The 57,671-nt window shown below is 55.7% G+C and carries 40 protein-coding genes and 1 riboswitch (1 of these 41 cut by a window edge); of the genes, 27 read left to right on the forward strand and 13 right to left on the reverse strand.

Annotated elements, in window-relative coordinates; translation table 11 throughout:
• The 5 genes from MKY58_RS00920 to MKY58_RS00940 form a co-directional block, all read right to left on the reverse strand.
• Positions 1-11, reverse strand: partial view of a BadF/BadG/BcrA/BcrD ATPase family protein gene (locus MKY58_RS00920; RefSeq protein WP_339323062.1) — the 5' portion only. It extends 982 nt beyond the left edge of the window; the window shows 11 of its 993 coding nt (coding positions 1-11); the start codon lies at positions 9-11; the stop codon falls past the left edge of the window.
• A gap of 12 nt (positions 12-23) precedes the next feature.
• The gene (locus MKY58_RS00925) at positions 24-1,022 is read right to left on the reverse strand and encodes a LacI family DNA-binding transcriptional regulator (protein WP_339323063.1); all 999 of its coding nucleotides are present in this window, start codon (positions 1,020-1,022) and stop codon (positions 24-26) included.
• Positions 1,023-1,152: 130 nt separating this feature from the next.
• Positions 1,153-2,547, reverse strand: a complete 1,395-nt coding sequence (locus MKY58_RS00930) for a sugar ABC transporter substrate-binding protein (protein WP_339323064.1) — start codon at positions 2,545-2,547, stop codon at positions 1,153-1,155.
• Positions 2,548-2,603: 56 nt separating this feature from the next.
• Positions 2,604-3,488: a carbohydrate ABC transporter permease gene (locus MKY58_RS00935; RefSeq protein WP_339323065.1), complete on the reverse strand. Its 885-nt coding sequence runs from the start codon at positions 3,486-3,488 to the stop codon at positions 2,604-2,606.
• The gene (locus MKY58_RS00940; RefSeq protein ID WP_339323066.1) at positions 3,485-4,378 is read right to left on the reverse strand and encodes a sugar ABC transporter permease; all 894 of its coding nucleotides are present in this window, start codon (positions 4,376-4,378) and stop codon (positions 3,485-3,487) included. The genes MKY58_RS00935 and MKY58_RS00940 overlap by 4 nt, the downstream gene beginning before the upstream one ends.
• 420 nt (positions 4,379-4,798) lie before the next feature.
• Between MKY58_RS00940 and MKY58_RS00945 the strand changes: the two genes are divergently transcribed.
• Both MKY58_RS00945 and MKY58_RS00950 read left to right on the forward strand, forming a co-directional pair.
• Positions 4,799-6,193, forward strand: coding sequence for an MATE family efflux transporter (locus tag MKY58_RS00945; RefSeq protein WP_331480296.1), 1,395 nt, complete (start codon positions 4,799-4,801; stop codon positions 6,191-6,193).
• A gap of 189 nt (positions 6,194-6,382) precedes the next feature.
• Positions 6,383-7,096 (forward strand): DsbA family oxidoreductase, encoded by a 714-nt coding sequence (locus MKY58_RS00950; RefSeq protein WP_339323067.1) that lies wholly within the window; start codon positions 6,383-6,385, stop codon positions 7,094-7,096.
• 91 nt (positions 7,097-7,187) lie between these two features.
• On the opposite strand, the gene MKY58_RS00955 is transcribed toward MKY58_RS00950, so the two are convergent.
• The gene (locus MKY58_RS00955) at positions 7,188-8,243 is read right to left on the reverse strand and encodes a serine hydrolase (protein WP_339323068.1); all 1,056 of its coding nucleotides are present in this window, start codon (positions 8,241-8,243) and stop codon (positions 7,188-7,190) included.
• A gap of 241 nt (positions 8,244-8,484) precedes the next feature.
• Here MKY58_RS00955 and MKY58_RS00960 point away from each other — a divergent pair, with 241 nt between their 5' ends.
• Complete coding sequence (locus MKY58_RS00960) at positions 8,485-10,863, forward strand: Ig-like domain-containing protein (RefSeq protein WP_339325008.1); 2,379 nt, start codon at positions 8,485-8,487, stop codon at positions 10,861-10,863.
• Between the two features lie 199 nt (positions 10,864-11,062).
• Here MKY58_RS00960 and MKY58_RS00965 read toward each other — a convergent pair whose 3' ends face one another.
• From MKY58_RS00965 to MKY58_RS00975, 3 genes are all read right to left on the reverse strand, one after another.
• Positions 11,063-12,835 carry a hypothetical protein gene (locus tag MKY58_RS00965; RefSeq protein WP_339323069.1) on the reverse strand — a complete coding sequence of 591 codons (1,773 nt, stop codon included), beginning with the start codon at positions 12,833-12,835 and terminating at the stop codon, positions 11,063-11,065.
• 317 nt (positions 12,836-13,152) lie between these two features.
• On the reverse strand, positions 13,153-14,091 hold the full coding sequence (locus tag MKY58_RS00970) for a hypothetical protein (protein WP_339323070.1): 939 nt from the start codon (positions 14,089-14,091) through the stop codon (positions 13,153-13,155).
• Positions 14,088-14,237 carry a hypothetical protein gene (locus MKY58_RS00975; RefSeq protein WP_197069951.1) on the reverse strand — a complete coding sequence of 50 codons (150 nt, stop codon included), beginning with the start codon at positions 14,235-14,237 and terminating at the stop codon, positions 14,088-14,090. The genes MKY58_RS00970 and MKY58_RS00975 overlap by 4 nt, the downstream gene beginning before the upstream one ends.
• A 301-nt stretch (positions 14,238-14,538) precedes the next feature.
• On the opposite strand from MKY58_RS00975, the gene MKY58_RS00980 reads away from it, so the two are divergent.
• The 7 genes from MKY58_RS00980 (at position 14,539) to MKY58_RS01010 (ending at position 29,369) form a co-directional block, all read left to right on the forward strand.
• Positions 14,539-16,320, forward strand: coding sequence for a vWA domain-containing protein (locus MKY58_RS00980; protein WP_339323071.1), 1,782 nt, complete (start codon positions 14,539-14,541; stop codon positions 16,318-16,320).
• A gap of 68 nt (positions 16,321-16,388) precedes the next feature.
• Complete coding sequence (locus MKY58_RS00985) at positions 16,389-19,781, forward strand: tubulin-like doman-containing protein (RefSeq protein WP_339323072.1); 3,393 nt, start codon at positions 16,389-16,391, stop codon at positions 19,779-19,781.
• Positions 19,781-22,231, forward strand: a complete 2,451-nt coding sequence (locus MKY58_RS00990) for a transcription initiation factor TFIID (RefSeq protein WP_339325009.1) — start codon at positions 19,781-19,783, stop codon at positions 22,229-22,231. The genes MKY58_RS00985 and MKY58_RS00990 overlap by 1 nt, the downstream gene beginning before the upstream one ends.
• 58 nt (positions 22,232-22,289) lie before the next feature.
• The gene (locus MKY58_RS00995; protein ID WP_339323073.1) at positions 22,290-23,570 is read left to right on the forward strand and encodes a vWA domain-containing protein; all 1,281 of its coding nucleotides are present in this window, start codon (positions 22,290-22,292) and stop codon (positions 23,568-23,570) included.
• An 18-nt stretch (positions 23,571-23,588) separates the two neighbouring features.
• A complete protein-coding gene (locus tag MKY58_RS01000) occupies positions 23,589-24,236 on the forward strand; it encodes a beta-mannanase (RefSeq protein ID WP_339323074.1) in 648 nt (215 codons plus the stop codon).
• A 685-nt stretch (positions 24,237-24,921) separates the two neighbouring features.
• Complete coding sequence (locus MKY58_RS01005; protein WP_212948614.1) at positions 24,922-26,184, forward strand: hypothetical protein; 1,263 nt, start codon at positions 24,922-24,924, stop codon at positions 26,182-26,184.
• On the forward strand, positions 26,181-29,369 hold the full coding sequence (locus tag MKY58_RS01010) for a hypothetical protein (protein ID WP_339323075.1): 3,189 nt from the start codon (positions 26,181-26,183) through the stop codon (positions 29,367-29,369). Before MKY58_RS01005 ends, MKY58_RS01010 begins: the two co-directional genes overlap by 4 nt.
• 55 nt (positions 29,370-29,424) lie before the next feature.
• Here MKY58_RS01010 and MKY58_RS01015 read toward each other — a convergent pair whose 3' ends face one another.
• Positions 29,425-29,832, reverse strand: a complete 408-nt coding sequence (locus tag MKY58_RS01015; protein ID WP_339323076.1) for a VOC family protein — start codon at positions 29,830-29,832, stop codon at positions 29,425-29,427.
• A gap of 281 nt (positions 29,833-30,113) precedes the next feature.
• Positions 30,114-30,213: riboswitch (purine riboswitch) on the forward strand.
• Between the two features lie 140 nt (positions 30,214-30,353).
• Here MKY58_RS01015 and MKY58_RS01020 point away from each other — a divergent pair.
• The 7 genes from MKY58_RS01020 (at position 30,354) to MKY58_RS01050 (ending at position 42,377) form a co-directional block, all read left to right on the forward strand.
• Entirely contained in the window at positions 30,354-31,784 is a 1,431-nt protein-coding gene (locus MKY58_RS01020) for an NAD(P)/FAD-dependent oxidoreductase (RefSeq protein WP_339323077.1), read from the forward strand.
• A 416-nt stretch (positions 31,785-32,200) separates the two neighbouring features.
• A complete protein-coding gene (locus tag MKY58_RS01025; RefSeq protein ID WP_339325010.1) occupies positions 32,201-33,529 on the forward strand; it encodes an MATE family efflux transporter in 1,329 nt (442 codons plus the stop codon).
• Between the two features lie 245 nt (positions 33,530-33,774).
• Complete coding sequence (locus MKY58_RS01030) at positions 33,775-34,374, forward strand: TetR family transcriptional regulator C-terminal domain-containing protein (protein WP_339323078.1); 600 nt, start codon at positions 33,775-33,777, stop codon at positions 34,372-34,374.
• A gap of 102 nt (positions 34,375-34,476) precedes the next feature.
• The gene (locus MKY58_RS01035; RefSeq protein ID WP_339323079.1) at positions 34,477-34,749 is read left to right on the forward strand and encodes a hypothetical protein; all 273 of its coding nucleotides are present in this window, start codon (positions 34,477-34,479) and stop codon (positions 34,747-34,749) included.
• Between the two features lie 457 nt (positions 34,750-35,206).
• Positions 35,207-37,609, forward strand: coding sequence for a glycoside hydrolase family 95 protein (locus MKY58_RS01040; protein WP_339323080.1), 2,403 nt, complete (start codon positions 35,207-35,209; stop codon positions 37,607-37,609).
• Between the two features lie 257 nt (positions 37,610-37,866).
• Positions 37,867-38,994, forward strand: coding sequence for a GntR family transcriptional regulator (locus MKY58_RS01045; protein ID WP_339323081.1), 1,128 nt, complete (start codon positions 37,867-37,869; stop codon positions 38,992-38,994).
• Positions 38,995-39,167: 173 nt separating this feature from the next.
• A complete protein-coding gene (locus MKY58_RS01050; protein WP_339323082.1) occupies positions 39,168-42,377 on the forward strand; it encodes an alpha-mannosidase in 3,210 nt (1,069 codons plus the stop codon).
• A gap of 48 nt (positions 42,378-42,425) precedes the next feature.
• Here MKY58_RS01050 and MKY58_RS01055 read toward each other — a convergent pair whose 3' ends face one another.
• Positions 42,426-43,589, reverse strand: a complete 1,164-nt coding sequence (locus MKY58_RS01055) for an MFS transporter (protein ID WP_339323083.1) — start codon at positions 43,587-43,589, stop codon at positions 42,426-42,428.
• A gap of 146 nt (positions 43,590-43,735) precedes the next feature.
• On the opposite strand from MKY58_RS01055, the gene MKY58_RS01060 reads away from it, so the two are divergent.
• The 6 genes from MKY58_RS01060 to MKY58_RS01085 all read left to right on the forward strand — a co-directional run bounded on the left by MKY58_RS01060 (position 43,736) and on the right by MKY58_RS01085 (position 49,509).
• Positions 43,736-44,098, forward strand: a complete 363-nt coding sequence (locus MKY58_RS01060) for a helix-turn-helix domain-containing protein (protein WP_339323084.1) — start codon at positions 43,736-43,738, stop codon at positions 44,096-44,098.
• A gap of 232 nt (positions 44,099-44,330) precedes the next feature.
• Positions 44,331-45,374 (forward strand): Gfo/Idh/MocA family oxidoreductase, encoded by a 1,044-nt coding sequence (locus tag MKY58_RS01065; protein ID WP_339323085.1) that lies wholly within the window; start codon positions 44,331-44,333, stop codon positions 45,372-45,374.
• A 2-nt stretch (positions 45,375-45,376) separates the two neighbouring features.
• On the forward strand, positions 45,377-46,312 hold the full coding sequence (locus MKY58_RS01070) for a Gfo/Idh/MocA family oxidoreductase (RefSeq protein ID WP_339323086.1): 936 nt from the start codon (positions 45,377-45,379) through the stop codon (positions 46,310-46,312).
• A 124-nt stretch (positions 46,313-46,436) separates the two neighbouring features.
• Positions 46,437-47,324, forward strand: coding sequence for a sugar phosphate isomerase/epimerase family protein (locus tag MKY58_RS01075; protein ID WP_339323087.1), 888 nt, complete (start codon positions 46,437-46,439; stop codon positions 47,322-47,324).
• 52 nt (positions 47,325-47,376) lie between these two features.
• Positions 47,377-48,162, forward strand: a complete 786-nt coding sequence (locus MKY58_RS01080) for a glucosamine-6-phosphate deaminase (protein WP_339323088.1) — start codon at positions 47,377-47,379, stop codon at positions 48,160-48,162.
• A 108-nt stretch (positions 48,163-48,270) separates the two neighbouring features.
• Entirely contained in the window at positions 48,271-49,509 is a 1,239-nt protein-coding gene (locus tag MKY58_RS01085; protein WP_339323089.1) for an amidohydrolase family protein, read from the forward strand.
• A 241-nt stretch (positions 49,510-49,750) separates the two neighbouring features.
• Here MKY58_RS01085 and MKY58_RS01090 read toward each other — a convergent pair whose 3' ends face one another.
• Entirely contained in the window at positions 49,751-52,021 is a 2,271-nt protein-coding gene (locus MKY58_RS01090) for a helix-turn-helix domain-containing protein (RefSeq protein WP_339323090.1), read from the reverse strand.
• 267 nt (positions 52,022-52,288) lie between these two features.
• Here MKY58_RS01090 and MKY58_RS01095 point away from each other — a divergent pair, with 267 nt between their 5' ends.
• The 4 genes from MKY58_RS01095 to MKY58_RS01110 all read left to right on the forward strand — a co-directional run bounded on the left by MKY58_RS01095 (position 52,289) and on the right by MKY58_RS01110 (position 55,997).
• Positions 52,289-53,266, forward strand: a complete 978-nt coding sequence (locus tag MKY58_RS01095) for an ABC transporter permease subunit (protein ID WP_339323091.1) — start codon at positions 52,289-52,291, stop codon at positions 53,264-53,266.
• The gene (locus MKY58_RS01100; protein WP_212948636.1) at positions 53,260-54,144 is read left to right on the forward strand and encodes a carbohydrate ABC transporter permease; all 885 of its coding nucleotides are present in this window, start codon (positions 53,260-53,262) and stop codon (positions 54,142-54,144) included. The genes MKY58_RS01095 and MKY58_RS01100 overlap by 7 nt, the downstream gene beginning before the upstream one ends.
• Before the next feature lie 51 nt (positions 54,145-54,195).
• Positions 54,196-55,758 carry an extracellular solute-binding protein gene (locus MKY58_RS01105; RefSeq protein ID WP_339323092.1) on the forward strand — a complete coding sequence of 521 codons (1,563 nt, stop codon included), beginning with the start codon at positions 54,196-54,198 and terminating at the stop codon, positions 55,756-55,758.
• A gap of 62 nt (positions 55,759-55,820) precedes the next feature.
• A complete protein-coding gene (locus MKY58_RS01110) occupies positions 55,821-55,997 on the forward strand; it encodes a hypothetical protein (protein ID WP_339323093.1) in 177 nt (58 codons plus the stop codon).
• 254 nt (positions 55,998-56,251) lie between these two features.
• Here the strand turns inward: MKY58_RS01110 and MKY58_RS01115 are convergent, their stop codons facing one another.
• Positions 56,252-57,499, reverse strand: coding sequence for a peptidase (locus tag MKY58_RS01115; RefSeq protein ID WP_339323094.1), 1,248 nt, complete (start codon positions 57,497-57,499; stop codon positions 56,252-56,254).
• Positions 57,500-57,671 lie beyond the last annotated feature (172 nt).

Consider the following 57,671-nt stretch of genomic DNA (forward strand, 5'->3'; position numbering starts at 1 on the left):
TAGTAAGCCAATGGTCGTCACTCCTATTGATTTGTCGTTGCGGCGGTGGATTCCCTGATGATCAGTTCAGGATTGATTTTGACGTTCGATCCGCGTTTCATCGTGCCGTCCATCCGTTTCAGCAGCATATCCGCGGCAGCCAGGCCGATCCGGTCGGCAGGCTGGCGGACGGTCGTGAGATGAGGATGCAGCTGCGAAGATATTTGCTGATCGTCATAACCGACGACGGCAACCTGATCGGGCACGCGGATACCTTCTTCCATCAAAGCATTGACGACGCCAAGCGCAATGTTGTCGTCGCCCGCGAAGACGGCGGAAGGGAGCTGTCCTTCGCGAATCCATCTGCGGCACGTCTCGTAGCCAAAAGCGATTTCGAATTCGCCGGTAACCATTTCGAACGGCTGGATGCCTTTTTCCTCAAGCGCCTGCAGAAAGCCGCTGCGCCGTTCCTTCGTACTGCGGAACATTTCCTGTCCGCTCAGGTGCGCGATCCGGGTATGTCCGAGGTCAATCAGATGCTTCGCCGCATCGTAACCGCCTTTGTAGTTGTCGATCGTCACGGAAAAAGCGTCGTTTTCGGGCTTCTGGTTGTCGATCAGAACGTAAGGAATATTGCGGCGCTTCAGCTCCACGATATAGTTGTCCTCTTCCATCGGCGACAGCAGGATCAGGCCGTCGACGCGGTCTTCCTGAATCAGGTAATGGGCTTCGTCGGAGCCGATGCCCGTCGAGACCGAGACGGCAAGAAAATAGCCGTGTAGGGCAAGCACCTCGTTCAGCTCCTTGACGACGGCGTCGAAGAAGGAGTCCTGGAGCGTGGTGACGATCAAGCCGACGATCCCTGTTTTGCCCCGGGCGAGGCTGCGCGCCGCGGCGTTGGGGCGGTAGTCGAGCTCCTTGATCGCGTCAAGCACTTTTTGCCTGTTTTTCTCGCGCACCGATTCGGCGCCGTTTAATACCCTGGACACCGTCACAACCGACAATCCTGATTTTTTGGCAACATCAAATATACTAACCTTCATTGTTTTTATTCTCCTTGCGGCAGATTTTCCGTACATTTTATATCAGCTTAACATTAGTATACATGGACGAAAGGCCGCCGCGAAGCGAAATTAACAGATACCGTCCCGGTTCCGGGACGGCACTTCCTATTTATTTGCGTTTGATGATTTCCATGACCTTTTTCTGCACCGTCGGCATGACTTCTTCGACGGTTTTATGCCCCGTATCGAGCGGCTGCATCTCGTTGATGAACATGTCGTTGATTTGCGAATAGTTGGTGATCAGGTGGTTGTAGGATTCGAAGCCGTATTTCACCGCGCCTTCGTATACCTTTTTCACGTCCGCCGGATCGATCCCGTCAAAATGCTTGTAATAGGCTTCGGCGGCCTTCGTATTGACCGGAGGGTTGCCGCCGCTCAGTTCGATCGATTTTTCCTGGACTTCGTCGCTGACCAAATATTTGATCCACTCGAATGCTTCCTTCGGATGCTTGGAGCCTTTCAGGATAAACAGCGGATCGACGAACAGCACGCTGCGCACCTTGTCGTTCCCGCCTGCCGGCACGGCCGCGACGCCGACCTTGAACGGGAAGTCGTTTGAGCCTGCCAGGTTCCAGGAGCCGCCGATGCTCATCCCGAGCTTCCCGGTGACGAAGGCATCGCCGTTTTGCCCGGCGACGCTTTTGCTCCATTCGGTCGTCGGGGATACTTTGTCTTTAAAGATCAGACCGTACAGCTTGTTATAGGCCGCGATGACTTCCGGCGAGTCGAAACGGGTTTCGGACGGCACGCCGCCGTTGGTCCAGGTATCCTGGGAGTATGGCTCGACGCCGAAGTACAGCGGGCGCATGTCGCGTTCGGACCAGGTGAAATCGACGCCGTATTGCGTTTTGGCGATATCGTCGGAGACGTGGGTCAATTTTTTCGCGTCTTCCACCATTTTGTCGAACGTCCAGCTCTTATCTTCGTAATCGCTTGGCGGATAAGGCACGTTGGCTGCATCGAACATATCCTTGTTGTAGAGCATCAGCGTGACGTACATATTGACCGGAATGCCGTATACATGGTCCTTGATGGTGTAGATGTTCATGAGGTTTTCCGGGATGTTGTAGTCGGATGCCTTGAACCCGTCTTCTTTAATGATGTCGTTCATGTCGAGCAGCATGTCTTTGTTGTAGTATTCCGCGAACCCGCCGTAGCCGTAGTGGCTCGTCACGTCGGGCGATTTGCCGCCGGCGATCATCGTTTGCAGCTTGCTGTCGAACTGCTCGTAAGGGGCTTTTTCCACTTTGACCTTGATGTTCGGATGTTTGGCCTCAAAATCCGGAATCAGCTTTTCGATAAAGGTGCGGTCTTCCGAATCGATGGTGTAATGCGTAATGGTGACCTGACCGCCGGATGAAGCGGTTTTGCCGGTATCCCCATCGCCCGCGGGAGCGACGTCGACCGCCGATTTGCCGCCGCCGCAGCCGGACAGCATCAGAGCCAACAGCGTGGTGCTTGCCAGCAGAAGCGTAAACGTCTTTTTGATCCTTTTCCTTTTCATGAACGGTATCCCCCATCTATTCAAGAGTCGATGCCGCCCCTCTGGCGGCGGGGCCTTTACTTGATGCCTGTGAGCACGATTCCTTCCACGAACCGTTTCTGCGCGATGGCGAACAAGGTGACGATCGGCAGCATGGCGAGCACGGAGGCGACCATGAGCAGATGCCACGGCGGGATGCGGAAGCGCGACGAGGTGAAGGAAGACATGCCGACCGGAAGGGTGAACTTATCCGATGAGCTTAAGTAGAGCACGGGCGTCAAAAGATCGTTCCAGCTGTAAATGAAAGCGAAAATCGCAACGGTCGCAAGCGCCGGGCCCGAAAGCGGGAGGGCGATTTGCCGCCACATGCGCAGCTCGCTGCAGCCGTCGATGCGTCCCGCGTCGAACAGCTCTTCCGGCAGCGTGGAAAAAAATTGCCTGAGCAAAAAGATGTTGTACGCCGACCCGAAAAACGCGGGCACGATCAGCGGCAAAAACGTATCCAGCCAGTTCAGCTTGGAAAAGAGAATGAACTGCGGAATCATGATCGCCGGGTAAGGGAGCATCATCGTGCTGAGCATCAGCATGAACCACAGGTTGTTGCCCTTGCCCCGGTACCTCGCGAAGCCGTATGCCGCCAAAGCCGACGACAGCAGCGTGCCTACGACGGTCAATACGCCGATGATCAGGCTGTTCATGTACATCTGGCCGAAGTTCAGCGTTTCGAAAATTTCCTTATAGTTGCTCCACTGCCACGATTCCGGCAAAAAGCTCGGCGGAAACTTCAGCAGCTCCTTTTTCGATTTCAGCGAGGTGGAGACCATAAAGAACAGCGGCAAAAGCATCAGAAAGGTGGTGACGATCAGGGCGATGAAGCTGGCGATGCGCACCCCGTCGATTTTGCGCCTGGACCGGATCGGCGAAGACGGCGCTTGGGGGCCTGCAGCCGGGATCGTACTCATTTACGTCCGCCTCCTTCGTAATGAACGAATCGGTTCGAAAATTTCATGATCAGGGCCGTGAACATCATGACGACGATCAGCAGCACCCACGCCAGCGCGGAAGAGTATCCGGCCCGGTATTCCTTGAAGGCGCTGGTGTACAGATTGTACACGTAGAACCAGGTCGAGTAGTTTGGTCCCCCTTGGGTCATGACATACGCTTGGGTAAACACCTGGAACGAGTCGATGATTCCCATGATGAGCTGGAACAGCAGCACCGGCGAGATCATCGGAAGCGTCACGTTCAGGAAAATCCGGAAGCGTCCCGCGCCGTCAAGCTTGGCGGCTTCGACGAGACTGGCGGGCACGCCCTGCAGTCCCGCGAGGAACAAAATCATGCCGGAGCCCGCCGTCCAGAAGGACATGATCATCAGCGCGTACAGCGCGTAGTCGGGGCTCATGAGCCACGCCGGGCCTTTAATGCCGAACCAGGACAGCACGTAGTTGAACAGGCCGATCGAAGGATTGAAAATCCAGTACCACAGCAGCGACATCGCCACGCCGGAGACCATGCTCGGAAAATACATGGCGGTACGGAAAAAGCCCCGGAACGGTATTTTCCGGTTGAGCAGGAGCGCAAAGCCGAGTGCCAAAAGCAGCTGGATCGGCACGCTGATGAACGTATACCGCACCGTCACCACGACCGATTTCCAAAACAGATCGTTATGCAGCATCTCGGTGTAATTGGCGAGTCCGACAAATTTCGGCGGGTGGATGATGTCGTAATCCGTGAAGCTGTAATAAAGCGATGACAGAATCGGATACAAGGCGAACACCAGGAACCCGATCAGCCATGGAGAGATGAAAAGGTACATGTACAAGGTCTGCCGCCGGCTTTCGCGGTGAGTCACGGAAACACCAACCTTTCTTTTGAATTAAAATTATAACGCTTTAACTTTTGGGATAAACTTTACTTGATCGTGTTAGGTTTTATACGGGTAGTACACTGCAAAAGTTAAAGTGCTTTAATTTTTGATGCGGCCCGATGACCTTATCATAGAGGATGGTTTTCCAATTATCAACACTTTTTTTGCTGCCGCTGTAAGCGCTGCCTTCGGCGCTGCGGGCAGGTTTTGTCCACGCATGCTCCAAAAGGCCGCAGCGGCGCGATTTTTCATGGTTTTTCCAAGCAACCGTTTTCCTGAAAATTGTTAGAATGAAATTTGGATGAAAGGAATGTAATCTCATGAAAAGTGTGCTAACATACCATTGTTTTCATTTATTTTACTTTTAGGAAGCAAGGTGATTTCTGACTTATGACCGCACATTCGATGGATTTACAAGAACGGTCAGAATCCACACGTCTCAGCCTTGTGCGTTTAACCTGGCCCATCTTTCTGGAACTGTTTTTGTTCATGCTGATGGGGACCGTGGATACGTTTATGCTCAGTTCGGTTTCGGATGACGCCGTATCCGGGGTAGGGGCAGCCAACCAGATCATGTCGATCGCCATTTTGGTGCTCGAAGTGATCGGAACCGGGGCCTCCATCGTCGTCGCCCAATATTTGGGGTCCAGGAAAAAGCTTGAAGCCGCGCAGGTCACGGGAAACGCGCTGACGCTGAACCTTGCGGTCGGGCTGATCCTGAGCGTCGTGTTTATCGCGTTCGGAGGTTTCATGCTGCGGCTGCTCAACGTGCAAGGGGATATATTTGAATATGCGCACTCGTATATGAGAATCGTCGGGGGCGGGATTTTCCTGCAGGCGCTGATCAATGCGCTGGCCGCTACGATTCGCACGCACGGCTTTACGAAAGAAACGATGGTCGTTTCGTTTTTGATGAACCTCATCCATGTCGGCGGCAACTACGTGCTGATATTCGGGCACTTCGGTTTTCCCGCGCTGGGCGTGGAAGGGGCCGCGATATCGACGGTATTCAGCCGGTTCATTTGTTTCGGCATGTTTTTGTGGCTGCTGTACCGGATCATGGAGGTACGGGTCGAGTGGCGGTTTTACGTCCGCTTATCCAGGGACTACGTCCGCAAAATTCTCGGCATCGGCATTCCCTCCGCGTTTGAAAGCATCGTCTACCAGAGCTGCCAGCTCGTTTTTACGATGTACGCGACTTACCTGGGGGCGGAAGCGATGGCAACGCGTCAGTACGCCAACAACATTTCGATGTACATTTATTTGTTCAGCATGGCGATCGGCATGGGGACGGCCATCATCGTCGGCCATTACGTCGGTTCGCGCCGCAACCAGGACGCCTACGCGCGCGTGTTTCAAAGCGTCAAATGGGCGCTGGCCGCGACCGTGGTCATCGATCTTGTCGTGATCGCGTTCCGCACCCCGCTGATGAGCCTGTTCACCGACAACCTGGCCATCATCCGCATGGGGGCCCAGGTCATCCTTCTCAGCATCGTGCTGGAGACGGGGCGGACGGTGAACATCGTCATCATCAACTCGCTCCGCGCGTCCGGCGACGCCCGGTTCCCGGTATACATGGGGCTGATTTCGATGGTCTGCATGTCGCTGCCGCTCGGTTATTTCCTGGTGTTCCGCCTGCATCTCGGCCTGGCCGGCGTGTGGCTGGCGATTGCGGCCGACGAGTGGACGCGCGCCGTCATCATGTTTTTCCGCTGGAAAAGCCGGGCCTGGGAGCGGCATGCGCTCGTACCGCCCGCGGAGCAGGAACCGGCGCCTGCGGCGACGCCGACGACGGGGTAACGGGGAATACGGACGACCGGAAGATGGTTTGCTTTCCCGGGTTGCGGAAACCGAACCTTCAGTATATAATGTATATAAAATAGTTACAGTTAGACGGCAGGAAATCCTGCCTTTCTTTTTGGATTATTCTGTGTATAAAAAAGTATCAGTTAGTCGAACCTAAGCGTACCACTTTGAGGAGGATGACAAATGAAAGTTGAAGTATGGTCCGATTTTGCCTGCCCGTTCTGCTACATCGGAAAACGCCGTTTCGAAGCGGCGTTGGAAGGCTTCGAGCATAAAAACGAAGTGGAAGTGGTGTTCCGCAGCTTCGAGCTTGATCCAAGCGCGCCGCGCGATAACGACAAAGACATGCACGCGATTTTGGCGTCCAAGTACGGCATGAGCTACGAACGCGCCAAAGAGATGAACGACAACATGACCGAGCAGGCGAAAACGGTGGGGCTGACGTACCGTTTCGATACGATGAAGCCTACCAATATGCTGGATGCGCATCGCTTGACGCATTGGGCGGGCGAGTTCGGCAAACGTTACGAAATGACGGAGCGGCTCTTCAAAGCTTACTTTACGGATTCGGAGCATCTGGGAGACCGCGGGGTGCTTGCGCGCCTGGCCGGCGAGATCGGACTGGACACGAAGGCGGCGGCCGACATGCTCGAAAGCGAAGCCTATAAAACGGAAGTCCGCGAGGATGAGGACCAAGCGTCGAAGCTCGGCATCACCGGCGTGCCGTTTTTCGTCGTGAACCAAAAATACGGCATTTCCGGCGCCCAGCCCGAGGAAGTGTTCGCGAACGCGCTGAACGAAATATGGAAGGAAGACCACCCGCTGAAGATGGTGGGCGGTTCCGACGATTTGGCGTGCCAAGACGGTTCCTGCGCGCTGCCGACGGACGACAAATAATAGGGTTAAGAAAATAGAAAAGGAAGCGGATCCCGCATGCTTCAGCGAAGCTGCCGGCCCGTCTTCCTTTTTTTGCATGCGAAAATACGGTTCAATGGATCGTTTTGGTCATCGCTTTGATCAGCTCGAAGCCGATGTCGTCGACGTGGTTTTTTCGCGGACGCAGAATGGAAAACGGCCCCAGCGCCAAGCTGCCGTTGTTCGCCAGCACGATCACCGCCATATTTTTCTCTTTATGGAAACCGATAAAGCTGCTCGATCCGTACGTGCCGCCGTTATGCCAATGCACGCTGTCGTGGTAAACGCCGGTTCGGATCATCCAGCCCATGCCGGCTTCGCCGCCGCGGCCGAGCCGGTGTCTCGGCTTCTGGGTTTCCTTCATGGCCGCCGTCACGGATGCGGCTCCCATGCCGACGTTGGCTTTGACGAACTGCAGCAGATCCCGGACCGTGGTCCGCAGCCCGCCTGCCCCCGCCAAGACGCCAAGATCCCAGTGGGGGACGGATTTGCCATTGGCCGTATATACGGGCAGGAGCCTCTGCTGCTGATCCGATTGGAGACGGAATGCCGTATCTTCCATAAACAGAGGCACGCATATTTCTTCGCGAACAAGCTCCTCGAGGCTTTGGCCCGTGCAGCGGGCCAGAATGTATCCGAGAAGCCCTACCCCCAGATTGGAATATTCGAATTTTCCCGGAGCCTGCGGTTTGCAGGCCAGCAAATCTTGGAGCAGATGTTCTTCAGCGTAGTGCTCGTAAGGATTCAGTTTGTTTCTGATGACGGCTTTCAAGCCCGCGGGCAGCCGGGGAAGTCCGGAAGTATGCGTTCCCAGCTGTTCCAGGGTGATGCGGCTGACCTCATGGTTCGAGGCGCATTCAGGTATGTATGTTCCGACGGTGTCTGCCAAGCCGAGCTTGCCGCGCCGTTCCAGAATGAACAGAAGCGTATTCGTAAAAGCCTTGGTTAGGGATCCGGCTTCGTATATGGCGGAAGCATAATCGAAGCCCGGGGATTGCCCGTGCCCCCAGCAGTACTGGTTGCCTTGTTCCAAAATGCCGATCGTGACGGTCAGCGGGGACCTTTTGCCAAAATGTTTTCGGACCAGCTCCTCGGCCAGCCTTGCGATGGGATGGTCGGTTGTGATCATCGTTGGCACCTCCATATCAATATAGACGTTAATTTGGATGGATAGTTGCCTGAAGCTTGGCTTTTCTGCCGTTTTCAGCACGTAAAAATCGACGGTCAAAATTCGACGGATTCGCCCCATTTTTCGAAAAAAAAACCGAAAAACATTCAAAAAACCTAATATTCGACGGCCGGATGGCCGATATGTGAGGTATGATGTGTTTATGTCAATACAGAATTGGAGGGAATTAACATTGCAGAAGATGCTTCGGAAGATGCTTGTCATGATGCTTGTGCTCGTATTGTGCGTGGCATATTCAGGGGTCGGCATGGCTGCGAACACCGCTGCCGATTTGACCAAGCTGGTTCTATCGAAATCCCAGATTACGCTGGAGATCGGCGATTCGGCATCCGTGACGGCGACGGGCGTTTATAAGGACAATTCAACCGAAAATGTGACGATAAAAGCAAATTGGAGCAGTAAAAACAACGCGGTGGCCACCGTTTATAACGGCACGATTACCGCGGTAGGGGAAGGCACCTCGACGATTTCGGTCGTTTACGGCAGCGAAACCGAATCGGTGCAGGTCAACGTGACGAAAAAGGTCAAGGCGCTCACGAAAGACGTGCAGAAGCTTGATCTGAAAATGGGCGACAGCCCAACCATCCATCTGACGGCAACCTATACGGACAATTCCACGGACACGGATGCTTCGAACAAAGCGGACTGGACCGTGGACGACAGCAGCGTAGTTTCGGTCGTGAACGGCAAGGTGACGCCGATCGGTCCGGGCAAAGCGACCATTACGGCCACTTACGGCAGACAATCGGCGACCATTCCGGTCAGCGTGGAAGTGGTCAAACGCTTGGACCCAAGCACAACGCAGGTATCGATGCTGCTGAGCGAAAACAAACCGGTTCAAATTAAGCTGCAGGCTACATATCCCGACGGCAACGTGAAGAACGACGTGTCCGCGCAAGCCGAGTGGTCCACCAGCAACGCGGAGGTAGCGGACGTCATTAAGGGCGAAATTACCGCTTACGGCCCGGGAACGGCGACCATTACGGCCAAATACGGCACGCAGACCGCGACCATCCAAGTGGACGTCGACAAGGCGATCCGTTTGCAGGCAAGCGAGCAGAACATCTTCCTGCATGCCAAGGAGTCGCTGCCGGCTCCGATCAAGCTGGAGGCCGTGTATCCGGACAAAGGCGCGGTAGACGTGACAAAAGATGCAACGTGGACTTCCAGCAACGAGCAAGTGGTATTCGTGAAACAGGGCGCGGTGACGGCCAATTCGCCGGGCACGGCGGTCATTACGGCCAAATACGGGGATAAAAGCGTGACGATCAACGTCGACGTCGACGTTCCCCGCCATCTTGATATGGTGGAGGACGTGGCTTTGAGTTTGAACGGGAACAAAACGTATCAGATTGAGTTGAATGCAACATACGCCAACGGCGAGACCAAACCGGTGCATGACAAAGCGCAGTGGAAATCCAGCAAGGAAGATGTCGTTTATGTCTCGAACGGGTATTTGACTGCCTATAAAAAAGGCGAAGCCGACATCACGGCGACTTATGGTGGCGTGAGCGTGAAAACCCATGTTGCGGTGGACATGCCTTTGAAAACCGAGCTTTCCTCGAAAAAAGTTTCCTTGAAGGTAAACGGAACGTACCAGGCAAGCATCGTGCTGGATTACGGCGCAAGCCAACCAGCGGAACAGGTAACGGATAAAGCCGAATGGAGCTCCAGCAAGGAAGACATTGCCAAGGTGGACGAAAACGGCGTCGTGACGGGCGTTGGAACGGGCACGGCGACGATTACCGCCAAATACGAAGGAAAAACGTATACGCTGACCGTTGAGGTAGGACTCGTCAGCGAATTGACCTCTCTGCAAAGCCTGATCATCCTGTCCGCCGGCGATAAGAAGAAAATCGATTTGACGGCCGTGGACGATCCGGAATCGCCGGATGGCTTGAACAAGAGAGCAACCTGGAAGTCGAGCAGCCCTACGGTAGCCAGCGTGGACAGCGAGGGCGTGTTGACGGGCTTGAAGAGCGGGAAAGCGACGATTACGGCGGAATACGGCGGCAAGAAGGCCACCGTACAGGTTGAAGTCGACGTCATTTCCAAAATCGATGCCAGCGCTGATTTCCTCTTCTTGAAAACAGCCGGCAGCGCGAAGGACCAAACCGCAAACGTGGCCGTAACGGTAACGTTCAGCGACGGTTCCGTCAAGGACGTCAGCAGCAAAGCGGAATGGAAAACCTCGAACTATAAAGTGGCTACCGTCGTAAACGGCAAAGTAACGGCGGTCGGCAGCGGCAAAACGACGATTACGGCCAAATACGCCAATAAAACCGTCCGCATTCCTGTGGAAGTGGACGTCCTGAAATATTTGCAAACGAACGAAGTGAGCCTGAACATGAGCGTTGGCCAAACCTTCAATCTGACCGCAACCGCCACGTACAGCGACGGAAGCGAATCGGACGTATCGAAGCCTGCGCTCTGGAAGTCCTCGCGGATCCTAACCGCAACGGTAAAGGACGGCGTGGTGAAGGCGACGGGCAAAGGGAAAGCCACGATTACCGTTTCGTTCGGCGGCAAGTCGACGAAAGTGGTCGTCAATGTAAAATAAATAAACGGCATTAAAATTTAATGCAATGTACTGATTCATGCGAGGTGACCGCTGCGGTTACGGGTCGTTTTTCCGACCGCTGCCGCTTCTTCAGAGCGATTCCGTCCCCTCGGCTTACTCTCGCTATATTCAAATTCTTGAGTTTCATTTTAATACTCAAACGGGCGGCGCAAGAAATCATCTTGCGCCGCCCGTTCTTTTATTCCACGCGTTCCACGTCAAACACCGGGACATTGATCGGCTGATTCAGCGGATCTCCGCCGGGGATGACGTCTTCGAATTGATTGAACATTCCGACGACGGTCAGGCTCGTTCCCTCGTTAAACATGTAATCGCCGCGCAGCTTGATGTAAGAAGCCCCCACCTGCGCCAGCGCCTGGCCTTCTCCGCCGTAGACGATATAGCAGGCGAAGCTTACTTTTTCGTTCGGATGCGCAAGCAGATCGGCTCCGTCGATGTCGGTGTAATCCTTTTGGAAGCCCGCGAACTGGTAGCTGTCCCCTTGCCGCGTATAGACCGCGTCTTGCGAGGCGGACGCACTTCCGTCTTCGCCGACGCCCGCCGGGTTCGTCACAAGCAGCGAACGGTCGGGCTGCACCGCGTAACCGTCGGCTTCGAAGAAAAACAACGGCGTCATTTGGCTGCCGTGAACTTCGTATGCCGCATACAGCGCTTTTCGCGAGGCGGATTCGCCTTCGACGAGAAGGACCGGCGCCGTTTTCGTGCTGAGCGATTCTTCGATCGTAACGTTCCGGATGGCAACGTCGCCCGGAAATTCGCGTGTGCTCGCCGCCTGCACCGTCTCGTCCGCATTCATGATCGCAAAATAAATCGCGTTGCCGTCATCCGAACCGATGGCATAAGCGCTGCCGCCAAACCGGCTGCCTCCGCCGCCGACATGGCTGAAATTGGCCGTCTGGCCGACGAGCTGCAGCAGACGGAGCGGGTCATGGGCGGTCCAGGCCAGCCTTGCCTTTTTCACCTCATCCGATGTGTCCCGGTAGGCGGATAACGCTTCATAAAGGGCAATCGCCCCTTCGTAATCGTTGTTTTTGATTTTCCGCTGCGCCGAGGTCAGCCATTTTCGGATTTGCCGATCGATTTCCTTCAGCAGGCTGGACTTGATTCCGGCGCTTTGGACGTAAGACTCGTAGGTTTTGGCGTGAAGCGCGTAATTGGCCGGCTGGTCTCCGTCCACATCCTTTTTCAGAATCATCCGGGAGAGCTCTTCCGTTTTGCTTTTGACCCATGGCGCCTGGATCTTCCGCCCTTCATACTGATCCATCAGCGTTTGCGAATAATCCAGCAGCTGGGCGAATTTTCCGCTTCCGGCGAGCCGGGACATCAGCTTTTCGTCGAAATCTTTGAATTTGGCGCCAAGCTGCTTGTTTTTTTCGTCTGCTCCGCCGTAAAACGCTTCGGGAATCGCCTGCAGGTTCCACTTTGCGCCGGCTTCGTCCGTGAGCCCTTGATTCAGCTGCTGCTCCAGCTGGCCGTAAAACAAGCCCTTGAACTCTTTGAAATAACGCGTGATATCGTCCGAAATGCCGTAGCCCGCCGAAATTTTGGGGTAAACGGCCGCAAACCGTTTGTCCGCGTTCATGAACTTGTTCCGCGCGTCCTGGAATTCGCCGTAAACCTGAAGAAAGCCGGTAAAATCCTGGCTGGAACCCGCGCGTTCCACGCGCCCGTCCAGGCGGGCAAGCATTGCTTTCATCTCCGTAACCGGCGCGAGCTCGTTCAGGCGCTTTTGGATCAACGCTTCTTTGTAATGAAAGGATCGGTTGTTTGCCGCCTTCCGGTACCACTCCTCCGCTTGTATGAGGTTGTTTTCCCGATAGTAGCGCTCCGCCTCGTCGACCCATGCCATTTTGCGCTTGATGTCGATCCCTTTGAACGCGATCAGGACCAGCATGGCGATGCAAAGCAAGATGAGAATATGCCTCAAGGTCAGCACTTGTTTTATTTTCATTTGTGGACGGCCCCCCAAGCTCCCTCTTATCTTCTCCTAATTCATATTCGCAACGAATAGAATGCAGCATGTTTTGAACGAACGTCACATGTCAAATGATTCGTGACGAAAAATGATTCATTCATTGGTTTATGGCATAAAAAGTTAATTCAAGTAACAATAAACCCGAAAACGGCCCGCTCCGAAAAAGAGAGGGCCGTTTCGCGTATCCCTTATGGAGGCGGCGTTTTGCGGACGAATCCGAAAATTGCGCAGGGTTTGCGGCGGTTTTATCGTCATATAATAACGGCCCCTTTAATAGAATTTGGACACATGCCCTAATCCCAGTTCTGGAATTCGGGGTCCCAACGGTACTTTTCGTTATAGAGGGCCGACACCTCGTTGCGAAGGCCGTTCCACGTTTGATCGGGATGGCGCCGTACCAGCCGGTATAAGCGAAGAAACCGGTCTTTCGGAAGATGGCGGACGTAACGAAGAATGAAATCCGGGTATGCATCCACGTATGTTTTCATTCGGACGGCCGCGCCGGCGACAAGCGCCATGATTCGGACGCCGTTCTTCATATCGAGGATTTCGCGTTCGTACCGCAGCACGTACCGGATGGCTTTATGTTTGATCAGTTCGCGTTTGATTTTGGCCAGCTCGCCGATGTATTCCGCCAGGGCGGGTTCGAAATCGCTGATCATCAGCGGTTCGAGCGTCAGATCCATGTCTTTGCGGAGCGCAAACGACTGAAGGAGCATGATTTGCTGCAAGCGGATCCGGTCATTATGTACGATCGTCGCCATTTCCCGCAAAATTTCGTAGCCGAGCTGCTCATCGTCTTTAATGGCGGCCGAAGCCGTCGTCAAATTCGTATAAATGCCTTCGATGATCCGGCGTTCGCTGCTTCGCAGCAGCTTTTCGAGCTGCCTCCGGGTTTCGGGTTCGATCATTTTCCGCTGAAACCACCAAAGCAGGCCCGTCAGCAGGATGCCGCCCGCCAGGCAGAGGATGATCTGCAGAATCGTTTGGCTGAACAGCACGGCCGCAAGGGTGATGAGCAGGGCGATCAGACGCTCGTTTTGCATGGAACGTTTGGCTTGGATGCGAGCCTGCTGCATGACCGGAATCAGCGCTTCCCGGCCGCAATTCGCGCATCGGTCTTCCCATAGCACCGTAAAAAAACGGCAATGTTTGCAAATTCTTAACTTTTCGTAGGCATATCTCGTCTTATGATAAGGGCGTAGGATCAGCGGCTTTTTCTTGGCCATCATGCGCGATCCCCCCGCGGGTTGGCGATTTCCAGGAGCGTTTCATCGATATCCTCGGGCGTAGGAGCTTTCTTTTGTCGATGGAAGTACACGGCGATTTTGATGACGATAAAAAGAAACAAAATGCCGAGGCATCCGTATGCAATCATAATCCGCACTCCTTTCGGGGTTCAAAAACGATGAGTTCAATCGTTCGCGGGACTTAAGTCCTATACGCAGCGCAGCGGCTGCTCTCATTGAACTTTGCCGGCTTTAATTATATCATATTATAAAAGTATTGGGAGTTTTTAGTCGCCTTATGGCGGTTCCGCTGCTAGATTTGGAAATCCGGGGATTTCGTTTTTTACGTAATTTTATCGTTTCTTAAGCATTTTTTAAGACTTTTTTCCTAAAGTAGAAGGAAGGCTGAAGAAATCCCACAATTCACTAGAGAAGGAGTATCGAAAGTCTATGCTTCATAAAAATAAAATAGCACTCTGTCTTCTGCTGGTAGGTTTGCTGGTCATGCTGCCGGTTTGGAGCCCCGGGGTTTCGGCCGCCGCACCGCAGCCGTCTTCCCATATCGACGCGGTGCTGGTCCTCGACGCAAGCAACTCGATGAAAACAAGCGATCCGAACGAGGTCAGCGGCGAAGCGATGAAGATGTTCATCGACATGCTCCAGGCGCAAGGGGACAAGGTGGGGATCGTCTCCTATACCGACAAAATCCAACGGGAAAAAGCGCTGCTTACGATCCAATCGGATGCCGACAAAAACGACTTGAAGCAATTCATCGACCAAATCGACCGCGGCGCCTATACGGATATATCCGTCGGGGTGAAGGAAGCGGTCAAGGTGCTGAAGCAGGGCGCCGATCCGGGCCATGAGCCGATGATCGTCGTGCTGGCGGACGGCAACAACGCGCTCGACCCGAAATCGGGCCGCACGCAGGCGCAGTCCGACCAGGAGCTGAACCAATCGGTGCAGGAGGCCAAGGCCGGGGGCATCCCGATTTATACGATCGGCCTCAATGCGGACGGCAAGCTGAACAAAGACGCGCTTTCCAAGCTCTCGGACCAGACCGGGGGCAAGTCTTTTTCGACCAGTTCGGCCGACGATCTGCCGCAGATTTTGAGCGAAATTTTTGCCAGCCACCAAAAGCTGAAAATCGTGCCGGTCAGTTCGATCACGGCAAACGGCAGCTATCAGGAAGTCGTCGTCAACGTGCCGAACGCGAACGTGCTGGAAGCCAACATTTCGCTGATGTCCGGCAAGCCGGTGGACGTCCAATTATCCGATCCGTCGGGGAAAGACGTGCCGGTACCGTCGGCAAACGTGCAGCGCTCCACATCGAAGACGTATTCCCTGATCAAGCTCCTCAAACCGGAGCAGGGCGATTGGAAGCTGCGGGTCAAGGGCGTTCCCAAGGATAAAATCGACATCAATCTGATTTTCAACTACGATCTTGAGCTGGCCATGGAGCCGCTGAAATCGACAGCCGTCAAAAAAGGCGATACGGTCGACATCAACGCCTACCTCGTCAGCAACGGACAAAAGCTGAACAATAACGGGCTTTATAAGGACATGACCGCCAAACTTCTTGTCAAGGATCTCGATACCGGGGATACGAAAGAGGTGGAGCTTGCCAATCAAGGCGACCATTTCGAAGGCTCCTACAAGGTGGAGGCGAAACATCAATACGAACTGAAGGTTCGCGCCGAGGACAAAAGCTTTTACCGGGAATCGAAGCCGGTGACCATCAGCGCCAAAGCCGCCGGCGCCGGAAGCGGATCGGCCCCGAGCGCGGACAAGGAAGACAAGAAACCATTTCCGGTGTGGCCCGTAGTGATAGGCATCGCCGTCCTGGCCGCGCTGGCCGCTGCCGCCTACTTCGTCATGGGCGCGGTCCGGAAAGCGAATAAAGGATTTGTCGGGCAGATGGTCGTGGAGATCCGCGACGAAAACACCGGCGAAAAAACGTATCCGCAATACAAAAAGCTGACCGCCTTCAAAGGCAAGTTCAACTTGCATCAGCTGCTCCAGCTTGCGCCGGAGCTGAAGGAAACGGAAAAGCTCGTATTCACACCGGGCAAAAACGACCGGCTCATGCTCAAAAACGGCTCCGCCTGCACCGTCGAAAAATCGGGGCGCGCGGTGAACGCTGCGCAGGGAACCGAGCTGAAAAGCGGCGACCGCCTCAGCATATCGCTGCCGCAGGTGGATAAGACGATTTTGATCGAATATTTGGTGTGACGCTGAACGATTGAAACGGACGCAAGTGAAAATATACGAACCTTGAGAAGCACTCAGGAGGGGAAAAGATGAAACCGGTAGTTAGAGAACACATCCAGCAGCTTGACGTATCGCTTGGCGGAGGAATCGTCAGCGAGAAGATCCGGGTCGATACAATCGACAATCCGATTCTCATTATTGGCCTTGGAGGCACGGGGATCGACGCGCTATTGCGCCTGAAATACCAGATCAACCGCCGCTTCAAGCTGCCGGAGGATCCGCTGTCCAAGAAAAAAATGGAGAAGCCGTCCAACGTGGAATTCCTGGCTTTCGAAACGAACGAACAGGACCGGAACAAACGCTATAAAGGAGTGGGACTCGATTCGATCAACGAATTCGTCCTGCTTTCCAACGCCGAAATCGGCGGGCTGCTGCAGAACCGCAGCATTTTGGAGCCGTACATCACGGATTGGCTGTCCCCGGAGCTCAGCATCACCGACGGCATGAACGGCGCTGCCGGCGTGCGCCAGGCGGGACGCCTGCTGTTGTTCACGAAAATCAACCAGGTGGTTCAAGCCATCGACAAAAAGATCAAAACGCTCTCCGTCGGCACCAGCAAAAAGCTGATGGTGTTCCTGCTCACGGGCCTTTCCGGCGGAACGGGCAGCGGCTGCTTCCTGGACATCGCCTACATCGTGCGGGGCATTATCGAACGCGATTACGGCTCCGCGGGGATCGACCGCGTCAACACGCTTGGTTACCTGTTTACGCCGGACGTGAACCTGTCGAACAAAAGCCTGAGCGAACATACGCGCGAATACATCAAGAAAAACGGCTACGCCGCCTTAAAGGAGCTCGACTACTGGATGAACGTCGACGCCCGCGGCGAACGCTTCAAGCAGCAGTATGGCAACATTTTGACCGTCAACTCGCCGCTGCCGCCGTTTAACCTGTGCCATCTCATTTCCGCGACGAACACCGAAGGCAAGCTGCTGGAAAACGCGTACGATTACTGCATGAACGTTACCGCCGAGAACATCACGAACTTCATGGCCAGCGAAGAAAAGCAATCCGGCGAAGAATTCGCGATCCACGACTACATCAGCAACATCCGGACCAACATCGCGCAGATGAACAAGATGTATCCGGCCAACTACGATTACAACATTATCGGCGCATCGTCCGCGGTGCTGCCGATCGAGGAAATGACGACATACCTGGCGTACCGCCTCTTCGGCAAAATGGAATCGATGTTCGAAAAGGCGCCAAGCCAGGAGGACGTGGAGAAGTTCGCGCGCAAGCTGGGCATCGACCTCGACACGATGGTCAAAACGTTCGAATCCCGCGTGCCCGAGCCGCTGCCGGGTTACCAGAACAGCGAACGCCTGAGCTATACGAACGTCGTGAAAAACCAGGTCATCAACATGGATACCGAGCTGGAGCAGACGTTCCTGGCCCGTGCCCGCGAAGAATACATCAAAGCGAAAAAACAGCTGCCCGGCGAAATCGTGCAGCAGTTCAGCGACCAAGTGCGCCGTATCTTCCTGCATCCGCAGCAAGGTCCGTTTTACGTATCGCGCCTGCTGTACACGGAGAAGGGATTCTGCCTCCTGAAGATGCTGCTGTCCTACATCGAGACGCTGCGGGAGAACTTGACCCGCATTCCGCGCGACATCGAGGCGGCCAGGGAGCAGGCGAACGAACGGCTGGGCGATGCGAAAAGCGCTTTTGTCTCCAAGGAGAAAAAGAAAAACGTCTACATCGAAGCGAAAATCAATGAATATTGGCTGATGGCGGACGTGGAGCGCACGGAGCAGATGATCGAGTTTTACGAAGATCTGTACGATCTTTTGAATCAGGAAAACAACCGCATTTATAACGTATATACCGAAATTTTGAACGCTTTGAACGCCATCTTCGCCAAAAACGGGGACATCCTCCTGAACGGCGAGGAACAGCTGGATCATAAAGGCAACAAAACGTATTACTGGAATATCGTCAGCGTGCCGGACATCTCCAAGGTCATCAACCGGATGATGGAGCAGAAGGACGTCGAGGATCTGATCCGCGATTTCACCCAAGAGCTGCTGGAGCATTCCGACCGGTGGATCAAAGAGCAGGAAATCGATATCGTCAGCTCCATTTCCGACTTCCTGACCGAAAAATTCGGGGATCTGATCACGAAGTCGATGGAGGATTTCCTGGTGATGAAGTTCGGGCAGGAGGAATCCATCGAGAAATTCGTCGAGCGTAAAATCGCCAGCAAGCTGGACGAGGAGGCCGTGCCGGTTTTCCATTTGAGCAACAGCGCGGGCAACTTGTATTTCCCTTCCTGGGGCTTCGTGTCGGTGCCGGTGCAGGCGCCGAGCATCCTGAAAGGAATCCGCAACTACCAGAGCAACTCGATCGGCAAATCGAATTTCACGGTGAAGGAAAGCGAAGTGAAAAACCGGATTTTCTGGCTGAACACGAAAAACGGCGTGCCGCTGTTCGTGTATACTCCGCTGAAGGTATACGAGGAAAGCTACGAACGCACCATCCTCGACAAAGAGGGCATCGGTCGCCATCTGGTGCAAACCGACCGCGCCAACTGGACGTACCTGCCGTCCCCGATCCCGGAAAAATCATGGGGCGAAACCTACGTCAATCCGCGGGTTCAAAGCTATAACGCCCGCGTCCGGGCGGAATTCGACCGGGCTCTTGCATACAAAATCATCGTGGAAAAAGGCGTCGACCAAAACACGAGCAACCGCTACGCAGTGGTTCATACGAAGCCGTTTGATCTGGATCAGCTCCTGCGCGCTTACGACATGCAGCTTGGCGCGGCCAAGCCGAATCTCGGCGAAGTGAAACGTGCCGCCACCGAACTGAAACGGCTGCTTGAAGACGGGCTGGAGCAGGAGAACGTCAAGGATATTTTCGGCAGCATCAACGAAGAGCTGGCGAAGGAGAACCTGATCCGCTCGCCGGAGCAGATTGCGCGCGTTCGGGCGGAATTGGCGAAATATGAGGCGATTCAATCCAAGCTGAAAGAACTGGAGGCCGTCATCAACAAAAACCAGAACGAGGAAAAATGGCTCGACCAGTTTATCGAAGCGATGTATACCGGCACGATCTGCAAAAAAGGGGCGCTGTACGTCTATGACCGCGATCCGGAAGAGGAAGCGTGGGAGCCGTTCGCGAACCTGATGAAAAGCGTCAATTATGTGGAATACGAGGTTTACAAGCATTTCCGCGGGCTGGATGAGCGAAGCCGGAGCACGCTGCTGCGCAAATCCTCCCGCCGCGATCAAGAGCTGACGGCTTCCGAGGACATTTCAGGGCTGCTCGTCAAGCTGGATGATCTGTTCGGGGTATTCCTCGACGCCCGCGAGCGTCTGGAATACGAGAAGGTGGAGCTGGCCGACGGGGAAGAACGCTATCAGTTCTACAAGCAGGTCGCTTCCAAATTAAACGATATCCGCAGAAGGTTGAAATCATGATGGAGCGGGTATTGGAACGGTTCGCCGCAGGTTATGCCGCCGATCAGGATAAGCTGTCGGGCAAAGGGGATGACCAGAGCAGCATCCACTACCCGGCCGTGTTTCTGTTCATTGGGGATAAATCGGCCGAGGCCATCGAGCCGATGATGCGCATCAATCATAAAAAATGGGATAACAGCGCCGGCGTCATGTATTTTCATGTCGGAACAGGCCGCGCGCCGGAAGGGCCGCATTCGGGACACGCAAGCCGGTCCGCGACCGGGAATCCGGGGGCGGCCTCTCCGGCCTCGGGAAAAACCGAAATTTCCAGCGGTGCCGAGCTGCGGGTCAGCCGGTTTACGATCGACGCCGGACCTGCCGGACAGGATCCCAAAACGCTCCGCAAAGAGCTGTACCGTTCCTTTTACCGGGACGAGGAGCAGCTGTACGCCCTGAACCGGGCGCTGCGGCAGCTAAGCTACAACATAGCGGACTACGGGCGGCTGTATTCGTCATTCGACCGCATTCATCTTTCTGTTATTACGCGGGTCGACGACCCGCTTAATGTGTTCATACCGGAAGTTTCCCTGCTGGCGCAGTCCATCTTCGCCCAGTCCTTCAAGTCGGTGCAGATGGATTTGTACGTCCTGATCAGCGAGCGGGACCAGATGGAATCGTTCGGGTACGGCAGCTCGGCCGGGGTGGCTTTTCTCCGGGAACTGGAAGTGATGCAGAGCCCCGACTACAGCTTTTCGGCAAAGCTGCACGTGACGGAGGACGGCCTGTCCATCCCGGTCACGCACCGGCCCGCCCCGCTGTTTGATCTCGTCTACGTGCTTTCGGACAAAAACGAGCGCGGCATTACCGCCGCCCACGGCATGCAGGATAACTACGAAATCATTTGCCATGTCAGCCTGCTCAAAAACCGGAAGCAAAAGGAAAGCCATTTTGACATGAATACCGGAGGGTATAACAACACCTCCTTCAAAAACAACGTCATGACCGAATCCGGTCGTCAGGGATACGTTTCGGCAGGTTTTTCCCGCGTTAAACGGCCCAACGAGTCGATTGCGCTGGCCGTGCTGTACCATTTTTACGGCGGTTTGCTCAGCCGGATGAAAAACGTGCCGGAATGGGGCTTCAAAGAAAAAATGTCCTTTTTCGGCCTCCACCCGGCGGCCATATCGGAGCAAGCGGAAAGAATCGTCCCGGACGGCGGCAAAATCGCCGAGATGACCGGCATGATGACGCACCCGGTCAGCTACGGCTCGCTAAAGCGCATGACCCTCCGCGATGCGGAGGAGGCGTTATTCGGCGGCGGCTGCGAGGCTTATTTCCAGAGCAACTACGTGCAGGAGACCGAGCTGCGCTTAAAGCAGCTTCAAGCCGGCGAAGGGCTGGGGGAACGGATTCGCCGCCGTTTGCGCGAGCAGTCGGCCGTAGGGATTTTCGGGATCGCGTTATGGACGGATGAAAAAAACGGCGGCAGCGTGCTGGAGGCGGTACGGAGCCGCATCCGCGATTTGTCGGGGCATCTGGAAGCCGAAAAAGCGGAGCTTGCAAGGTATTATGAAGAGCGGGTCGAAAACCAGCCGTTCCCGAAACGGCCGCTGATGGAGAAGCATAACGTCCGCAGCTTCATCCGTTTTTTCTTCGAGACGGTGTACCGGCGGAAGCTGGAGCTGCTGCGGATCGAGACCGAGCTGAAGCTGTATCGGCGTTATGAAACGGAATTGGCCCGAATCCACGCGGAATATAAGCAAAAGGCGCTGGAGCTTACGGAGGTCGAGGAGACGCTGCTGCATGCGGCCCGCGCAAGCATTCGGGAAGCCGACGATTATATCGGCCAGAACGTCATGGAATATTACGGCGTGGTCACCGAAGAACTGATGCGCGAGCTGGAGTCGCGGCGCGGCGAGGGCGTTTTTTTCGAGGAGCGGTATATGGGAAGTTTCGCCGAGCTTTTGGATGAAGGCAGGGAACGGATGTTGATGCGGCTGATCGATGTGTGCAGAAGAGAGCTGTTGGAATCGGAAGCGTTCGATCAGACCTTCGAAGAGGAGCTTTTGAACCGGGCGAACGTAACGGCGGAGTATGGCAACCGGCAGGTCCTTTCGAAGGAAGAGCTGTTCAAAAGGCTGTACCGGACGTTGGAGGAGCATGCCGTCATCAATCTGCGCCTGCTCGAATACACGCAAGAGCACCGCTACGAGGAAAAATACTTTTTCGGGGATGCGGAAAGCGAATTTATCCGGTATGCGGCCGCAGCCGACGAGACCTCCCGGATCTACAAGCTGGGCGTCGTGCATGAGAAACGCAGCAGCGGCGTCGAGAAATTGAACCTGATGGGCGGATTTCACCTTGAGGATCTGATGTATTACCGCAACGGCAAAGTTTATTACGAAACCTATGTTCAGAACGGCTACGAATTCCATGGGATCGACGCCGAACGGCTGCCGGAGCTGAAATAGCCCCGTTTTCAATCGGTCGCCGAACTTTCGTTTGGCCTTAAAGGAAAGGAAGATGGATATGCAGCGAAAATTGAATCTGCTCCTGCTGCTGTTCAGCCTGCTTGGCGGTGCCGTCGGCTACATCATCGCGGAGATCATGCTGAATACGTGGGGAAAAGACTGGCCCCGGATCGTGGCGATCGGACTCTATTTCGGCGTGCTTGCCTTATGTATCGGGCTGGGCTGCCTGATTGCCGAAGTCATGTCGCCGCGGCTGAACGGCCCCTCCTGGAAGCAGCGTTATGCGGGGACGTCGTGGAAGCTGCTGGTGCCGGCCACGCTTGTGATGATATTCGTCCTGGCGCTGGCGCTCGAATTCGTGTACGAGATCAACGGCGGGGGAACGAAGCCGGTGAAGGACATCGCGCTGGTAATCGACAACTCGGGCAGCATGACGCAGACGGACCCGGACAACGAACGATACGCCGCCGCCAAAAACATGATCGACCGGATGGACGGCGGCAACAGGGTCGCGGTGCTGGTGTTTAACGATCAGACGACGCTGCTGCAGCCGTTTGCGAAAATGAAAAACCAGGCTGCCAAGGACGAAGTGACGGCGAAAATCGACGCGCTGGAAGCGACGGACGGCGGCACGGACATCGGCCTGGCTTTGTCGGATGCGATGAAGCAGATCGAGGATGAAGGCAATGCAGGGCGGGGGACGATGGTCGTCCTCCTTTCCGACGGCGCGAGCGAGGTAGACTTGAATGCGGCCCTTGCCCCTTATAAGCAAAAGCAAGTCCAAGTGAACACGATCGGGCTGAGACTGATGGACCCGCAAGGTTCCGATCTGCTGAAGGCGATCGCGCAGGAAACGGGCGGACAGTATTACGACGTGCAAAATGCCGGCGATTTGTCGCCGGTGTTCCAAAAAATATACCGGGATGCAGGCGACCGCACGCTGCTCACCGAGCGGACCGGACCGCAGGAGAACAGCACCTTTTACTTGATCGCCCGCGTGGTTTTCCTCGCATTGATCGGCGCCGGCATCGGCATTGCGCTCGGGCTGATCTTCGATAACCGTTATCTCGCCCGCAGCTTTGGCGCCGGAGGCACGGTTTCCGGGCTGCTGGCCGGATTGCTGCTGGAATTCGGATTGACGGGCGAAGATTGGAAAGACAGCATCATCCGGCTTTTGGCCTGCCTCGTGCTCGCCGGCGTACTTGCGGTATTTACAGCGATCGTGCCGGTCAAAGAGAACGGAAAGATCGAAGCGGGCCTGCAGCGTCCGGGTTTGGCCGGGCGTTCGCGGGGCGGATTTGCGGACCGGACCAAAAACAACGGTAGCAGAGGATTTTAAACGGGAGGAGAAAACGGGATGAGGTTCATCGATGCGGATATCAGCTCCATGCTCATTCGCGGCGTGACCCATCAGCTGGATGGAGACCGCTGCACGCTCCGCTGGCGTTGGCCGGAGGATATCAAGGCGGTCTATATCGAGCGCAGCATGGCGGGGGAAGAGCCGATGCCGGATGCCCGCCGGCCGAACATGAGCAGGCTGAAGCTGTATACCCGGAACGAATATAAAGCCGCCAACGGCTATCACGACCGGATCGACGGCGTCGGCAAGGTCGTCTATACGATTTATGCCGCCACCGAAACGGAGGAGGGCCCGGCGCTGATCCGCCAGCATGACGGCCAGAACCGGAAGGAATTCAGCACGGGCAAAGCAAAGGTGTGGTTTTCCATCCGCCACAAGGGCGGTTGGCTGCAAAAATACAAGTCGGTGCAAATCAAGGTAACCACCGAGATTCCGATCCCGAAAGAAGCGCTTTGTTACGTCAAAAAGGCCGGCGGATATCCGGCGAATAAAGACGACGGCACGCTGTACCCTTTCGTGGCGGACTTCGAGGCCGGCGTAAACGTACTGCCGGTGATCGAAGTCGGCAAAAACGATTACGTGCGGCTGTTTTTCACCGACGGGAAGAAATATGGGCAGATGTATGAGTTGGTGCCGGAAGTTTAAATTTCCCTCGGTTTGGCCTCTGTTGAAATCGTGATTATCTAGGGTGGGCATCACTCCGCATGCGGATCATTCTTCCAATCGCTGTTGCCCCCAGATTCCTATGGAATATATGTTATGGTAGGAATCCGGGGACAAAGGCGACCGCTGACGCTTCTTCAGAATGATTCCGCCTGCTCCGTTGAAGCAAGGACATAACACGACTTCAAAGGATGTACGTAAACTCTCCGGGAAATTTACATTCCGCTTGGTGTTTCGAGAGGAAAGTGTGGGCTAATTCGGAGGAGTAAAGAGAGTGCCTCCGCCTGCTCCGTTGAAGCTGAAAATAACGCAACTTCAATAAATTTTATAGGGATCGCGCACCCAAACGAGAAGTTTCTTGCTTTAGGAAGTATAATGTAGTAGGAAGACGCATAAGACGAACGCAAACGGTCGCGAGAGGACGAATCGATAGGACGCCGTTATCGGCAGCTCGATTCCGTCCGTCGCGTCGGCCCGCTGCGCAATGCTCGGCATAAAGTCATATTAGCCTTATTTATAGAGTGAAGTTTTAATAACATAAACGAATCATTCCATAAAAAGCTTCATCATGAACTATTTCGTCATTTTTGATATCATGATCGATACGCACAGGCAGCAGGGGCTGCCGTGCGGCAACCCACCAGCCAAAGGGGGAAGAGGGAAACCAATGGGCATTTTCAATATGTTCAAAAAGAAACCGATCGCCGAGCCTAGGCCGCTTTTTTACGATATTGTGTGTCCGTATTGCTTCAGCAAATTCGCGCCGGACGAAGTCGTCTTCCGCGCGGCCCACAGCCGGGAGGACGACGAGGATTACGCGCTGCAGGAGGACGAGGTGCTGAACCGGTACCGCGAGCGCTTCGGCTTGGACTCGGTGTATGACATGGAGGCCATTTTGCGGCCAAGCGACATTCCCGAGGAACGTCATATTTATTCCGATCACGTGCTGGTCGGCCTGAATGACCGTTACGGGGTGGTGACGCGCCGCCGCCTGTGCCCGAAATGCCATAACGAGCTCCCGGTCACGTCGGGCAAGGTGCCGAGCAACATCATTTCCATTATCGGCGCTTCCCAGGTCGGCAAATCCGTCTACATGACGTCGCTGATCCATACGCTGCAGCATTCGACGGCCGACCACTTCAATGCGGCATGCATGCCGCTGAATGCGGAAATCAGCCGCAAATTCCGGACGATGTACGAGGAACCCCTGTTTGAGCGCGGGGATTTGCTGGCATCGACCCAGAAGGAAAAAATGCAGGAACCGTTCATTTTCCAATTCGTGTTCAAGGACGAGAGCAAACCGCCGCTGACGCTGGTGTTTTTCGACGTGGCGGGCGAAGGGATGGTCGACGAGGATTATCTTGGCCTGCACGGCCAGCATATCAAAAATTCGGCGGGCATCCTGTTTATGGTCGATCCGCTGCAAATCCGCTCCATCCGCGATAAAATCCGCATCCAAATGGGAGACGAGCCGGGAGAGTGGGTACCGCAGTACGACGAGCCGCGCGACGTGGTGCTGACGTTGTTCGGCGACTTTATCGCTTACGAGGATAAGGGGAAAACCGACATTCCGACCGCCGTGGTGCTGACCAAAAGCGATATGCTCCACTCCTTGAAGGACGAAGACGGCGAGTATATCAAATCGAACAGCAACGTGTTCCACAACATGGTGCACCGCAAGGCGCTCAATTTGACCGAATTCGAAAATATCGACGGCGAGATCCGCCGCTTCATCGAAAAGGTGGACCGCCCGTTCAAAGGCACGATGGACGTTTATTTTTCCAACACGGCGTATTTTGCGGTATCGGCGCTTGGCAGCAACCCGGTCAACCAAAAAATGCAGTCCGTCGTCAGCCCGATCCGCGTGGATGAGCCGTTTATCTGGCTGATGTATAAGCTGAATTACATAGAGGGGAGAGTCGACGCATGATGTTACCCCCGAATGTAGTGCAGCAGCAAATGTATACGCGCGAGCGTCGGGGCATTTTCCGCGATAATGAAGGGTTTGACACCGTCGCCCGTTCTTCGGGACTGGATCAAGCCTATATCAAAAAGGTGCTGCATCCGTATTGCCAATACGATGCCCCTGCCGAACTTGCGGCACGAACCGAGAAGGAAGGACAGGAATATCCGGATGCGCTGCACGTCATCCATACCGAATCCGGCGATACGATCGTCGGACGGAGCGTATTCCAGCCGGCGGATTTTACGGGGCTGCGCAGCGCCTTTTTTACGCATAACTACGTCATTCCCGCAGATTTCAAAGATTCGCCGGAAACGGATTACCGCACCTGGCTGAACGCTTCGTTTGCCGAACGGTACGATGTCGAGCAGGGGATGGACCTTCCGGAACTGCCCGCCATCCCGGCCAAGGACCATGACGGCCATCTTACCCGGGCGGAGGCGCTCGGGCTGCTTCAGGAGCTCAAAATCGACGAGCAGGCGTTCAAGCAGCTGCTGTTTGCGGCGATGGCTTCGGTGGCCGGCAAGAAAAAGGTCTACATTGTGCTGGACGTGCCGATCGAGCAGCTGTCCGAAAAAGCGAAACGGCTTTTGGCGCTGCTTTTTGCCAGCCTTCCTTACGGCATCCGCCGTCAGCTCGGCTTCCAGACTTATGCGCGGGAGCCTCAGAGCAAAAAAGGCGTGCAGATGATGTTCGTCGAAAAAGGAAGCTTGCGGCTGAACGACCGCAGCATCGAAAAGGACTTTCTGTTCGAGCTGGCGGCCGGGCGCATATTAAACGCCGATCTGGACTGGGACGACCAGCCTTATTTGGATTTTGCCTGGGCTAACCTTGGCAATCCGGAGCGGGCGGAGCGGTTTTACGATTTTTCGGCCCGGATGCTCAAAGACATGGAGCCGATCCGTCAAATCGCGATCGCCAGCTACCACGAGCTTGCCGTGCTTTTCCAAATGGAAGAAGGAAACCTGGAGCTGTACGAACCGAACAGGCTAAGCGTGCTTCGGGCGATGCTCGATTTATTGGAGCCGGCCGGTTCCCTGCCTGCAAAGATGCGGCTGAACGATTTGTTCCTGGCCAGCTTCGACCTGGAGTTTGACCGGGTCAAACAAGGGGAGCTGCCCGAGCTTGAAATTCTGGAATGCATCAAGGACTATTACCGGGTCGATAAAAAACACAGCGAACGGAAGATCGTGGAGTATTTTATCCGTGCGCTGAATAACGCCATAACCCTTGGCCGCAAGGATCTGCTGTCCGCGATCTATGGAATGATCGAAAGCGATGCGGACCTGTGCACGGCATTTTTTGGCCGGGTGCTCGCAAGCCAGGGGCTGCCGAAGCTGATGTTTAACCCATATATCGAAAACCGGCTGAAAAAAGCGATGAAAGCGCGGGACGTGGCGGACCTGCTGCATCGCTGGGTGACGTCGCATCCGGTGGTGTTAAGCAACGACTTTTTTGTCCAAACCGCCGAAAGTCAGTTGATAGACAAGCTGCGGAAGGAAGCCGAGCCGGTCAAAGCCGTCAATCAGGTGCTGGATCAGCTGGACGAGCTGGACCAGGATCCGCAGCATGGTTTTTCGCTGGTGGAAGGAGGCTCGTTTTTCGTCGACAGGCTGATGTATGCGGCGAACCTGTTCCTCCTGAAGGACGTGCAGCTCGACAAGATCACGAAAGAGCAGCTGCTGCAAATCGGCTTTTTGAACAATCCGAAGGAGTTCCGCTCCTGGGTGTCGCGGTTTGACACCCGCACCCGTTCGAAAGCGGAGGTCATGCTGGCCGCGCACCGCTGGTTTACGAGCGTGGAGCCGGACCCGTCCCTGCTGAAAGGACTTTCTCCGGAGGAGCGGGACGAGCTTCAGCGTCTTGCCCGAAATTGGCTGCGGAAGGAAGTCGGGTTATCCCGTTTCGGCAGCATCACGCTGGCCTTCTGTTACGATGTGGATGCAGGGGCGGTGGATTACAACGGGCTGATGGAATTTTTGCATAAGCATGCGCCTCATCCCGAGACGGTCTACGAATTTATCGAATGGTCCGCGAAGGAGCCGGCGTTCGTGCGGCCGCGCGGGTTGATTCCGGCTTACGCGACGGCGATTTTGAATTATTTCCAAAATTACGATGCTGCCGCGTTCAAAAACAAAGAAAACGTGCGCAAATATTTCGACGCGGCGGCTCCGGAGTTAAAAGCGGTCTACGACAAAGCCAGATACGAGCTGGCGTCGCCGCTTGTGAAGTTTTTCCGGGGCAACCCGAGAGTATTCAAGCTCAGCGCGGTGCTGATGTTAATGATCGTCGTGATCGGGGGCATGCTGATCGTCATGCAGGCCAACGGCGGGTTCAAAAAAGAGCCGGAGAAGCAGGTGAACGCCGAGGCGAAACCGCCCGTTGCGGCGACCGAAAACCAAAATAAGGCGGAGGAGCCGAAGGAACCGATCGAGGCCGCGAAGGAAGTGCCGGTCTTGACGTCCAAAACGATCAAAAACGCGGACAAAACCCGCGTGACCCAGCTTGTTTTCCATTTCAAGCAGCCGGCTTCCTGCCGCGATTTCGTCGCAAATGAAGTGACCGTCATGGGGAAAGACGGAAGCATCATTTTGGAAGTCCCGACGCCGCGTTTCGTTCATGCATGCGCGGAAGAAACGGCATCGGATCAAGGCGCGGGTTCCGCGGATGGAACGGGGACGCTTTCGGGGGCGAACGGTACGGAAGGAACGGCAGGAGGCCAAAATACGGCGTCCGGCTCGGATGGTTCGGCCAACGAAACCGAAAATCCGGAAGATGCCGTCGCTTCGGATGGCACGGCATCCGGCCAGGAAGGAACCGCAGGAACGGATGCGTCCGGCACGTCCGCCAACGGGGGGGATAACCCCGGCGGCAGCGGGGCAGCCGGAACGGCGGAGAACGGCGGTCCGGAAGCTTATACGAGCACGGTAACGCTCAAACTGATCAAAAAGCTGGACCTGAACAAGGTGGACCAGGTGCTGGTCGATAACGTGCCTTACGTCATCATACCGGAAGACCAGTTAGGCAAAACGGACGTGACCGGGGAGGGCGCGTCCACTACGGATACCCAAAATACAGTGGAGGGCGGCACCGAAAACGGTTCGCTGGGCGGCACCCAAGATACGGGAAATGAATCGGGAGAATCGCCATAAAATAAACAGAGCGTCCTGATCCTCATTGGAGGAAAGGGCGCTCTTATTTTTTGCTTCAGGCCTTCATCTGCGGCGAATCCGGATGCATTGCCATAAATTCGATGCGGTTGCCGTCGGGATCCCTCGCCCAGCACTGCCAGTTGAGATCCTTCCCCTGCTGCGGCTCCACGTCTAGGGGAACGCCGTTTTGTTTCAAATGGTCCGCGATTTCCTCGATGCTGTCGACTTCAAGGCACAGATGGGAAAAGCCGACGGGGCGTTCCGGCCGTTCCGGTTTTTGCTTGCCGCCGTAAAACAGCTCGATGAACTGGCCGTCGGCGACTTTAATGTATTCGATCCACGGATTGCCTTGATCGTCTTCGATGGAAAACGCCTTTTTAAAGCCGAGAACGCCGCAATAAAAATGCAGGGAGCGTTCCATGTCCGCCACGTCAAAAGCCAAATGCCCGATTCCTTTGATCATTCCGCAAGTCCTCCTTATCGCGTTGGCATGGGTTTTACCGGTGTCTTTTTGTGGAAGCGCATTCATGATAACTCCAACGGCCGCGTTTTTCAATACCATGACGGCATGGCAAAGGGCGAAAAACACAGCAAAAGGAGAAGGCAATTCTTTAATGTTCGGTTTTAGGCTACTATTTATTAAGTTATCTAAATATACGCGCTCATTTTATTCATTAAATACGAATTATTTTATTATTTTTGATTGACACTTTCGTGTTTGTTCGATAAACTTATATTTGTTGTTGATGATATAGAGAGATTGTTCGTATATCCTCATTGATATGGTTTGAGGGTTTCTACAAGGGACCGTAAATCTCTGGCTACGAACAGGACTGCTTTTTGGCATACCTGTTCCTGCGCCGGGGATTTTTTTTGCGCTTATAGAAATTTTGTCCGGATTCCCGAACCGGGATTATGGCACCGGGGGCGGGGATGCCCCGCAGGGAATGAAATCCGACTACTCATACTTTCAGGAGGTTCGCGATGAACAAATATGACGTGATTGTCGTTGGAGCCGGTCCGGCCGGCATTTTTGCCTGTTATGAATTTGTGCTGAAAGCTCCGCATTTGAAGGTGCTTTTGGTGGATAAGGGCCATGATATTTATCGGCGCAGCTGTCCGATTCTGGAGGACAAAATCAAGCTTTGCCCGCCTGCAGGAGGCCGTAAGGAGTTTGCCGGCTGCGTGCCCGCGTGTTCGATCACGGCCGGCTTCGGCGGTGCGGGCGCTTATAGCGACGGGAAATTCAACATCACGACCGAATTCGGCGGCTGGCTGACGGATTATTTGTCTCCTTCCAAGGTCATGGAGCTCATCCGTTACGTGGACGCGTTGAATCTGGAGCATGGGGCAACGACGAACATCACCGACCCGACGACCGACGTCATCCGGGGCATCGAGCAGCGCGGTTATGCCGCGGGATTGAGGCTGCTGCGGGCACAGGTGCGCCATCTCGGGACCGAACAGAACCTGGAAATTTTGAAATCGATATACGAATTTTTGAAAACCCGCGTCGATATGATGTTCAAAGCGGAAGTTGAAGACATCGTCACGAGCAAAGACGGCGGCACGCATACGGTGCACGGCATCGTGCTGAAAAACGGGGAGACGTACGAAGCGGACCGCGTGATGATCGCGCCTGGACGGGACGGCTCGGGCTGGCTGACTTCGATCCTGAAAAAGCGCAGGCTGAAAATGTACAACAATCAGGTCGATGTCGGCGTCCGCGTCGAAACGTCCGATGTGGTCATGCGGGAGATCAACGAGCATCTATACGAAGGAAAATTCATCTTTAACACGTCGGTAGGAACAAGGGTCAGAACGTTCTGCAGCAACCCTTCGGGGCATGTCGTGGTGGAAAACCACACCGGGGCGATGGCGGCCAACGGCCATTCCTTCAAAGACCCGGCGCTGGGATCGAGCAATACGAACTTCGCTTTGCTCGTCTCGCACAAGTTTACGGAGCCGTTCGACAAGCCGAACGAATACGCGCGGGAAATTTGCAAACGGGCCAACGATTTGTCGGGCGGCGGCATCATCGTTCAGAAATACGGGGACATTCTGCGCGGCAGACGTTCCACGGAAGCGCGGATCCGCGAAGGGTTCCTGGAGCCGACGCTGAAGGAAGCGGTGCCGGGGGATTTGGGGCTTGTCCTTCCGTACAATACGATGAAAAGCTTGATCGAAATGATGCAGGCGCTGGATCAGGTGACGCCGGGGATCGCTTCTGAGCATACGCTGTTTTACGGCGTGGAGGCGAAGTTTTATTCGGCCCGGCCGAAGCTGTCGGAAACGCTGGAGACGGAAATCCGCGGGCTGTATTGCGGGGGCGACGGCGCGGGCATTACCCGCGGTCTGGCCCAGGCGGGAGCCGCCGGCGTGTGGATTGCGCGCAGCATCGTGGAATCGCTGTAAGCATGCATATGCATAAGGTGTTCCGGAACATGGCCGACGGCGTGATAGACGTGATCCGGACGCGAACATCGTTTTATTGCAAAGGTTGTTTAAAGGTATGCCTTTTCCGATTTTCGGAGGGGCGTACCTTTTTTTGTACCCCAATGGGTTAAAAAATGTGTTAGAAACAAACCGTGAAAAAAATGAGAGGGAACGCTTTTTTTAAAAAATAATTTCCTGGCTTCTATATTGATAAATAATAAACGATACAATATAATGTCTAAGTGGATTTCAAACCAATGAATTATTTGTCTAATAAAAGGAGATGTTGTCATATGAGTTCCTCACAACAGGCCGCCGGGCATGCGGATGAGATCCGAAGGCCTGAAGGCGCGCCCTCATTGAATGCTCAAGCGCAACCTGGCGTCTACCGCGCCATGATTGCTTTTCTGATTCCGCTCATCTTAAGCAACGCGCTGCAATCCGTCGGCCAGCTGGCCGGCACGATCGTGGTCGGTCGCTGGATCGGCGTGGATGCGCTCGCGGCCATATCGGCCTTTTTCCCGCTGTTCTTCCTGCTGGTTTCGTTCGTGATCGGAATCGGTTCCGGGAGCGCGATCCTGATCGGTCAGGCTTACGGCGCCGGAAATATGGAGAAGTTAAAGACGATCGTCGGCACGACCATGACCTTCACGTTCCTGCTTGGCATCGTGCTTGCCATCGTCGGCGGCATTTTTACGGAGGATATTTTGCGCATGGTCGGCACGCCGGCCAACATTATGGACGTCACGATCCATTACGCGCGCATTATGTTCTGGAGCTTGCCGGTCATGTTCCTGTACATGGTTTATACGACGTTTATGCGCGGAACCGGCGACTCCAAGACGCCGTTTTATTCCTTGATCGTCAGCACCGTGCTGAATCTGGCTTTCCTGCCGGTTCTTATCTTCGGATGGCTGGGTTTGCCGAAACTCGGCATTTACGGCGCGGCGTACGCTAACGTGATTTCGACCGTCATTACGTTCGTCCTGCTGCTTTGGTACACGTATTGGAGGAAAAGCCCGCTTCGTTTGGACGCTTCCGTACGCAAGCATCTGGGCATGAACAAAGACATGCTGAAGCTGCTGCTCCGTTTGGGCATCCCGTCCAGCGTCAGCATGATCCTTGTGTCCTTGTCCGAAATCGCGGTCATCGTGTTCGTCAATCGTTTCGGCTCCAATGCCACCGCGGCATACGGATCGGTGAACCAGGTCGTGAGCTACGTCCAGATGCCGGCGATCAGCCTCGGGATGACGGTGTCGGTCCTGGCGGCGCAGTCGATCGGCGCGAAACAGAATGATCGTTTGAAGGAGGTCATTCGGGCGGGAATCGTGCTGAACTATATTATCGGCGTGGCGCTGATGATCCCGATTTACATTTTCTCGAAAAATATTTTGTCCTGGTTCATAACGAGCCCGGAAACGCTGAATATCGCCCATGAGCTGCTCGTCATTACGTTGTGGAGTTACCTCATTTTCGGTCACGTGCAGATCGTCGCGGCGACCATGCGCGCCAGCGGCGTCGTGTTGTGGCCGATGATCTTCAGCGTCATCTCCATCTGGTGCGTCGAGGTGCCTGTCGCCTACGTGCTGTCGTACCATACGAGCCTTGGCATTCGCGGCATTTGGCTCGGCTATCCGGCGGCATTTATCGTCAGCATGATATTGGTCTATTCGTATTACTGGTTGTCGTGGAAAAAGAAACAGATCACCAGTCTCGTGCAATAAATCAGCCTTTAAATCCAAGGGCGGCTTCGTCTGAACGCAAAAAAGCAGCCTGCGCAATTAGCCTTAAAGGGCAAAAAGCGCAGCTGCTTTTTTCTTTACTTCGCTTCCATCTCGACGAAGCGGAGTTTAAATAAAGTTTGATCCGCGAATTGCTGCGCTTCTTGCCGACCGCCTGTTATTGCAATATACTCGGAATGGAACAATCGTTCAAAATTAAGGGAACCGAAGAACAGAGGGTTTATTCGATGAACAAACGTCATTACAACAGCGAGGAAACGCGGCAGGTCATCGCCGAGAAAGCGGCGCAGCTGTTTGCGCAAAAAGGCTTTGCAGGCACGTCCATCGCGGATATTTCGCGCGAGTCGGGGTTTAGCAAAGGCCATATTTACTACCATTTCGAAAACAAAGAGAAACTGTTTGTCCACTTGTCCCTGGAGACGATGCGCAACTGGGGCGAAAAGTGGAAGGCGGTCGCGGGTTCGTACCCGACGGCCGTAGAGAAGCTGTACGGGATGGCATATTTCGTCATGAACAACTACAAGACGCCGCTATTGCCTGTAGGCCAGGAGCTGGCGATGAATCCGAACACTTCCCCGGAGACGCTGCAGGCGCTGCAAGGTCTGGCGGCTACGCCGATGGCCGCTTACGCTGAGATTTTCCGTGAAGGGGTGGAAAGCGGCGAATTTGCGATCGAGAACCTCGAAGAGACGACGCTGCTGTTCGGCAGCTGGATGGGGACGTTGTGCCAGTTTACGCTGACGATGGACGGTGAACCGCTGCAGCGGCTGTTCCAGCAGGCGGTGACCATTTTTGTGGGAGGCATCCGGAAGAGGGACGACACTTGATGTTACGCATGACTTTTGCCGTTTTGGCCTCGGAACGGTAACTTTCTGCATCCCTATAACGTTCTTCTTAATAAGGATGACGTTATAGTGGAGGTGATGTGCATGCTTTATTGGTTGTTCGAAAGGATGAACGTCCTTCTTCCCGCATTTGTTATCTGTCCGCTCCTGGCGGTTTTGATCGGGGTGTTTTGCCGCCTGCTGCACGTCAACATCCTGGTCGGGGCAGCCATCGCGCTGCTGCTTCCGCTGCTGTTTCTTGCAAATGACTTGTCCGCTTTGGCGGCCAATATCGACGCATGGGTCATGTACGGCGCGATATATGGGATCGTCGCGTTTGCGGTCTACAAGGTATGTCCGAAAAAGGTAAAGTTCTGATCCGTTTTTGAGCCCGGCCTAAAACTCCGCTAACCTTGCAGCATAGGCAGAACGGGAGCCATACTTGGAAAAGGCAGTCTATCAGTGAAACGAACGGAAAAGGAGACCGCTCTTGGGCAAAAGCACCACCGTCTGAAAGTGCCGATGAATACATTCGTGAGGGTCGTTTCTCATCCGCCTATTGGAATGTTTGCGTCCGATGGGGGAGCAGGGAGGGCTCTTTTTTCTTTGAATAATATGTTTAATTTTGGATGTCGAGAGTGTACAATGTTCCTCAATACGGAGATGGGGTAATCAAAAGGACTGGTGCCGCTCTGGACCGATTCGGTCATATCGCTGAATATGGAAGCGCTTGCGGCGTGCGATAGGCGCTGGGGCACCAGCCGAACCGAATAACATCGTGGATTATATAGCTATGGGTAAGAGCCATAGAAAAATGAGATGGGGGTCGGCGAAAATGGCGAAGGGGAACATGCTTTGGTACAAGCAGCCCGCGAAAAAATGGGAGGAGGCGCTCCCGCTGGGCAACGGACGAATGGGCGCGATGGTGTTCGGCGGCATTCGGCGCGAACGGCTGCAGTTGAACGAGGATACGCTTTGGGCCGGTTATCCGGTTCAAGAGGATCATCCGGGGGCGGCAGCCTCCTTGCCGGAAGCCCGCCGCCTGCTGGCGGAGGAAAAATACGCGGAGGCGCAGCAGCTGATCGAGCGCAGCATGCTCGGCATGCCCGGGCAAGGCGTGCAGCCGTATCAGCCGCTCGGCGATTTGATTTTGGAATTTGCGGGGGAGCCGGATGAACGGGACTATACCCGTTCGCTGGACCTGGATACGGCGGTTGCCCGGACCGAATTCGGCGCGGAAGGACGCAGGCAGGTCCGCACGGCGTTTATTTCGGCGGCCGACCAGGTCATGGCCGTCCGCATCGAAAGCGCCGATCCGGCTGGCGTGGAGCTGGCGGTGTCTTTGACTTCGGAGCTGAAGCATGCCGTGCAGGCTTATTCTGACGGCTCGCTGCTGCTGACGGGCGAATGCCCTCTGCGGGTGCAGAACCACAACAACGGGCAAGAACCGGCCGTGATTTATGACGAAGAACAGCCGGGAAGGCCGATGCGCTACGCCGCGTTTGTTCGCGTGCTTCCTGAAGGGGGGCGCCTTCATGCCGGGGATGGCCGGCTGATCTTGTCGGGCGCGAGCGGCGTCACGCTGTTGTATACATCGGCGACAAGCTTTGACGGTTCGGACCGGATTCCGGGGCATAGCGGCATCGATCCGGCGGCGGTCTGCCGCCGCGTCATGCACAAAGCGGAGGGCCAAAGCTTCGATGCGCTGCTGGAGGCGCATGTACGCGATTATCAGGCGCTGTTCAAGCGCGTAGATCTTCAATTGGGCTCCCCGCAACGCGCGGATGTCCCGCGCGGCCTGCCGACGGACGAGCGGCTTCGCCGCATCATGAACGGCGCCAAAGACCTGGATATGCTCAGCCTCGTGTTCCAATACGGCCGCTACCTGCTCATATCGAGCTCGAGGCCCGGAACGCAGGCGGCCAACCTGCAGGGGATATGGAACGACAAGGTGCAGCCGCCCTGGAACTGCGACTACCATTTCAACATCAACGTGCAGATGAACTACTGGCTTGCCGAAACCTGCCATTTGTCCGAATGCCACGAGCCGCTTTTGGACCTGATCGGGCAGCAGGCCGTCACCGGCGCGCGTACGGCCCGGATTCAGTACGGATGCCGGGGCTGGACCGCGCATACGATGTCGGATTTATGGCGTACGAACAACGTCGGGCCGCACGGGGATGCGCAGTGGGCTTATTGGCCGATGGCCGGGGCCTGGCTGTGCAGCCATTTGTGGGAGCATTATTTGTTTACCAAAGATCTGAGTTTCCTGAAGGACCGGGCATGGCCGCTGATCCGCGAAGCCGCCGGGTTTTTGCTCGACTGGCTGGTGGCCGATAATGCTGGACGGCTCATCACCAGCCCGTCCACTTCGCCGGAAAACAGCTTTATCGTGCCGGGCACGGACCGGCATAGCTCGGTCTCGCGGGCTTCGACCATGGACATGACGCTGTGCCGGGAGCTGTTTGGAATCGTCATCGAGGTCTGCGGTTTGCTGGGAGAAGGAGAGGATTTCGCCGATCGCTGCCGGGAAGCGCGGAGCAAGCTGCCGCCGCTGCAAATCGGCGCGAACGGCCGGCTTAAGGAATGGGATCGGGATTTCGACGATGCCGACCCGAAACACCGCCACCTTTCCCATTTGTACGGCCTGTACCCCGGCAGCGAGCTGACCGTAACGGGAACGCCCGAATACGCGCAGGCGGCGCGGCGTTCCCTCGAGATTCGCGGCAACGAAGGCACGGGCTGGAGCATGGGCTGGAAAGTGGCGTTGTGGTCGCGTTTAGGCGACGGGGACCAGGCATGGCAGGTGCTGAACAATTTTCTTGCAATCGTGGACGGCGAAGGCTTTGATTACCATAAGGGCGGCATATATCCGAATCTGCTGTGCGCGCATCCGCCGTTTCAGATCGACGGCAACTTCGGCGCCGCGGCAGGCATCGCCGAAATGCTGCTGCAAAGCCACGAACGGGACATCCATCTGCTGCCGGCCCTGCCGGGGGAGTGGAATGAAGGAAGCGTCAAAGGACTGCGGGCTCGGGGCGGTTACACAGTGAACGTATCCTGGGCGAACGGCCTGCTGGAGGAAGCGACCGTAACGGCCGATTTCGACGGAAGGAGCAGAGTAAGGTACCGCGGGCAAACGCTCGACATCGATTTTACGGCCGGCACTTCGGTAACGATCGAAACGGCGGAGGCAGGGCTGCTGCGCATTCGACGGGTCGACGCGGGGACTGCCTGAGCGAAGCGACCGAATGTTTTCGGGGATGAAGTCACCCCGGCTCCGGTGATCGCCATCGACGCAAGTCGCATCCGCTCCGTTGACTTGCCTTGCAGCCTAAATGATATAATGAATGTTATAAAATCATGCCAACGAACGAATCGAGACTAAGGAACGCGCATCCGGAGGACTGACGGGAGAAGAACGCTTAGCTCATTCCATACACACAAGGGCGGGCAACCGCATGCGAAGCAATAAACGTCATTGGGGGGTAGCAGATGAGTCAGGAACGGGAACCGCTCTATATCCAGATCCAAAACCACTTCAAACAATTGATTTCGTCCAGGCAGCTGGTGGAGGATGACCGGATTCCGACCGAAAAGGAATTGATCGAGCAATTTCAGGTCAGCCGCATTACGGTGGCCAACGCGCTGGCCGATCTGGCGAACGAAGGGTGGATTTACCGGATCCCCGGCCGGGGCAGTTACGTCAAGGGCATACCGGAAAGCTACATCCAGAACGCCGGGGAAGGCCCTTTCGAAGCGCAGCAGGCGACAACGCCCAAAATCGGGCTTATTTTTCCTTCCATCGAGGACTTTTTTGCGATCCAAATGGTGCGCGGCATCCGCAAAGCGCTGAAGGACAGCAAATATTCGCTGATCATCATGTTTACGTACAATTCCAAGGAGCTCGAAAAAAACGCCATTCGCGAGCTGCGTTCCAAAGTGGACGGATTGCTGATTTTCCCGGTGGATGCCGAGGTATACAACGAAGAAATCATCGCCCTGAAAATGCAAAACTATCCGTTCGTGCTGCTGGACCGGCATTTGCCGGGCGTCGAGACGAATGTCGTGTTGTCCGATCCGCTGCAGGGTTCGATCCTTGCCGTGGAGCATCTATGGAACGAAGGGCACCGCAACATTGCGATCTGTTCCGACACGCCGATGCCGACCGTTACCGTCGAGGAGCGGATCCAGGGGTACAACGAGGCGTTGAAGCGTCAGGGAGCGCTCATTAATCCGGCGTTGATCCTGACCGATTTCAGCATTCAGGACGAGCCGTTTCAAGAGGACTACCCGTTGTACCGTTTCATCAAAAATAAAATGGCTACCGCCTACATCGCCTTGAACTGCAAGCTTGGCGTGCATATCTGGTCTTTGGCCAGAGCGGCCGGCCTGCGGGTGCCGGAGGACGTATCGATCATCACCTTCGACAATCCGAGCCCGATGTTCGAGGAGTTCAGCATCTTTACGTTCATTAACCAAAAAGAAGAGCAAATGGGATACGAAGCGGGAAAAGTGCTGCTGCGCCTGCTCGAAAATCCTGCACATACGCCGAAGTACAGCAAAATCATTATGCAGCCGGAGCTGGTCCCGCTGCGCACCACCGGACCGGCTTCTTCTTAACCGCATACGTGGCAATAACCGGTTTTTCCGATTGTGGAGAGCCGGTTTTTTCTTTTTTACGACATTCTATTCTTGGGGATCCCGCCGATGTTTTTTAATGATATTTTTAGATATAAATGATATATTGTATATATTAAAAGGTCATTTGAACCGGAGAAGGGAGCAGGGGATTTATGAGATTTGTTCTTCAAAAATTGGAGAACCGCATTCGCGAATTGGCTGGACTCAGATACCGGGAAGGCCGGACCTTGGATCGGGTCCGCATCGTGCCTGACGTGAAGGGATTAAAGGAGGCGCGGGAGCTCGCCCCGTCCAGTCCCGTTGTTCGCGTCGGCGACCGCTGGGGCGGCCGGGACCGTTACGCATGGTTTATTACGGAAGTCGAATTCCCTCAAAGCTGGAGAGGCCGGGATGTCATCGGCCTGATCAAATTCGGCGAAACGGGCGGAGGGAACTGTTCGGGATATGAAGCGCAAGCGTACTTGAACGGGGAACCGCTGCAGGCGCTGGACCGCAACCATGCCGAGCTGTTTTTCCCGGATGACGCGGTAGCCGCGGGCCGTGCGGAATTGGCCGTTTACGCGTGGAGCGGGCTGACTGCCCATGACGGGCGTTCGCCGTTCGATCACCGCATCGATTCGCTTAGCGTAGGGATCTTGGACGAACATGTGGACGATCTGTATTTTACGTCCTTGCATATGCTGCAAACCGTAAAGCAGCTGGACGAACGCCAGGTGGAAAGGCATGAGCTCACCGCCGCTTTGGAAGAGGCTTTCCGCAAGCTGGACTGGAGCCGTCCGGGCTCGGAAGCCTTCTACGCTTCGGCCGCAGAGGCCCGGCAAACGCTGCGGGCACGGCTCGAAGCGATTCCGCGCGGACCCCGTCCGCAGATCACGGCCGTCGGGCATTGCCATATCGACGTGGCTTGGTTATGGCGCCTGCAGCATACGCGCGAAAAATCGGGACGTTCGTTCTCGACCGTGCTGACGTTGATGGACCGCTTTCCGGAATATGTATTCCTCCAGTCGCAGCCGCAGCTGTACGCCTATTTGAAAAAGGATTTTCCGACGCTGTTCGAAAAGATCAAAGACCGCGTCCAAAAGGGCAACTGGGAAGCGACCGGCGCGATGTGGCTTGAATCCGACTGCAACATTCCTTCGGGCGAGTCGCTGGTCCGCCAAATCCTGACGGGCAAACGTTTTTTCAAGCAGGAATTCGGCGTCGACAACCGCGTGCTGTGGCTGCCCGACGTGTTCGGCTACAGCTGGGCCCTTCCGCAGATTTTGAAGAAAAGCGGCATCGATTATTTCATGACGACCAAAATCAGCTGGAGCCAGTACAACCGTTTCCCTTACGACACGTTTACCTGGAGAGGGATCGACGGCACGGAAATTTTGACGCATTACATTACGACGCCGGATAACGACGGCAGCTGGTTTTACACTTACAACGGCAACGTGACCGGGGCGTCGGTGCAGGGCCTATGGAACAACTACCGCCAGAAGGACATCAACGACCACCTGCTGCTTGCGTACGGTTGGGGCGACGGAGGCGGCGGCCCGACCCGCGATATGCTCGAGGCGGTGCGGCGTTACGAGGACATGCCGGGTGCGCCGCAGGTGAAAGCCGGCCGGGCGGAGGATTTCTTCGTCCAGCTGGAGGAGAAGGTACAGGACCATCCGCTGCTTCATTTGTGGGACGGCGAGCTGTATCTCGAATACCACCGGGGAACCTATACATCCCAAGCGTACAACAAGCGGATGAACCGCCGGATGGAGCTGCTGCTGCATCAGGCCGAATTCCTGAATTCGTTGGCGCTGGCGCTTCATCCGGGCCATGCCTACCCGTCGGAGCAGCTTGCGGAAAGCTGGGAAATCACGCTGCGCAACCAGTTCCACGACATCATTCCGGGCTCCTCCATCCATGAAGTGTACGAGGACAGCAAACTGGAGTACGAGGAATCCGAAAAGCTGGCGCTGGCGGCGATCGAAACGGGCCTTGCCGGCTTGGACGGGCACGGGGCGAAGGCGGCTGGCGGCATGGAGAAAGGGCTGCCGGTCCGCATTTTTAATGGGCTCGGCTGGACGCGTTCCTTCCTGGCGGAGGTTGACGTGGACGATGCGGCGGAATATGCCTGGTATGGGGCGGACGGCGCCCGGCTGGACGTGCAGGCGGCATCGGCCGGATCTTGGGATGAAGGCAAGGTGCTGGTGGCGGTTCGGGAGGTTCCGGCATACGGATATACGACCATCTACGGGCGGCGCGAGGCGGAACAAGTTCCAAGCGGCGCAGGAATGACCGAGTCCGGCAGCATGGCTTCCGAGTGGGCCCTCGAAAAGGATCGCCTGGAAACGCCATATTACAGCATCCGCTTGAACGAAAAAGGCCAAATCGTTTCGCTTTACGACAAGCGGGCCGGACGCGAGGTGCTGAAGCCGGGGCAGCCGGCCAACGTGCTGCAGGTGTTCGAGGATAAGCCGATGGCGCATGACGCATGGGACATCGATATTTATTACCAAGAGAAAATGACGGTCGTAGACGACTTGAAGGAGCTGACGGTTCTCGAAGCGGGCCCGCTGCGCGGGGTGCTGAAGCTGGTGTACGGCTACCACGGCTCGACGATCGAGCAGCATCTGACCGTCTACCGCGATCATCCGCGAATCGATTTCAAAACGCGCGTCGACTGGCATGAACACCAGCAGCTGCTGAAAGCGGCCTTCCCGGTGGAGATCCGTTCGACCAAAGCGACGTACGAAATCCAGTTCGGCAACGTGGAGCGGCCGACGCATTGGAATACGAGCTGGGATTACGCGCGGTTCGAATCGGTGGCCCAGCGCTGGGTGGACCTGTCCGAGGGCGGATACGGCGTCAGCCTGCTGAACGACTGCAAATACGGGCATGACATCCGGAATCACGTCATCCGCCTGAGCTTGATCAAGTCGGCAGTTTATCCGGACGGCAATGCGGACCAAGGGCTGCACGAATTTACGTATTCGCTGTATCCGCACGGCGGCGGCTGGTATGAGGCGGGAACGCATCAGGCGGCCTGCGAGCTCAATGCGCCGCTGATGGCGGCAGGCATTAGCGGCGAGACGGGGCTTCCGGAATCGCTTGGCATGCTCAGCGTCAACGCGCGCAACGTCATGATCGATACCGTCAAAAAAGCCGAAGACGGCAATACGCTCATCGTGCGCCTGTACGAATTCGGCGGCATCCGGACGAAAACGGAAGTGGAAATCGATCCGTATCTCGGGCCGGTCCGCTCGGCAGCAGAAACCGATCTGATGGAAGAACATCCGGTGCCGCTGCCTGTGGATGGCCGGAAGGTCGAGCTGGCTCTCGCGCCGTACGAAATCAAAACGTTGAATATTGCAATTTCCTAAACCTGTAGAGGGCGCCTTGTGGCGTCCTCTTTGATTTGACCGTAACATTCACGCAGTTTGAGGGGAGCGCCGTTTTCCGAGCGCGAAGCTGAAGACGGCCGTTCCAAGCCCCAGCGCTACGACGATTCCCGCCAGCCAAGGATTATAAAGCACGGTCGACGTGCGTTCGATCAGCATGCCCCCCGAACCGGCGCCGGCCGCAAGGCCCAAATGGATCATCGACGTGTTCAGGCTGAGCACGAGGCTGGAGGACTCCGGCGCCTGTTTGATAAAGTGGGTTTGCAGGGCGGGCCCGCCCATAAACATCGAAAACATGATCAATCCGATCAGGACGATTTCTACGGCAAGCATGCCTGTAAACAAGGGAAGCAGAAGAAGCGCCGCCGCATGCACGGTTAAGGTGGCGATCAGGATGCGCTTGGTTCCAAAACGGTCCACACCGGAGCCGCCTAGGCGGGCTGCGACGGCGCCGACCAATCCTAGGCCGAGCATCAGAAGGCTGATCGAGCCTGCATTTAAATGCAGCATATCGTTCATAAACGTCGTCAAGTACGTCAGCAGGACGGAATTACCGGACTCGCGGAAAAAGCTGAGCAGCAGCAAGCTGGCGATAACGGCAGAGCCAAGCAGCTTAAACTGCTGGCGGAAGGAAGCGGGCTTATCGCCGGACATGCGGGGAAGAAACCGGAAGATGACGAGTGCCATCAACAGGCTCAGCACGCTGAGAATCGCAAAGATGGACTGCCAATTAAGCCATTTGGTGATGGCGATCCCGATCGGAACTCCCAAAATCATGGCAGAACTGAAGCCGAGCACTATTGTGCCGATGGCGGAGCCTATTTTTTCGGGAGGGGAAATTTTGGCCGCGGCCGCAAAAGCGGTGACCAGATAAACGCCTGAGCTGATGCCCAAAATAGCCCGGGAAGCCAAAATGATTCCGAAATGAGGGATGACGGATGCGGCGCTGCCCAGTGTAAAGAGGGCAAGAGAAAGGAGCAGCACTTTTTTTCGATCCCAGCGGGAAGTGAAAAATACGATTACGGGCGTTAGGGCGGCAAAAGCAAGCGAATACGCCGTAACCAGCTGTCCAGCAAGTGCAATCGAAATATGAAGATCCGAAGCGATAACATATAAAATTCCCGAAACTACAAGTTCGGAGGTGGCGGTGAGAAACACGCCAAGCGTCAGAATATATATAAATAAACGGTTCATCAAAAATCATTCCTTTCAGGGATGTTGGAGAGCTCTCGATTGCATTATAATGGCAGTACATTCCTTTCGTAAGAACGCAAAACATTTGGATCTTATCCAAATCTTTGGACTAACTTACAAAAAGTAAGCTCATGGGAGGTTCGTGTATGGAACAGAATAATCCCGGCGACGCGGGCGATTTTTCGAATATTTGCTCGGTGCTGCAGATTTTGGGGGCGAAGTGGGCTTTCCTGGTGATTGCCGAGTTGTCCAAGGGGCCGAAAAGGTTCAACCAGCTCAGCAGGGACCTGGCCATCGTCAAAACGCAGTCCTTGTCCAACGCGCTTCGCCATTTGGAGCAAAGCGGGATCGTTTCGCGGCAAGTGCTCCCAACGGTGCCCGTGACCGTGGAATATTCGCTGACGGAGAAGGGCATGGACTTCAAAACGGCGCTGCAGGAAATGGAGCGATGGGCTGCCAGATGGAACGTGCAGGAGCAAACTGAAGAGCCAAATAGGAAGCAGGCCTAAACGTGAAGGAAATGAGGGGAGATGCATGATGCATCTTCTTTTTTTTTTGCGAAAACCGCGGGGTCAAGCCTCATATACATCTGAATATGCACTTCTGCGGATTCATCTTCCATTTTGCGGCTGACGCCAAAGGTGTGGGCAAAGCGGAACAACGGAGGATTGGCAGCCGGGATGCCGGTTTCTAGAATGGGGATGAAAGTCCATGGTGCACTCACCGATTAAGGAGGTCGCAATGACGAAAAAGATGAGGTTTGCCATTGTCGGCGCGGGCGTCATTTCCCCGCTCCATGCGCGTGCGATTGTCAGCCATCCGGAGGCCGAGCTGACGGCTGTCGTGGATGAAGTGCAGGAAAAGGCCGAGGCGTTAGCGAAGGAGTTCGGATCACCGCCGACATACAGAAATATGGAGCAATTGCTGCAGGGAGGGGAGGTTGACGCGGTTTGCGTATGCGTGCCGAGCGGGCTGCACCGCGACATTGCGGTGGCCGCGGCGCGGGCAGGAAAACATGTGTTTTGCGAAAAGCCGCTGGGCATTACGGCGAAGGACATGGATGAGATGATTGAAGCTTGCCGGACGAACGGGGTCAAGCTTGCTACCGTATTCCAAAAACGGACGACGCAGGAAGCGCTTCTGACGAAAAAGGCGATCGAAGAAGGCAAACTGGGCAAACTCGTGCTCGGGGACGCCTATCTGAAATATTTCCGCAGCCGGGAATATTACAAAAGCGCCGGCTGGCGAGGAACATGGGCGCTGGACGGCGGAGGGGCGCTGATGAACCAGGGCGTTCACGGCGTGGACATTATCCGGTGGATGATGGGCGACGTGGAAAGCGTGTTTGCCTACGCGTCGCCGCTCATTCATGACATCGAAGTGGAAGATACCGCCGTGGCCGTGCTGAAATATGCAAACGGAGCGTATGGAGTTATCCAAGGAGCCACAACCGTTAATCCGGGCCAGGAAGCGCGGTTCGAAATTCACGGGGAACACGGCTCGATCGTGTACGGGGACAGCGGCTTCAAAGTGTGGAAAACGGTGGATGGCGATGCGGCGCCGATCGGCGCCAAAAATGGAACCGCCGACGGCACCGACGACCCGCGCGCGATTTCGGCCGACGGGCATTATATTTTGATCGACGATTTGATCAAGGCAGTGAAGGAGAACCGGGAGCCGCTCATATCCGGGGAAGAGGCGCGGAAATCGGTCGACTTGATTTTGGCCATTTACGAGTCCGCCCGAACCGGCAGGGAAGTGAGACTACAGCCTGGAGGCGCATAAACATGGATTCGAAGACGTTGAATATCGGCATGATCGGCCTGGATACCTCTCATGCCCCTTTATTTGCGGAAATGCTCAATGACTCGGCCCATCCCCATCATGTTCCGGGAGCGCGGGTGATCGTCGCCTTTCCGGGAGGTTCGCCCGATTTTCCGCTAAGCATCGATCGGGTGGCGGGGTTCACGGCCAAAATTGAGAGCGATTTTGGCGTGCGCATGGCAGGCAGCATCGGGGAGGTGGCCGAGGAAGCGGATGCGATCCTGCTGCTGACCGTCGATGGGCGGATTCACGCGGAACAGTTTGCGGCCGTGGCCCCGTACGGAAAACCGGTCTTTATCGATAAGCCTTTTGCCGTCAGCAGCCGGGATGCGCGCGCCATCGCCGATCTCGCCCGCGAGCATCGGGTGCCGCTCATGAGCTGCTCCTCCGTCCGTTGGGCGGAAAATTTGGACGCGGCCGTCCGCGCAGGCGATCAAGGCGGAATCATTGGCGCGGACTGCTGCGGCCCGATGGAGCTGCAGCCGACCCAGCCGGGCTTTTTCTGGTACGGCATTCATATGGCGGATATGCTGTACCGCTGCATGGGCCGGGGCTGCACGGAGGTGCGGGTAACGGCCAATGAGGACCATGATCTGGCGGTCGGCGTCTGGGCCGACGGACGGATCGGCACCATCCGCGGAAACCGCAAAGGGAACCGGCGTTTCGGGGCGCTGCTTCACCGCGAGCAGGGAACCGAATACGTCGATGTCTATGCCGCGCAGAAGCCATATTTCGCCAGCATGCTGGAAGAGGTCGTCCGCATGTTCCAAACGAAAACGCCGCCGCTCGATATCGAGGAAACGATCGAAGTGATCGCCTTTCTTGAAGCGGCAAACGAAAGCCGGGCAACCGGGAAATCCGTTCCTTTGCGCGGCTCGTTCGCGAAGCGGAACGGATAGAAGCGGGCGCATCAAGACAGGCGGACGGCAGGAATGAAATCAACTTATAAACCTTCCGGCTGTCGTAGAAATAAGGGATGTTGACAGGATCATTGGCTGCCGGAAAAAGAAAGGAGGCGATTGGATGATGGCCGGATTCAAGCTCGGAGTCATTACGGATGAAATTTCGCAAAACATCGAAGATGCCATCCGGATCGCCCAACGGTACGGGCTGGACGGATTGGAGCTGCGTTCGGTCGACGGCAAGCAGCTTCACCGGCTCGGCGACCGGAGGCTGGATGAGATTGCCGCCATGATCCGCGATGCGGGTTTAAGTGTGTGCGGTTTGTCCACGCCGGTGTTTAAATGCAATTTGCATAACAAGGAGGAGGTCGCCGCGCATCACCGCATGCTCCGCCGTTACGCGGAACTGGCGCGGAGGTTCGGTACGGGGATTCTCCGGGGCTTCAGCTTCTGGGCGAACCGGGACGATTATCGCACGGCTTTTCCGGATATCGTGCGCGAGCTGCAGCATACCGTTCCGGTGCTGGAGGAATTCGGCGTCCAGCTTGCCATGGAAGCCGATCCTTCCGTGTATGCGACGAACGGAACCAAGGTGGCTGCGCTCGTAAGCGAGGCGGCGAATCCGCGGATCCGGGCTCTATACGATCCGGGCAACGATCTGTGGGACCCGGATGGCGAAACGCCTTACCCGGACGGGTACGAAGCGCTGCAAGGCCAAATTTGCCACATCCACGTCAAGGATGCCGTACGGGAGAACGGCAAAACCGAAGCGGTCGCCATCGGCAGGGGCGAGGTGGGGTATGACCGGCTGCTTGCCAGGCTGGCGGAGGACGGATACGACGGCTGGCTTGTCGTCGAGACGCATTACAGGCTGGCTTCCGAGCTGAGCGAAGAGCAGCTGAAGCGTCCTTCGGGATATGCCTTTTCCGCCGGAGGCGAGGAGGCGACGGAGGAGTGCTTGGAGAGCTTCCTCGGATTGCTGCGGCAGCACGGACAGCGCGTCGGTTGATGCCGGGGGCTGCTTCGGAAAACGATGACTTGATGAGAGGAGGGGTGCATCGATGAATGCCAATGCCCCATCGCCTGAAAGATCATGGACGGCGGGCCGTTTGCACGTGCATCAATATGCCAGCCGGGACGAGATGGGCAAAGCTGCCGCATCGGAAGCGGCCGAGGCGATCCGGCAAAAACTGAATACGCAGGAAGCCGTGCGGATCGTCTTTGCGGCCGCGCCTTCCCAGAACGAATTCCTCGACGCGCTCGTGCGTGAGGAGGGCATCGATTGGGGGCGGGTAACGGCCTTTCATATGGACGAATATATCGGACTCTCCCCGGATGCGCCGCAGCGGTTCAGCCATTTCCTGACGACGAGGCTGTTCAGCCGCGTTCGCCCGGGACGGGTTCACCTGCTGAACGGTGCCGCCGAAGCGGCGCGGGAATGCGCCAGATATGCGGCGCTGCTGCAGGAAGCCCCGCTCGATATCGTTTGCCTCGGCATCGGCGAAAACGGGCATATTGCCTTTAACGACCCGCCGGTGGCCGATTTTAACGATCCCGAGCTTGTAAAACAGGTCAAACTCGATGATTGGTGCCGGGAGCAGCAGGTTCACGACGGATGTTTTGCTAAATTCGAGGACGTGCCGGAGTACGCGATGACGTTAACCGTTCCTGCGCTGATGTCGGCCGAAAGGCTGTTTTGCATCGTGCCCGGAGCCGCCAAACGCCGCGCGGTACAAGGCGCGCTGGAAGGGCCGATGACGACGGCTTGCCCGGCTTCGATCCTGAGAACGCATGCCGGTTGCCGGATGTACCTCGACCGGGATTCCTCGCCGGTCGCGCCGCATTGACGCCATTCGCGCGACGGAGGAAAGCTGGCAGATTAGGACGCAGGACGCCTGGAACATAAAATTTTTCTTGTCTTATCCAAACTTATGAAGCAAGGAGACGGTGCATGGATGGTCAGATCGAACATGGCGACGTCCGGCTTCGAATTGATCGGGAGGCACTACCGTACGGGGGAGCCGGTTGCGGTTCGCATCCGGGAAGGGGTCATCGCGGAATGCAAGAGCATTGACGCAGCGGATTGCGAGTTAAACGCGGTGAACCTGCCGGCAGTCGAAAGCCTTCCGTGGATCGCCCCGGGGCTTGTCGATCTGCAAATCAACGGTTACGGGGGACTGGACATGAACGCGCCGGACCTGGCGGAGGAGACGGTAGAAGCGCTGATCGACAGGCTGTGGGCCGAAGGCGTCACCTCGTTTTATCCGACGGTCATTACGGGCTCCGACGCATCGATCGAACGGGCGCTTGCCGTCATTGATCGGGTTTGCTCCCGGCTGGAGCGGGAAGGCGGCCAGGGCGGAGCGCACAGCATCGCCGGCATCCATCTCGAAGGCCCGTTCATCTCGCCCGAAGACGGGCCGCGCGGCGCCCACAACCGGGCCTTCGTCAAGGCGCCCGATCCGGTGCGTCTCGAAGCGTGGCAGCAGGCGGCCGGCGGGCGCATCCGGATCGTCACGCTGTCGCCGGAATGGCCGGAGGCCGAAGCCTTTATCGCCCGCTGCGCCGAGCAAGGCATCGTGGCGGCGATCGGGCATACCGCCGCCTCCGCCGATCAAATCGGACGCGCCGCTGCAGCCGGGGCCAGCTTGTCCACGCACCTCGGCAACGGCGCCCATCCGGTGCTGCCGCGCCATCCCAACTACATTTGGGATCAGCTGGCGGATGACCGACTGTGGGCCAGCGTCATTGCCGACGGCTTCCACCTTCCGGCCGCCTTCTTGAAGGTCGCCCGGAAGGTAAAAGGAGACCGGCTGATTCTCGTCAGCGACGCCGTCAGCCTTGGCGGCATGCCGCCCGGGAACTACGATACGCCCGTCGGCGGTCATGTCACGCTAACCGAACAGGGGCGGCTGCATCTTGCCGGCCAGCCGGCGCTGCTGGCCGGATCGGCGCTGCCGCTGACCGCCGGCATCGCGCATATGCGCTCCTGCGGAATTTGCAGCCTCGGGGAGGCTTGGGACATGGCCTCGACCGCGCCTTCCAGGCTGATGAAGCTGGAGACCGGCGCCGGGCTGCAGCCTGGCGCACCTGCGGACCTCGCCGTGTTTACGCTGGACGAAGGGGAAATCCGGATGCTGGAGACGTATAAGCGAGGGAAACGGATGTTTCGCCGCGGCCCCAGGGCAGAGTGACGTGAACACAGCCCCTAAGGTGGCCGACAGGAGAAAGCGTAGCCTCATCTTCAGTTCAAAATGACGTAACCAAATGCAAAACGGCGGCCAAGAAAATCGTTCTTGGCCGCCGTTTCTTTTGCGCTTCGCGGCGGTGCTTTTTTTGCCTTAGAAGCAGCTGCGCCAATTGCCGCCTGTCTTCTTGGACGCGGGTATAACTTGCTTCGCCGGTTTGTTGAACGGGTACGGACAAACAAACCCGTCAGGAAGCGTATTTCTTCCGAAATTCGCCCGGCGTCATGCCGGCATGCCGTTTGAACATGCGGATAAACGAATTGACGTTGTGGTAGCCGACCCGGGCGGCGACGTCCTGGATGCGCAAATCGAGGTTTTGCAGCATGTCCTTGGCCGCGCGGATGCGCAGATCGTTCAAATAATCGCTGAAATTGAGCCCGGTTTTTTCCTTGAAATAGGTGGACAGGTACCCCGAGGTGATATTCAGCTTATCGGCCATCATATCCAGGTTGATGTCCTCGTCCAGATGCTCATTGATATAGGTCATGACGAAGGACGTGATCGGGTCGTGGTTTTCCGTTTTGCGCCGGATCAGTTCCAGCGCCGGGCGGAGCAGGCTGCCGAACCAGGCCTCGTATTGCCCCGGGCTGTAGAAATGCCGCGTCGATTCCAGCGCCGGAACCGCCGCCGCCTCAAATTCCGCATGCAGGTTTTGGCTGCGCAGCAGCTTGTCGAGCTCGTCGGCCACGTCTTTGGCGAAGCGCCGGTATTCGATGGCCGCAGCCTGTTTTTTCTCGAGCACACCTAAGCTTTTCGCGATCCACTCCTGCATGCTGTCGTCGCTTCCGCTGAGCACCCGGTTGTGGAACTCCTGCTCCCATGTGGCTTTGAAGCAGCGGGCGTCTTTGCCGGGCGCGGCGCCATCCGGACGGATCCACTGGGTTTCATCCCGGAGCTTCCGCTGTTTCAGCATGCCGTTCACGCACGCGAGCGCCGCCGTGAATGAAGCTCCCGCAGGCTGTACCGGGCTTTCCGCCATCGTGACGAGGTAGGAGCTGCGGTCCCGGTCGAACACCTGCTGCAGATGCCGAAGCTGCGCCGACGTTTCCGCATTTTCATCGGGAAGGAAAACGATGGACAAGATCTGGCAGGGTTCGGTTTGGAGCGTGACGGAGTCCGGATACACCTGCCGCCAAATCTGGTCGACGTATTCCCGCATGTAATAGGCCCCTTTTTCCTGCACCAAAGGATACTCGGCGCTGGCTTCCTTGAAAATAATCTGGTATGCGACCATGACGTACGGCATGCTGACATCCGCCAGCTCCTTCAGCTCGCTCAGGTTCATATGGATGTTTTTCAGGCGGTTGGTGTAGGCGTAATGGCGCAGCAGCGAATTTTTTCGGGCTAAATCGCTGGAGATCCGCTGATGGGTGGAGCGCAAATGCTGGACCCTCCGGCTGATCAGCTCGATTTCCTTGAACGGTCCCTGCACCGATTCGGGCTCGTCGGCGCGCAGGGTATCGGCCATGATGCGGATCGGGCGATGCACCCTGCGGCTGAACGCATACGTCAACACGATCAGCAGGCCGACGATGCCGAGGAGCGAAAGCAGCACGAGATTCAAATTCAGAAGCTGGGAGGAGATGCTTTGGACGGGCACGCGGCTGACATACATGAACCCCGTGTCGGTTCCTTTCCGGTAAAAATAATACGCGTCTTTCGTCTGCACGAACGAATGCCGTTCGTCAAACGTATGAAGGGCAGGCAGCAGACCCGCGTAGGATCCGGCTTCAGGCGCATAAAGCGGGCGCCCATCCGAATCCAAAATATAAAAGCTGCCGCTCATGGCGGATTGCAGGTTCCGGGCGAGCCGTTCCGCATCAAGCATGGCCACCAGATACATATCCTTGTATGGCATCATTTTGATGACGACGGGCATGAGTTTGCCCTTGGAGCGAACCGATCCGGCCGTGTTTTCCGTAAACGCCGCCGCGGGAAATACCCGGAACGCGTAACGCTTTCCGAACTGCTCATCCCAAAAAGCCGGCGGGTACGACGGGCTTGCATAATACGTGCCGAACATCGCCTTTGCGCTGCTCGTCCCGTCCTTTTCGACGACATAGGCGTCCTTTTGAAAATAGATGATTAAATTGTCCATCCCCAAAAAAGGATTCCCATACAGCCGCTTCATTTCCCCGATCACGTCGTTGACGTAGCCGTATGCCTGATTGCGCTTGACCTGGCGCAGCTGGTTTACGTACGTCATCCATTCCGGGTTTTGGCTCAAGCCCAGCACCATCTCCCGGGTCAGCCGGAATTGGTTTTCGAAGCCCGAGGCCGCATGGTTCATGGCCAGCTCGTTGTATTTCACGATCTCCCGGTGGATTTGCCCTTTCAAATAAAAAAAGGAAACAAGATTGAAGGCGGTGAGCAGCAAAATGACCGCGAGGAAACCGGACAGCAGCTTGGTGAACAAGGTGGAAAAGCCAAACCTTCTCTTCATCAGCACAAACGACATCAGGTCGACACCTCCATGCAAGTATAGGCCCGCCTCCCGAAGGGTGAATGAAAATATCGGCCTACAGTGACTTTATCATAAGGTTTATTTTCGCGTTCACACAATATTCACCTTTTCAGGATTCTCTACAACCTTTCCACTCACCCGAAAAAAAGGGGATGGCGCCGCAAACTTGCCGATTTATTTTCCGCAGGGGCATCCGTTATGCTGTCGGTACAGGAAAGGCAAAAAGAAAACGACTTGGCGAAAAGGGGGTGCGGAAGGGACATGAAAACGGCGGAAACAAATTTGCCCGGAGCCGGCACAGCGTTAAAAGGACGCTCCCGCGCCCGCCCGGAAAGGGGGCGAATCGCGCGGGCATTCCGGCGGAGCAAATATTTATGGCTGCTGTTTTTGCCCTGCCTGATCTACTACTTGGTGTTCAAATACGCTCCGATGTTCGGACTGGTCATCACGTTCAAAAACTACAACGTCTTTAAGGGCATCTGGGCGAGCGATTGGGTCGGCCTAAAGTATTACCGGATGTTTTTCAGCAACCCGGACTTTTGGGTGTTGATGAAAAACACGTTTTTGCTGGGGCTTTACAAGCTGATCTTCGGGTTTCCGGCGCCGATCATTCTCGCGCTGCTGATGAACGAGGTCCGAAACGCCATCTTCAAACGATGGGTGCAGACCTTCAGCTATTTGCCGCATTTTATTTCCAACGTCATCGTAGCCAGCATGGTCATCATGTTCCTGTCGCCGACGGGAGGCATCGTCAATCATGCCATTACCGCGCTGGGCGGGACGCCGATCAATTTCATGATGGAGCCGGGGCTGTTCCGGCCGATCTACGTCCTGTCGGAAATTTGGCAGCATATCGGCTGGGAAACGATCATTTTCCTGGCGGCGCTGACGGCGGTGGACCCGCAGCTGTACGAGGCGGCCGGCATCGACGGCGCGGGCAGGTGGAGAAAGCTGTGGCATGTCACCCTGCCGGGGATCGCGCCGACGATCATGATCATTTTGATCCTGGATATCGGCAAGGTGCTGGAAATCGGGTTCGAAAAAGTATTTCTGATGTACAATCCCGCCGTCTACAGCACGGCCGACATTATCAGCACCTATGTGTACCGGGTCGGCATGGAGCAGGGCAATTTCAGCTACGCCTCGGCGATTGACCTGTTTATGGGCGTCATCAGCTTTATTTTTATCTTTTCGGCCAATTACATCAGCCGGCGGTTGGGAGGAACGAGCCTATGGTAACTTTGGGGCGCGGCCGGCGCCGCATCAGCGTCTTCACGGTCGTCAATACGCTCATCATGCTGCTGGTTGCCGCCGTGATGCTGTATCCTTTCGTGTATATGCTCGCGGTATCGCTGAGCGAAGACGTATACGTGATGAAAGGCGAAGTCACGCTCTGGCCGAAAGGCTGGAATTTTCGGATGTATGAGCTGGTCCTTGGCGATCCGAAAATTTGGACGTCGTACCGGAATACAATTCTTTATACGGTGCTCGGCACGGCGATTGCCATGCTGGTGACTTCGATGGGGGCGTACGCCTTGTCGCGCAAGGACATGACGTTTCATAAAGGTTTTACGGTTTTAATCGTGTTTACGATGTTTTTCGGCGGCGGCATGATCCCGACGTTTCTGGTCGTGCGTTCGCTGGGGCTGGTGGATACCATCTGGGGCATGGTGCTGCCGGGCGCGGTCAGCACCTGGAATTTGATCCTGATGCGGACGTTTTTCAGCGGCATTCCGAAAGAACTGGAGGAATCGGGGCGGATGGACGGCCTGAACGATATCGGAATCTTTTTCCGGATCATCGTGCCGCTATCTAAACCGGTGTTTGCCACCATCTCGCTGTTTTACGCCGTCGGCATCTGGAATAACTTTCTGTATCCGCTTCTCTATTTGCGGAGTCAGGAGCTGTTTCCGCTGCAGGTGCTGCTGCGCAATCTCGTCTTGGCCGGCAGCGTCAGCTCCGGGCAGGTCACACAGATCGGCGGCGATAACCTGGTGGTCGAGGATTCGCTCAAATACGCCACGATCATGGTATCGACGCTGCCGATTTTGATCCTGTATCCTTTCGTGCAAAAATATTTCGTAAAGGGTTCCATGATCGGCGCGGTCAAAGGCTGACATCCATGGCTTTTGCTTTCGGAACGAAAAAAGAATTCAAGGGGGATGTACATGGGCAAAAAACGGTCGTATACGATTTTGGCGGCGCTGCTCGTATTGATGCTTGCGGCGGCCGGCTGCACTTCGGGTACGGGAAAGGAAACTCCGGCCGCGGAACCGAAAGGCGGGACCGAACCTGCGGCGCCATCGAAAAGCGAGGTCACGCTCTCGGCGCTTCTGGATAACAACGCGACGTTTCCGTACAGCAAGGATTGGCCGATTTGGAAATGGATCAAAGACAAAACGGGCGTGACGTTAAACGTCGAAACGCCGTCCGGCAAGCTGAGCGATACGCTTAACCTGGTCATGGCCTCGGGCAACCTGCCGGACCTGATGTATATGTCGAGCCGCCGCGATTCCAACAAATATGGCGATCAGGGGGCTTTGGAAAACATTTTGGACCATGTCGACCAGATGCCGAACCTGAAAAAATGGATGGAGCAATATCCGGAAGAAGCGAAAGCGGCGCTGTCCGCCGACGGCAAAATGTATATGTTCCCGAACCAGGGCTTCGGGGAAACGAACCGGATGATCTGGCTCTACCGCGAGGATGTCTTTAAAAAGCATAACCTTGCCGTTCCCAAAACGTACGAAGAGCTGCATCAAGTCCTCAAAAAACTGAAGGAGCTTTATCCGGAAAGCTATCCGCTTTCCATGCGCTTCGGCCAAATCCCGGATGAAATGATGGCGAATTTGACAACCAATTTCGGCAGCGGCACGGACGTCTATTACAACTTTGACGAGAAAAAATGGAAGTTCGGCCCGACGGAGGACAACTACAAGGCGATGGTCGGCATGTGGCACACCTTCTACAAGGAGGGACTGATTCCGCCGGATTTCCTTTCGATCCAGACGAAGCAGTGGCAGGACGTCATGTCCACCGGCCAGTCGTTCATTACGATCGACTATATCAGCCGCGTCGACTTTTTCAACAACGCCATGCGCAAGGACAATCCGGAATACAGCCTGCAGTTTATGGCGCCGCCGTCCGGGCTGCCGGGCCAGAAACCGCAGAATCCTTATTTCCACTACCTTGAGGGCGGTTTGACGGTTGCGTCGACCTCCAAGCATAAAGACGACATCATGAAATACATGGACTTTTTCTACAGCGAAGAAGGGCGGACGTTAAGCAGCTGGGGCAAGGAAGGCGAAACGTATACAGAGGAAAACGGGCAGAAAAAATTCAAACCTGAGTTCACCGACGTGACGGAAATGCGGAAGCAGACCGGACTGCAGACGAGCGGCACGTACACCTGGATCGACTTTAACGCGCATCTGTCGCTGTTTTCGCCGGATTTGAAAAAGGCTTACGAGGAAGCCGTCAAATATGATCCGCCTGCGATGCAGCCGAAACCGGCGTTTACGGACGAGGAAAACGAGGTGCTTTCGGTCACGGGGCAGGCCGTGAAAAAATACAGGGAAGAAAACTTCTCGAAATTCGTCCTCGGCACAAGAAGCTTAAACGAATGGGACCAATATGTAAAAGAAATCAACGGGCTCGGCGTGCAAAAGCTGATCGACACGTACGATGCGGCGCTGAAAAGAGTAGAGGAGACGAAGCTGGAAAATAAGTAGGAGGGGCGTGAATTCGCGCCGATTCCATGAAACACCTGGCCGAAAGCCGGGTGTCTTTTTTTATGGGAGCACAAATGAACGCTTATCTGATGTCGAAGGATGCAAAAAGCCAGGCGAATTTTTACATCGATTCTCTCGGCGGGGAAAGCAAATATCCTTTTGCCCTTCAGCCCTGGGGCGCTTATTATGGAGAGGTCATTGACCGGTTCGGCGTGACGTGGATGATTACGAAGAAATAGTTCCTGGAATTCGCCTCCATCTATGCAGGCTTCGGCTCAGAGGTGTCCGTTCTTGAGAACGGCGGCGTATTGCAGACATTGAACATCGTTGGCGATCGGTGGTCTTTGATGATCATACATGAGATTTTGGTCGGTAAAAAAACGTCCGCTGGTTATGTCCGCATACGGTCTGTTCCCTCATGTCCGCGCATACCAAAAAACCCGGCCGATTCTTCTGATGAATCGGCCGGGTTTTCGTGCGTTGATGATGCTGCTTATTTAGGCTGCACCGCATCTTTGTCCGACGTCACGATCACGACCTCGGCGCTTGTGATACCCGGCAGCGATTTGGTCATGATCGGCGAATGGAATGCGACGATTTTCGTTCCGGCGCGAAGATCCGTGTCGCCGCCGATCAGCGGGATGATCGTCGTATCCTTCGAAATGTTCAGGATCACGTCGTTTGCCGTGGAATTATCGGAACCGACGTTCACGTACACTTGATCTTTGGATGTGCGGTCGGACGGCATGACCGTGCCTTCGATTTTGACGGCTTCCGCTTTTTTCACCACGATTTTGTCTGCATGGGTGTGGGCGGGATACATCAGCGTCATGACGGCGCTGTAGGTCGCTTCCACATGGCCGCTCGTTTTGAGCGCATCCTTGGTCAGTTTGTTGCCGTCTTCATCAACGATTTCCGTTTTGTCGTCGATGGACAACACGACATAGTTGACGCCGCCTGTTTCCAGCGGTTGGCCGATGACCGTGATTTGGCCGTCTTTTTGGTCGGTAATGACGCCTGCGGTTCCTGCCGTCAGCTCGTTAACCTCCCCGGGATTGACGTCTTCCATGTTCGTGTTCACGATCACGTAATTCGTTCCGGATTGCGGCGGAAGGCTCATCGCAACGGCCGGACCGTAAAATGCTCTCACGCTCATGCCTTCCTTGATGTCTCCGGCGGCGATGGCTTTGCGGTTTTGATCGATGATCGTTGCTTTATCCGCGAAATGCAGCCAAATTTCCTCGTCGTATTTGTTGTAAAGGTCAGTGCCTTTTACCAAAATGCGGCCGTCTCTTACCTCGGTTACCTTACCGTCGATAGCCGAGAAGCTTTGGTCCTGAACGACCAGCGTCAGCGCGGTTCCGCGGGCCGGAAGGCTTTTTGTGATGTTCGGGCTGTAGAAAGCTTTGACGGTTTTGTGCCCGTCGATGATTTTTTGCAGAGGAACGGTTTTGCCTTTGGCGTCGATGAATTTCGTTTTTGGCGTAATGGCCAGGATGATTTCGTCCTGATCGGTCGGCGCGAGTCCGCGTCCGGTTACGGTAATGAATTTATCCGATTTGTCTTGCGCGAAATCCGTGATTTGTCCCCAGGTTGCCGGAACGTTTTTGACGTCGGTTTGCTTGTTGGCGTTTCCCTTTTGCACCGCTTGGGCAGGGAGCTGCTGCGCGTTTGCCGCCACGGGCATGGCTGCCAGAGCCAAAATGGATGCGGTCGCGAGCACTTTGTACATTTTATTCATCTGTCATTCCTCCTATATGCGTGAGCTTGTACGAACGTTTTGGTTATCATTCGGCAGCTCATTTCCGAAATACTTTTGCCAAACCCTTCATTGGAAAATGATGCATGCCTTTCACCGTTCCAGACGGGACGTTAACGCAAAATGTTGCATAAGCGGCTGTTTTCAAAAAAAA

The organism is Paenibacillus sp. FSL W8-0194 (genome assembly GCF_037969745.1).
GTDB classification, from domain to species: Bacteria; Bacillota; Bacilli; order Paenibacillales; family Paenibacillaceae; genus Paenibacillus_AQ; species Paenibacillus_AQ cookii.

Excerpts from the sequence above, each read along its gene's own strand:
- MKY58_RS00925 (WP_339323063.1), bottom strand. The coding sequence starts at position 1,022 with ATGAAGGTTAGTATATTTGATGTTGCCAAAAAATCAGGATTGTCGGTT.
- MKY58_RS00930 (WP_339323064.1), bottom strand. The coding sequence starts at position 2,547 with ATGAAAAGGAAAAGGATCAAAAAGACGTTTACGCTTCTGCTGGCAAGC.
- MKY58_RS00935 (WP_339323065.1), bottom strand. The coding sequence starts at position 3,488 with ATGAGTACGATCCCGGCTGCAGGCCCCCAAGCGCCGTCTTCGCCGATC.
- MKY58_RS00945 (WP_331480296.1), top strand. The coding sequence starts at position 4,799 with ATGGATTTACAAGAACGGTCAGAATCCACACGTCTCAGCCTTGTGCGT.
- MKY58_RS00950 (WP_339323067.1), top strand. The coding sequence starts at position 6,383 with ATGAAAGTTGAAGTATGGTCCGATTTTGCCTGCCCGTTCTGCTACATC.
- MKY58_RS00955 (WP_339323068.1), bottom strand. The coding sequence starts at position 8,243 with ATGATCACAACCGACCATCCCATCGCAAGGCTGGCCGAGGAGCTGGTC.
- MKY58_RS00960 (WP_339325008.1), top strand. The coding sequence starts at position 8,485 with ATGCTTCGGAAGATGCTTGTCATGATGCTTGTGCTCGTATTGTGCGTG.
- MKY58_RS00965 (WP_339323069.1), bottom strand. The coding sequence starts at position 12,835 with ATGAAAATAAAACAAGTGCTGACCTTGAGGCATATTCTCATCTTGCTT.
- MKY58_RS00970 (WP_339323070.1), bottom strand. The coding sequence starts at position 14,091 with ATGATGGCCAAGAAAAAGCCGCTGATCCTACGCCCTTATCATAAGACG.
- MKY58_RS00975 (WP_197069951.1), bottom strand. The coding sequence starts at position 14,237 with ATGATTGCATACGGATGCCTCGGCATTTTGTTTCTTTTTATCGTCATC.
- MKY58_RS00980 (WP_339323071.1), top strand. The coding sequence starts at position 14,539 with ATGCTTCATAAAAATAAAATAGCACTCTGTCTTCTGCTGGTAGGTTTG.
- MKY58_RS00985 (WP_339323072.1), top strand. The coding sequence starts at position 16,389 with ATGAAACCGGTAGTTAGAGAACACATCCAGCAGCTTGACGTATCGCTT.
- MKY58_RS00990 (WP_339325009.1), top strand. The coding sequence starts at position 19,781 with ATGGAGCGGGTATTGGAACGGTTCGCCGCAGGTTATGCCGCCGATCAG.
- MKY58_RS00995 (WP_339323073.1), top strand. The coding sequence starts at position 22,290 with ATGCAGCGAAAATTGAATCTGCTCCTGCTGCTGTTCAGCCTGCTTGGC.
- MKY58_RS01000 (WP_339323074.1), top strand. The coding sequence starts at position 23,589 with ATGAGGTTCATCGATGCGGATATCAGCTCCATGCTCATTCGCGGCGTG.
- MKY58_RS01005 (WP_212948614.1), top strand. The coding sequence starts at position 24,922 with ATGGGCATTTTCAATATGTTCAAAAAGAAACCGATCGCCGAGCCTAGG.
- MKY58_RS01010 (WP_339323075.1), top strand. The coding sequence starts at position 26,181 with ATGATGTTACCCCCGAATGTAGTGCAGCAGCAAATGTATACGCGCGAG.
- MKY58_RS01015 (WP_339323076.1), bottom strand. The coding sequence starts at position 29,832 with ATGATCAAAGGAATCGGGCATTTGGCTTTTGACGTGGCGGACATGGAA.
- MKY58_RS01020 (WP_339323077.1), top strand. The coding sequence starts at position 30,354 with ATGAACAAATATGACGTGATTGTCGTTGGAGCCGGTCCGGCCGGCATT.
- MKY58_RS01025 (WP_339325010.1), top strand. The coding sequence starts at position 32,201 with ATGATTGCTTTTCTGATTCCGCTCATCTTAAGCAACGCGCTGCAATCC.
- MKY58_RS01030 (WP_339323078.1), top strand. The coding sequence starts at position 33,775 with ATGAACAAACGTCATTACAACAGCGAGGAAACGCGGCAGGTCATCGCC.
- MKY58_RS01035 (WP_339323079.1), top strand. The coding sequence starts at position 34,477 with ATGCTTTATTGGTTGTTCGAAAGGATGAACGTCCTTCTTCCCGCATTT.
- MKY58_RS01040 (WP_339323080.1), top strand. The coding sequence starts at position 35,207 with ATGGCGAAGGGGAACATGCTTTGGTACAAGCAGCCCGCGAAAAAATGG.
- MKY58_RS01045 (WP_339323081.1), top strand. The coding sequence starts at position 37,867 with ATGAGTCAGGAACGGGAACCGCTCTATATCCAGATCCAAAACCACTTC.
- MKY58_RS01050 (WP_339323082.1), top strand. The coding sequence starts at position 39,168 with ATGAGATTTGTTCTTCAAAAATTGGAGAACCGCATTCGCGAATTGGCT.
- MKY58_RS01055 (WP_339323083.1), bottom strand. The coding sequence starts at position 43,589 with ATGAACCGTTTATTTATATATATTCTGACGCTTGGCGTGTTTCTCACC.
- MKY58_RS01060 (WP_339323084.1), top strand. The coding sequence starts at position 43,736 with ATGGAACAGAATAATCCCGGCGACGCGGGCGATTTTTCGAATATTTGC.
- MKY58_RS01065 (WP_339323085.1), top strand. The coding sequence starts at position 44,331 with ATGACGAAAAAGATGAGGTTTGCCATTGTCGGCGCGGGCGTCATTTCC.
- MKY58_RS01070 (WP_339323086.1), top strand. The coding sequence starts at position 45,377 with ATGGATTCGAAGACGTTGAATATCGGCATGATCGGCCTGGATACCTCT.
- MKY58_RS01075 (WP_339323087.1), top strand. The coding sequence starts at position 46,437 with ATGATGGCCGGATTCAAGCTCGGAGTCATTACGGATGAAATTTCGCAA.
- MKY58_RS01080 (WP_339323088.1), top strand. The coding sequence starts at position 47,377 with ATGAATGCCAATGCCCCATCGCCTGAAAGATCATGGACGGCGGGCCGT.
- MKY58_RS01085 (WP_339323089.1), top strand. The coding sequence starts at position 48,271 with ATGGTCAGATCGAACATGGCGACGTCCGGCTTCGAATTGATCGGGAGG.
- MKY58_RS01090 (WP_339323090.1), bottom strand. The coding sequence starts at position 52,021 with ATGTCGTTTGTGCTGATGAAGAGAAGGTTTGGCTTTTCCACCTTGTTC.
- MKY58_RS01095 (WP_339323091.1), top strand. The coding sequence starts at position 52,289 with ATGAAAACGGCGGAAACAAATTTGCCCGGAGCCGGCACAGCGTTAAAA.
- MKY58_RS01100 (WP_212948636.1), top strand. The coding sequence starts at position 53,260 with ATGGTAACTTTGGGGCGCGGCCGGCGCCGCATCAGCGTCTTCACGGTC.
- MKY58_RS01105 (WP_339323092.1), top strand. The coding sequence starts at position 54,196 with ATGGGCAAAAAACGGTCGTATACGATTTTGGCGGCGCTGCTCGTATTG.
- MKY58_RS01110 (WP_339323093.1), top strand. The coding sequence starts at position 55,821 with ATGGGAGCACAAATGAACGCTTATCTGATGTCGAAGGATGCAAAAAGC.
- MKY58_RS01115 (WP_339323094.1), bottom strand. The coding sequence starts at position 57,499 with ATGAATAAAATGTACAAAGTGCTCGCGACCGCATCCATTTTGGCTCTG.